General features: G+C 69.6%; 55 protein-coding genes and 1 tRNA gene (1 of these 56 only partly in view). 27 read left to right on the forward strand and 29 right to left on the reverse strand.

Annotation, left to right across the window (positions count from 1 at the left end):
* Window position 1: 1 nt before the first annotated feature.
* Window positions 2-2,218, reverse strand: coding sequence for an MMPL family transporter (locus AW273_RS34195; RefSeq protein ID WP_062357577.1), 2,217 nt, complete (start codon window positions 2,216-2,218; stop codon window positions 2-4).
* Window positions 2,219-2,322: 104 nt separating this feature from the next.
* Here AW273_RS34195 and AW273_RS34200 point away from each other — a divergent pair, with 104 nt between their 5' ends.
* The gene (locus tag AW273_RS34200; protein WP_062357579.1) at window positions 2,323-2,781 is read left to right on the forward strand and encodes an NUDIX domain-containing protein; all 459 of its coding nucleotides are present in this window, start codon (window positions 2,323-2,325) and stop codon (window positions 2,779-2,781) included.
* Here the strand turns inward: AW273_RS34200 and AW273_RS34205 are convergent.
* Window positions 2,765-3,631, reverse strand: a complete 867-nt coding sequence (locus AW273_RS34205; protein ID WP_062357582.1) for an aldo/keto reductase — start codon at window positions 3,629-3,631, stop codon at window positions 2,765-2,767. The genes AW273_RS34200 and AW273_RS34205 overlap by 17 nt on opposite strands.
* Before the next feature lie 23 nt (window positions 3,632-3,654).
* Complete coding sequence (locus tag AW273_RS34210) at window positions 3,655-4,515, reverse strand: DUF4429 domain-containing protein (RefSeq protein WP_062357584.1); 861 nt, start codon at window positions 4,513-4,515, stop codon at window positions 3,655-3,657.
* Window positions 4,516-4,552: 37 nt separating this feature from the next.
* On the opposite strand from AW273_RS34210, the gene AW273_RS34215 reads away from it, so the two are divergent.
* Window positions 4,553-7,594, forward strand: a complete 3,042-nt coding sequence (locus tag AW273_RS34215; RefSeq protein ID WP_063910204.1) for an AfsR/SARP family transcriptional regulator — start codon at window positions 4,553-4,555, stop codon at window positions 7,592-7,594.
* On the opposite strand, the gene AW273_RS34220 is transcribed toward AW273_RS34215, so the two are convergent.
* The 3 genes from AW273_RS34220 to AW273_RS34230 form a co-directional block, all read right to left on the reverse strand.
* Complete coding sequence (locus AW273_RS34220) at window positions 7,576-8,400, reverse strand: ABC transporter permease (protein ID WP_062357586.1); 825 nt, start codon at window positions 8,398-8,400, stop codon at window positions 7,576-7,578. The genes AW273_RS34215 and AW273_RS34220 overlap by 19 nt on opposite strands.
* Before the next feature lie 13 nt (window positions 8,401-8,413).
* On the reverse strand, window positions 8,414-9,364 hold the full coding sequence (locus tag AW273_RS34225) for an ATP-binding cassette domain-containing protein (protein WP_062357588.1): 951 nt from the start codon (window positions 9,362-9,364) through the stop codon (window positions 8,414-8,416).
* A 76-nt stretch (window positions 9,365-9,440) separates the two neighbouring features.
* Window positions 9,441-10,463, reverse strand: a complete 1,023-nt coding sequence (locus tag AW273_RS34230; RefSeq protein WP_062357670.1) for an FAD-dependent oxidoreductase — start codon at window positions 10,461-10,463, stop codon at window positions 9,441-9,443.
* A gap of 142 nt (window positions 10,464-10,605) precedes the next feature.
* Here AW273_RS34230 and AW273_RS34235 point away from each other — a divergent pair, with 142 nt between their 5' ends.
* A complete protein-coding gene (locus AW273_RS34235) occupies window positions 10,606-11,493 on the forward strand; it encodes a hypothetical protein (protein WP_157556446.1) in 888 nt (295 codons plus the stop codon).
* Window positions 11,494-11,511: 18 nt separating this feature from the next.
* Here the strand turns inward: AW273_RS34235 and AW273_RS34240 are convergent, their stop codons facing one another.
* Window positions 11,512-12,864: an MFS transporter gene (locus tag AW273_RS34240; RefSeq protein WP_369409340.1), complete on the reverse strand. Its 1,353-nt coding sequence runs from the start codon at window positions 12,862-12,864 to the stop codon at window positions 11,512-11,514.
* On the opposite strand from AW273_RS34240, the gene AW273_RS34245 reads away from it, so the two are divergent.
* The 4 genes from AW273_RS34245 to AW273_RS34260 all read left to right on the forward strand — a co-directional run bounded on the left by AW273_RS34245 (window position 12,757) and on the right by AW273_RS34260 (window position 15,690).
* Window positions 12,757-13,638, forward strand: coding sequence for an LLM class flavin-dependent oxidoreductase (locus tag AW273_RS34245; RefSeq protein WP_062357594.1), 882 nt, complete (start codon window positions 12,757-12,759; stop codon window positions 13,636-13,638). The genes AW273_RS34240 and AW273_RS34245 overlap by 108 nt on opposite strands.
* On the forward strand, window positions 13,635-14,291 hold the full coding sequence (locus AW273_RS34250) for a Crp/Fnr family transcriptional regulator (protein WP_062357596.1): 657 nt from the start codon (window positions 13,635-13,637) through the stop codon (window positions 14,289-14,291). Before AW273_RS34245 ends, AW273_RS34250 begins: the two co-directional genes overlap by 4 nt.
* Before the next feature lie 83 nt (window positions 14,292-14,374).
* Entirely contained in the window at window positions 14,375-14,824 is a 450-nt protein-coding gene (locus AW273_RS34255; RefSeq protein WP_062357672.1) for a DUF3307 domain-containing protein, read from the forward strand.
* Window positions 14,825-14,832: 8 nt separating this feature from the next.
* Complete coding sequence (locus tag AW273_RS34260; protein ID WP_062357598.1) at window positions 14,833-15,690, forward strand: PhzF family phenazine biosynthesis protein; 858 nt, start codon at window positions 14,833-14,835, stop codon at window positions 15,688-15,690.
* Here the strand turns inward: AW273_RS34260 and AW273_RS34265 are convergent.
* Genes AW273_RS34265 through sp36 form a run of 4 tightly spaced genes read right to left on the reverse strand, consistent with a single transcriptional unit; the run spans window position 15,668 to window position 17,867 of the window.
* The gene (locus AW273_RS34265) at window positions 15,668-16,450 is read right to left on the reverse strand and encodes an MBL fold metallo-hydrolase (RefSeq protein WP_062357600.1); all 783 of its coding nucleotides are present in this window, start codon (window positions 16,448-16,450) and stop codon (window positions 15,668-15,670) included. The two genes, AW273_RS34260 and AW273_RS34265, sit on opposite strands and share 23 nt — an antisense overlap.
* Window positions 16,450-17,238 (reverse strand): NUDIX hydrolase, encoded by a 789-nt coding sequence (locus AW273_RS34270; protein ID WP_062357674.1) that lies wholly within the window; start codon window positions 17,236-17,238, stop codon window positions 16,450-16,452. The genes AW273_RS34265 and AW273_RS34270 overlap by 1 nt, the downstream gene beginning before the upstream one ends.
* Before the next feature lie 21 nt (window positions 17,239-17,259).
* Window positions 17,260-17,715: a RidA family protein gene (locus AW273_RS34275; RefSeq protein WP_062357602.1), complete on the reverse strand. Its 456-nt coding sequence runs from the start codon at window positions 17,713-17,715 to the stop codon at window positions 17,260-17,262.
* Complete coding sequence (gene sp36 / locus AW273_RS37655) at window positions 17,712-17,867, reverse strand: Sp36 family protein (protein WP_137246435.1); 156 nt, start codon at window positions 17,865-17,867, stop codon at window positions 17,712-17,714. Before sp36 ends, AW273_RS34275 begins: the two co-directional genes overlap by 4 nt.
* Window positions 17,868-17,929: 62 nt before the next feature.
* Between sp36 and bagA the strand changes: the two genes are divergently transcribed.
* Complete coding sequence (gene bagA / locus AW273_RS34280) at window positions 17,930-18,910, forward strand: ATPase BagA (protein WP_062357604.1); 981 nt, start codon at window positions 17,930-17,932, stop codon at window positions 18,908-18,910.
* Window positions 18,907-20,025, forward strand: a complete 1,119-nt coding sequence (gene bagB / locus AW273_RS34285; protein ID WP_062357605.1) for an ATPase BagB — start codon at window positions 18,907-18,909, stop codon at window positions 20,023-20,025. Before bagA ends, bagB begins: the two co-directional genes overlap by 4 nt.
* Window positions 20,026-20,028: 3 nt before the next feature.
* On the opposite strand, the gene AW273_RS34290 is transcribed toward bagB, so the two are convergent.
* Window positions 20,029-20,325 (reverse strand): WhiB family transcriptional regulator, encoded by a 297-nt coding sequence (locus tag AW273_RS34290; RefSeq protein ID WP_030456252.1) that lies wholly within the window; start codon window positions 20,323-20,325, stop codon window positions 20,029-20,031.
* 287 nt (window positions 20,326-20,612) lie between these two features.
* Between AW273_RS34290 and AW273_RS34295 the strand changes: the two genes are divergently transcribed.
* Window positions 20,613-22,820, forward strand: a complete 2,208-nt coding sequence (locus AW273_RS34295; RefSeq protein ID WP_063910205.1) for a transglycosylase domain-containing protein — start codon at window positions 20,613-20,615, stop codon at window positions 22,818-22,820.
* Window positions 22,821-22,884: 64 nt separating this feature from the next.
* On the opposite strand, the gene AW273_RS34300 is transcribed toward AW273_RS34295, so the two are convergent.
* Entirely contained in the window at window positions 22,885-23,340 is a 456-nt protein-coding gene (locus AW273_RS34300; RefSeq protein ID WP_062357606.1) for a GatB/YqeY domain-containing protein, read from the reverse strand.
* 81 nt (window positions 23,341-23,421) lie between these two features.
* On the opposite strand from AW273_RS34300, the gene AW273_RS34305 reads away from it, so the two are divergent.
* Together AW273_RS34305 and AW273_RS34310 are read left to right on the forward strand one after the other, a co-directional pair.
* Window positions 23,422-24,324: a metallophosphoesterase gene (locus tag AW273_RS34305; RefSeq protein WP_062357607.1), complete on the forward strand. Its 903-nt coding sequence runs from the start codon at window positions 23,422-23,424 to the stop codon at window positions 24,322-24,324.
* A gap of 46 nt (window positions 24,325-24,370) precedes the next feature.
* Window positions 24,371-24,447: transfer RNA gene (locus AW273_RS34310), tRNA-Pro, on the forward strand.
* Window positions 24,448-24,921: 474 nt separating this feature from the next.
* Here the strand turns inward: AW273_RS34310 and AW273_RS37660 are convergent.
* The 3 genes from AW273_RS37660 to AW273_RS38280 form a co-directional block, all read right to left on the reverse strand.
* The gene (locus AW273_RS37660; protein ID WP_157556448.1) at window positions 24,922-27,126 is read right to left on the reverse strand and encodes a hypothetical protein; all 2,205 of its coding nucleotides are present in this window, start codon (window positions 27,124-27,126) and stop codon (window positions 24,922-24,924) included.
* A gap of 112 nt (window positions 27,127-27,238) precedes the next feature.
* Window positions 27,239-27,931: a DUF3800 domain-containing protein gene (locus AW273_RS39455; protein ID WP_198168509.1), complete on the reverse strand. Its 693-nt coding sequence runs from the start codon at window positions 27,929-27,931 to the stop codon at window positions 27,239-27,241.
* An 895-nt stretch (window positions 27,932-28,826) separates the two neighbouring features.
* Window positions 28,827-29,063 carry a tyrosine-type recombinase/integrase gene (locus AW273_RS38280; protein ID WP_062357611.1) on the reverse strand — a complete coding sequence of 79 codons (237 nt, stop codon included), beginning with the start codon at window positions 29,061-29,063 and terminating at the stop codon, window positions 28,827-28,829.
* A 610-nt stretch (window positions 29,064-29,673) separates the two neighbouring features.
* Between AW273_RS38280 and AW273_RS34330 the strand changes: the two genes are divergently transcribed.
* From AW273_RS34330 to AW273_RS34350, 5 genes are all read left to right on the forward strand, one after another.
* Window positions 29,674-30,120, forward strand: coding sequence for a (2Fe-2S)-binding protein (locus tag AW273_RS34330; RefSeq protein WP_062357676.1), 447 nt, complete (start codon window positions 29,674-29,676; stop codon window positions 30,118-30,120).
* A complete protein-coding gene (locus AW273_RS34335; protein WP_062357613.1) occupies window positions 30,113-31,093 on the forward strand; it encodes an FAD binding domain-containing protein in 981 nt (326 codons plus the stop codon). The genes AW273_RS34330 and AW273_RS34335 overlap by 8 nt, the downstream gene beginning before the upstream one ends.
* A complete protein-coding gene (locus tag AW273_RS34340; RefSeq protein ID WP_062357615.1) occupies window positions 31,090-33,297 on the forward strand; it encodes a xanthine dehydrogenase family protein molybdopterin-binding subunit in 2,208 nt (735 codons plus the stop codon). Before AW273_RS34335 ends, AW273_RS34340 begins: the two co-directional genes overlap by 4 nt.
* A gap of 57 nt (window positions 33,298-33,354) precedes the next feature.
* Entirely contained in the window at window positions 33,355-34,185 is an 831-nt protein-coding gene (locus AW273_RS34345; RefSeq protein WP_062357617.1) for a hypothetical protein, read from the forward strand.
* Between the two features lie 109 nt (window positions 34,186-34,294).
* Window positions 34,295-35,209, forward strand: coding sequence for an IS5 family transposase (locus AW273_RS34350; RefSeq protein ID WP_062357618.1), 915 nt, complete (start codon window positions 34,295-34,297; stop codon window positions 35,207-35,209).
* Here AW273_RS34350 and AW273_RS34355 read toward each other — a convergent pair.
* The gene (locus AW273_RS34355; protein WP_083950273.1) at window positions 35,206-36,519 is read right to left on the reverse strand and encodes a serine/threonine-protein kinase; all 1,314 of its coding nucleotides are present in this window, start codon (window positions 36,517-36,519) and stop codon (window positions 35,206-35,208) included. The two genes, AW273_RS34350 and AW273_RS34355, sit on opposite strands and share 4 nt — an antisense overlap.
* A gap of 79 nt (window positions 36,520-36,598) precedes the next feature.
* On the opposite strand from AW273_RS34355, the gene AW273_RS34360 reads away from it, so the two are divergent.
* Window positions 36,599-37,201 carry a TenA family protein gene (locus AW273_RS34360; RefSeq protein ID WP_062357622.1) on the forward strand — a complete coding sequence of 201 codons (603 nt, stop codon included), beginning with the start codon at window positions 36,599-36,601 and terminating at the stop codon, window positions 37,199-37,201.
* Here the strand turns inward: AW273_RS34360 and AW273_RS34365 are convergent.
* Entirely contained in the window at window positions 37,198-37,878 is a 681-nt protein-coding gene (locus tag AW273_RS34365; protein ID WP_062357624.1) for a Crp/Fnr family transcriptional regulator, read from the reverse strand. The genes AW273_RS34360 and AW273_RS34365 overlap by 4 nt on opposite strands.
* 41 nt (window positions 37,879-37,919) lie before the next feature.
* A complete protein-coding gene (locus tag AW273_RS34370) occupies window positions 37,920-38,510 on the reverse strand; it encodes a TetR/AcrR family transcriptional regulator (protein ID WP_062357626.1) in 591 nt (196 codons plus the stop codon).
* Between the two features lie 91 nt (window positions 38,511-38,601).
* Here AW273_RS34370 and AW273_RS34375 point away from each other — a divergent pair, with 91 nt between their 5' ends.
* Both AW273_RS34375 and AW273_RS34380 read left to right on the forward strand, forming a co-directional pair.
* The gene (locus AW273_RS34375; RefSeq protein ID WP_062357628.1) at window positions 38,602-39,495 is read left to right on the forward strand and encodes an SDR family NAD(P)-dependent oxidoreductase; all 894 of its coding nucleotides are present in this window, start codon (window positions 38,602-38,604) and stop codon (window positions 39,493-39,495) included.
* Window positions 39,496-39,519: 24 nt separating this feature from the next.
* On the forward strand, window positions 39,520-40,452 hold the full coding sequence (locus AW273_RS34380; protein ID WP_062357631.1) for a polyprenyl synthetase family protein: 933 nt from the start codon (window positions 39,520-39,522) through the stop codon (window positions 40,450-40,452).
* A gap of 4 nt (window positions 40,453-40,456) precedes the next feature.
* Here AW273_RS34380 and AW273_RS34385 read toward each other — a convergent pair whose 3' ends face one another.
* The 3 genes from AW273_RS34385 to metX are packed head-to-tail and all read right to left on the reverse strand — an operon-like array spanning window position 40,457 to window position 43,427.
* A complete protein-coding gene (locus tag AW273_RS34385) occupies window positions 40,457-40,927 on the reverse strand; it encodes a CoA-binding protein (protein ID WP_062357633.1) in 471 nt (156 codons plus the stop codon).
* Window positions 40,924-42,246 carry an O-acetylhomoserine aminocarboxypropyltransferase/cysteine synthase family protein gene (locus AW273_RS34390; RefSeq protein WP_062357635.1) on the reverse strand — a complete coding sequence of 441 codons (1,323 nt, stop codon included), beginning with the start codon at window positions 42,244-42,246 and terminating at the stop codon, window positions 40,924-40,926. Before AW273_RS34390 ends, AW273_RS34385 begins: the two co-directional genes overlap by 4 nt.
* On the reverse strand, window positions 42,243-43,427 hold the full coding sequence (gene metX, locus AW273_RS34395; protein WP_062357637.1) for a homoserine O-acetyltransferase MetX: 1,185 nt from the start codon (window positions 43,425-43,427) through the stop codon (window positions 42,243-42,245). The genes AW273_RS34390 and metX overlap by 4 nt, the downstream gene beginning before the upstream one ends.
* Before the next feature lie 46 nt (window positions 43,428-43,473).
* Here metX and AW273_RS34400 point away from each other — a divergent pair, with 46 nt between their 5' ends.
* Both AW273_RS34400 and AW273_RS34405 read left to right on the forward strand, forming a co-directional pair.
* The gene (locus AW273_RS34400; protein WP_062357639.1) at window positions 43,474-44,013 is read left to right on the forward strand and encodes an OsmC family protein; all 540 of its coding nucleotides are present in this window, start codon (window positions 43,474-43,476) and stop codon (window positions 44,011-44,013) included.
* Between the two features lie 8 nt (window positions 44,014-44,021).
* Window positions 44,022-45,203 (forward strand): NAD(P)-binding domain-containing protein, encoded by a 1,182-nt coding sequence (locus AW273_RS34405; protein WP_232327735.1) that lies wholly within the window; start codon window positions 44,022-44,024, stop codon window positions 45,201-45,203.
* Between the two features lie 37 nt (window positions 45,204-45,240).
* On the opposite strand, the gene AW273_RS34410 is transcribed toward AW273_RS34405, so the two are convergent.
* On the reverse strand, window positions 45,241-45,783 hold the full coding sequence (locus AW273_RS34410) for a hypothetical protein (RefSeq protein WP_062357642.1): 543 nt from the start codon (window positions 45,781-45,783) through the stop codon (window positions 45,241-45,243).
* A 153-nt stretch (window positions 45,784-45,936) separates the two neighbouring features.
* Here AW273_RS34410 and nth point away from each other — a divergent pair, with 153 nt between their 5' ends.
* A complete protein-coding gene (gene nth, locus AW273_RS34415) occupies window positions 45,937-46,641 on the forward strand; it encodes an endonuclease III (protein WP_062357644.1) in 705 nt (234 codons plus the stop codon).
* Between the two features lie 37 nt (window positions 46,642-46,678).
* Window positions 46,679-47,323 carry an NUDIX hydrolase gene (locus AW273_RS34420; protein ID WP_062357646.1) on the forward strand — a complete coding sequence of 215 codons (645 nt, stop codon included), beginning with the start codon at window positions 46,679-46,681 and terminating at the stop codon, window positions 47,321-47,323.
* On the opposite strand, the gene AW273_RS34425 is transcribed toward AW273_RS34420, so the two are convergent.
* Window positions 47,273-47,818 (reverse strand): HEAT repeat domain-containing protein, encoded by a 546-nt coding sequence (locus tag AW273_RS34425; RefSeq protein WP_062357648.1) that lies wholly within the window; start codon window positions 47,816-47,818, stop codon window positions 47,273-47,275. The genes AW273_RS34420 and AW273_RS34425 overlap by 51 nt on opposite strands.
* Before the next feature lie 111 nt (window positions 47,819-47,929).
* Between AW273_RS34425 and AW273_RS34430 the strand changes: the two genes are divergently transcribed.
* Window positions 47,930-49,120 (forward strand): MarP family serine protease, encoded by a 1,191-nt coding sequence (locus AW273_RS34430; RefSeq protein ID WP_232327736.1) that lies wholly within the window; start codon window positions 47,930-47,932, stop codon window positions 49,118-49,120.
* On the opposite strand, the gene AW273_RS34435 is transcribed toward AW273_RS34430, so the two are convergent.
* Complete coding sequence (locus AW273_RS34435) at window positions 49,117-49,797, reverse strand: TetR/AcrR family transcriptional regulator (protein WP_062357650.1); 681 nt, start codon at window positions 49,795-49,797, stop codon at window positions 49,117-49,119. The genes AW273_RS34430 and AW273_RS34435 overlap by 4 nt on opposite strands.
* 76 nt (window positions 49,798-49,873) lie before the next feature.
* Here AW273_RS34435 and AW273_RS34440 point away from each other — a divergent pair, with 76 nt between their 5' ends.
* Entirely contained in the window at window positions 49,874-51,460 is a 1,587-nt protein-coding gene (locus AW273_RS34440; protein WP_062357653.1) for an ATP-binding cassette domain-containing protein, read from the forward strand.
* Here the strand turns inward: AW273_RS34440 and AW273_RS34445 are convergent, their stop codons facing one another.
* The gene (locus AW273_RS34445; protein WP_062357655.1) at window positions 51,461-52,420 is read right to left on the reverse strand and encodes an ArsR/SmtB family transcription factor; all 960 of its coding nucleotides are present in this window, start codon (window positions 52,418-52,420) and stop codon (window positions 51,461-51,463) included.
* A 99-nt stretch (window positions 52,421-52,519) separates the two neighbouring features.
* Between AW273_RS34445 and AW273_RS34450 the strand changes: the two genes are divergently transcribed.
* Window positions 52,520-53,695: an MFS transporter gene (locus AW273_RS34450; protein ID WP_062357657.1), complete on the forward strand. Its 1,176-nt coding sequence runs from the start codon at window positions 52,520-52,522 to the stop codon at window positions 53,693-53,695.
* On the opposite strand, the gene AW273_RS34455 is transcribed toward AW273_RS34450, so the two are convergent.
* The 3 genes in view from AW273_RS34455 to AW273_RS34465 are tightly spaced (each overlapping or abutting the next) and all read right to left on the reverse strand, a layout consistent with a single transcriptional unit that may run on beyond the window.
* Complete coding sequence (locus AW273_RS34455; protein WP_062357659.1) at window positions 53,692-54,120, reverse strand: DUF309 domain-containing protein; 429 nt, start codon at window positions 54,118-54,120, stop codon at window positions 53,692-53,694. The two genes, AW273_RS34450 and AW273_RS34455, sit on opposite strands and share 4 nt — an antisense overlap.
* The gene (locus tag AW273_RS34460) at window positions 54,117-55,043 is read right to left on the reverse strand and encodes an alpha/beta fold hydrolase (protein ID WP_062357661.1); all 927 of its coding nucleotides are present in this window, start codon (window positions 55,041-55,043) and stop codon (window positions 54,117-54,119) included. Before AW273_RS34460 ends, AW273_RS34455 begins: the two co-directional genes overlap by 4 nt.
* Window positions 55,040-55,299 carry the 3' portion of a phage holin family protein gene (locus AW273_RS34465; protein ID WP_062357663.1) on the reverse strand. The gene runs 187 nt beyond the window's last position, so only the last 260 of its 447 coding nucleotides appear in the window; its start codon lies off the right edge, out of view; it ends in the stop codon at window positions 55,040-55,042. The genes AW273_RS34460 and AW273_RS34465 overlap by 4 nt, the downstream gene beginning before the upstream one ends.

A 55,299-nucleotide genomic window follows, 5' to 3' on the forward strand; every position in this document is an offset into this window, starting at 1 on the left:
TCTAGACGAGCGCGGGCTCCTTGCGCGGCGCGGGGAGTTCGTCCTCGTCGTCCCCGTCGTCGTCCCCGTGCGACAACGTCGGCAGCCAGTTCAGCCAGCGCGGCAGGTACCAGTTCCACTCGCCCAGCAGCCGCATCGTGGCCGGGAGCAGCACCGCGCGGACGATCGTCGCGTCGATCAGGATCGCCGCCGCCAGACCCACGCCCATCTGCATGAACGTCAGCAGCGACAAGGTGGCGAAGACCGCGAACACGGCCACCATGATCAGGGCGGCGCTGGTGACCACCCCGGCCGTCGAGCGGATGCCGTGGGCGACCGCGTCCTCGGTGCTCATGCCCTTGTCGTAGGCCTCCCTGATCCGGCTCAGGATGAACACGTGGTAGTCCATCGACAGGCCGAACAGGATGACGAACAGGAACATCGGCAGCCAGTCGGTGATCGTGCCGGTCGACTGGAAGCCGATGACGCTCTCGCCGTACCCCCACTGGAAGACCAGCACGAGCACGCCGTAGGCCGCCGCGACCGACAGCAGGTTGAGCAGGATCGCCTTGACCGCGACCACCAGGGAGCGGAACGAGACCAGCAGCAGCACGAACGCGAGCAGCAGCACGAACCCGAAGACGAGCGGCCGGGTGGCCGACATCTGGTCGTTGAAGTCCATCGACCCGGCGGTCGAACCGGTGACGTGCGCGCCCGGCAGGGTGGCCGGGATGATCGTGTCGCGCAGTTCGCGGACGGCGTTCTCCGAGACCGCGTCGGTGCCGGTGCCCTTGATGCCGATGCTGATCCGGGCGACGTCGCCGCGCGGGTTGACGTCGACGGTGAACGGCTCGTTGAAGTGGCCCGAGGCCAGCGCCCGCTCCTTGAGGCGTTCGATCGCGGCGGTGTCGGGGTTCCTGACGACCACCACGGCGGGTTCGTTGCCGCCGGGGAAGGCCTGGTCGATCGCCTTGAAGGTCTCGGCGATCTTGTAGTCGCCCTGGAGCTCGTCGATCGTCTGCGGGCCGGGCTTGAGGCTCAGGCCGGGCACCGCCAGCGCGATCATCAGACCGCCGGCGATCACCACGGAGATGATCGGGTGCCGCAGCACCGGCCGCAGGATCGCGCCCCACACGCGGCTCTCGCCGCCCCGCACGCCGAGGACGCGCCGCCAGGTGACCCGGCCCCGGGTCAGCACCCGGACGGTGCCGTGGAACGCGCGGGCGTCGATCTTGTCGCCGATCAGCGACAGCAGCGCCGGCAGCGCGGTCAGCGAACCGACCACGGCGGTCAGCACGACCAGGATGGTGCCCTCGGCGAAGCCCATGAAGATGCCGTTGCCGGTCAGGAACATGCCCGCCATGGCGACGATCACGGTGATGCCGGAGATCAGCACCGCCCGGCCCGAGGTGCCGGCGGCGATCTCGATCGCGCGCTGCTTGCCGCGGCCCTTCGCCCGTTCCTCCCGCTCCCTCATGATGTAGAAGAGCGAGTAGTCGACGCCCACGGCCAGGCCGATCAGCAGCATGACGTTGGTGGTCGCCGCGTCCACGGCCAGGAACTGGCTGGTGAGGGCGAGCAGGCCGGTCGCGGCGGCGATGGCGGTCAGCGCGAGCGCCACCGGGATGATCGCGGCCAGGATCGCGCCGAAGGCGGCCAGCAGGATGCCCAGGGTGATGGGCAGCGAGAGCTGCTCGGCCCGGACGAAGTCCTCGTCGATGGCCTCGCCGATCAGCTTGTCGGCGCTGGCCCCGCCGGCCTGCTCGACCCGCAGGCCGGGGTGGCGGGCCTGCACGCCGTCGACCGCGTCGAGCACCGGCTTCACCCGGTCGGCGGCGGTGCCGGCGTCGCCCTTCATGGTGAACTGGATCAGGGTGGTCCGGCCGTCGGCCGTCACCGGGGCCGGAGAGGTGATCTCGTCGACCAGGCCGGTCGCGGTGATCGAGCGCTTCACGTCGTCGATCGCCCGCTGGAAGGCCGGGTCGTCAGTGGTCAGCTTGGTGCTCTGGACGAACACGACCTCACTGGCCGGGTCGACGAACCCCGCTCCGTCGAGGATCTGCCCGGCGGCGCGCGAGTCGCCGTTGGCGCTCTCGTAGGACTTCATCTCCGCCGTGCCGACGGCGCTTCCGACGAGCGTGGCCCCGGCCACGAACGCCACCCAGATCAACAGCGCCCACCAGCGGTGGCTTGCGCTCCAGCCGCCCACCCGGGCGGCGATGTTGCGATTCCGAACCATGTCTACGAACGTAGAAATCGATCGGGGCCGTGACCTCCTGCGTGGATGGGAGATCGGCCCTCCTTCCGGAGGGCTAGGGGACAACCCCGGCTAACCTCAGGGCTGTGATCCCCGCAGACGTGTTCTACGCCCGGCTCCACCGCGTGATCCCGGCCGCCGCCGGGTTCGTCACCGACGCCGACGACCGGGTGCTGCTGGTGAAACCCAACTACCGCGACCTGTGGGGCTGGCCCGGCGGCCACGTCGACGAGGGCGAGACCCCTGAGGAGGCCTGCGGCCGGGAACTCAGGGAGGAGGTCGGGTTGACGCTCCCCGTGGGGCGGCTGCTCGTCGTCCACTGGGTGCCGGAGAAGGACGAGCGGCCCTTCCCGCTCGTGCACTTCACCTTCGACTGCGGGACCCTGCCCGACGGCGCACGGATCTCCCTCCAGGAGGAGGAGCTCGACGACTGGGGGTTCTTCACCCCCGCCGAGGCCGACAAGATCCTGCCCGACTGGCAGGCCATGCGGCTGCACGCCTCCGTCGCCGCGCGCGCGTCGGGAGGGCTCACCTACCTGAGTTGAGGCGCGCCAGCTCGTCGCCGGACAACTCCAGGTCGAGCGCCTTCAGCGAGTCGAGGATGCTCTCGGGGCGGCTGGCTCCCGGGATCGGGACGACACGCGGGCTGCGCGCCAGTTGCCAGGCCAGGCAGACCTGCTGCGGCGACACTCCGCGGGCGGCGGCGATGTCGCCGAAGGCGGCGTGCCGGCTGCCCAGCTCGGCCGCCGAGCCCATGCCGCCGAGCGGCGACCACGACAGGAACGCGATGTCGATCTCGTCGGCGACGTCGATCTCGGGCTCGCTGGTGCGGAACCGGGGCGAGAACTCGTTCTGCACGGCCACCAGGTCGTCGCCGAGGATCTCCCGTGCCACCCGCAACTGCTCGGGGTCGGCGTTGGAGACGCCGGCCATCTGGACCTTCCCGGCCTCGACGAGGTCCTTGATCGCGCCGATCGCCACCTCGTAGGGAACCTGCGGGTCGGGCCGGTGGTGGAAGTAGAGGCCGATCGACTCGACGCCGAGGGCCTTCAGCGAGCGGTCACAGGCCTGGAACAGGTATTCGGGCCGGCTGTCCCTGCCCCAGCCGCCGCCGGGGGTGCGGGTGTGGCCGCCCTTGGTGGACACCAGAACCGACCCGGCGTCGCCGCCCCAACTGTTGAGGGCCTTGGCGACCAGGTGCTCGTTGTGGCCGACGTCGGTGTGCGAGGGCGTGTAGGCGTCGGCCGTGTCGATGAGGGTGACCCCGGCGTCGAGGGCCGCGTGGATGGTGCGGATCGACTGGGCCTCGTCGGGCATGTGACCGGCGGTGGACATGGGCATCGCGCCAAGGCCGATGGCGGTGACCTGGCGGCTTCCGATGCGGCGGGTAGTCATGCCACTCAGGCTAGCCACGGTGTTCACAGGCGTTTCAGCAGCGCCTGCTTGGCGGTGGCGAACTCGTCGTCGGTCAGCACCCCGTCGCGGTGCAGCGCGCCGAGCTCGCGCAGGCGGCGCAGCACGACGTCGTGGTCGTCGTCCTTCGGCGGGGCGGCCTCGACCGCGGGCGGCTCGGCCAGCGGGTGGGGCAGCCGGGCCACGACGGCGGTCACCAGCAGGGCGACGGTGCGGGTCTCCCTGTCGAGGCCCCACAACACGACGGACGACGGGTCGTACTTGATCGGCGGCCGGGTCGACGGCTCGTCCTTGCGGGTGAACCTCAGCCGGCCGTTCTCCAGGCCGCCGTTGGGGATCCACTCGACGGCCGCGAGGTCGGCCAGCGCGATCCGCTGAGGCCCGGCCTTGCGCTTGGTGGTGTCGGCCGACCAGTTGAACTCGATCAGGATCACGTCGCCGTCGAAGGTGATCAGGCCGTCGGCGGCGTTGGCGGTCAACGGCACCGGTGGGCCGGGCAGCAGGAAGCGGTCGCTGGGCCCGTCGGGCACCCCTTCGGCGAGCAGAGCGGCCCGGACCTCGTCGGCGAAGTACTCGGCCGCGCCCGTCCGGTCGGCGTCGATCGTGAGCCTGTAGGGGTCGGCGGCCTCGGGGAGGCGTCCGCCCGTGGCGTGGCTGAACGGGTCGGCGCCCTCGCGCATGCGCAGGCGTAACTGGCCGCCCTTGCGGGCGGGCTGGTAGGCGATGCCGGCCACCGCCGCCAGCGGCACCACGAGTTCGCCGAGGGCCTGGCGGAGCTTGTTCACCCCGCGCTCCTTGGCGGGCACGATCCGGATGACGTCGCCATTGAAGGTCCACGAGCCGTCGCGTACCAGCATCTCGGTCATGGCCGGATCCTACGCATCAGGTGGCACAGTGGGGATTATGCGCGTGGGGATTCTCGGGCCGCTCGAAGTGCGATCCGACAGGGGCGACGCCGTGACGATCGGCGGAGCCCGTCTCCGTGCCCTGCTGGTACGGCTCGCGCTCGACCCCGGCCGTCTGATCACCCACGACGAACTGGCCGAAGCCCTCTGGGGCGCCGCGCCCCCGGCCGACCGGGCCAACGCCCTGCAGTCCCTCGTGTCGCGGCTGCGCCGGGTGCTGCCCGACCCCGCGGCGCTGCGCTCCGAACCCGGCGGCTACCGGCTGACGCTGCCGAAGGAGAACGTCGACGCCCACCGGTTCGCCGCGCTGGCCGCGGGCGGACGCGCCGCGCTGGCCTCCGGCGACCACCGGCGGGCGGCCGGGCTCCTGGGCGAGGCCGCCGCGTTGTGGCGGGGGCGTCCGCTGGCCGACGTGGCCGACGCGCCGTTCGCCGACGCCGCCGTGGCCGGCCTCGACGAGGCCTGGCTGACCGCCACCGAAGACCGGCTCGAAGCCGAACCGGTCATCACCGAGCTGCGCGACCTGGCCGCCCGCCACCCGCTGCGGGAACGTCTGCACGCCCTGCTGATGCGGGCGCTGGCCGCCTCCGGACGGCGGGCCGAGGCGCTGTCCGTCTTCGAGGAGGTCCGGCACGCCCTGGCCGACGAACTCGGCGTCGACCCCGGCGCGGAGCTGCGCGAGGCCCACCTGGCCGTGTTGCGCGAGGAGCAGGCGCCGCGCCGGGGACGCCCGGTGCTGCGAGCGCCGCTGACCAGCTTCGTCGGCCGCGACCACGACATGGCCGAGATCGCCAGGCGGCTGGCCGACAGCCGCCTGGTCACCCTGGTCGGGCCCGGCGGCGCGGGCAAGACCCGGCTGGCCAGCACGGTCGCCGCGGGGCTCGACCGGCCGGTCTGGCTGGTGGAGCTGGCCCCGGTCACCAACCCCGACGACGTGCCGCAGGCGGTGCTGACGTCGGTGGGGGCGGGGCAGACGAAGACGCAGGAGCGCACCGTCGCCCGCATCGTCGAGGTGTTGTCGGGCGTCGAGGGCGTGCTGCTGCTGGACAACTGCGAGCATCTCATCGACGCCGCCGCCCGGCTGGCCGACGAGCTGCTCGGGTTGTGCGCCCGCCTGACGGTGCTGGCCACCAGCCGGGAGGCCCTGGGCATCTTCGGCGAGTCGCTCTGGCCGGTGCCGCCGCTGGCCGACGAACCGGCGGTCCGGCTGTTCCTCGACCGGGCCGGGGCGGTGCGTCCCGGGTTCGCCCTCACGGAGGCCAACACGCCGGTCGTGCGGGAGATCTGCCGCCGCCTCGACGGGCTGCCGCTGGCGATCGAGCTGGCCGCGGCCCGGTTGCGCTCGCTCACCGTCGACCAGGTGGCGGCCCGGCTCGACGACCGGTTCCGGCTGCTGACGGGCGGGAGCCGTACCGCGATGGCGCGGCACCAGACGCTCCGCGCGGTGGTGGCCTGGAGCTGGGACCTGCTCGGCGACGACGAACGCGACCTGGCCGAACGGCTCGCGGTGTTCCCCGGCGGGTTCACCGCCGAGGCGGCCGAGGCCGTGGGCGGCTCGCTCGACCTGCTGGCCGCGCTGGTCGACCGCTCGCTGCTCCAGCTCATCGACGGGCCCCGCTACCGGATGCTGGAGACCATCCGCGAATACGGCCTGGAACGCCTGGCCGAACGCGGCGAGGTCGACGAGGTCCGCGGCGCCCACACCCGCTACTTCCTCGACCTGGCCGAGCAGGGCGGCAGCCAGATGCACGGCCACGGGCAGCTCACCTGGATCCGCATCCTCGGCACCGACCACGACAACCTGCTCGCCGCCTTCCACTACGCCATCGAGCGGGGCGACGCCGCCACCGCGACCAGGATGACCGCCGCCCTCGGCACGTTCTGGATGATCACCGGCCGCCGGTCGGAGTCGGTGCCCTGGCTCAAGTCGGCGCTCGACCTCGACGGCGAGCCCGACCGGAACGCGTGGCTGATCACCACGATGATGTATCTGCTGAACTCGCTGATGAGCCAGCCGGTCGAGGACGTCGACAACCTGGTCGCCCGGTTCGGCGAGATCTCCCGGCAGGCCGAGGTCGACGACGATCCCCTGCTCTGCCTGATCACCCCGATCCACCACCTGTTCCTCGACGACATCGACGGCGGTCTCGCCGCGATCGACCGGGCCTTCGGCGTGGCCGGACCGTGGAGCAGGGCGATGTTGCTGATGTTCCGGGGATTCCTGCTGGAGAACGAGGGCGACCCCAGCGGCATGCTGGCCGAACTGCGGCAGGCCGCAGCCCAGTTCCGCGAGGTCGGCGACCGCTGGGGGCTGGCCCAGGCGCTGACGTTCATCGCCGACGCGGCCATGCTGTTCGGCGACTTCGACCTCGTGGTGAAGTCGCTGGAGGAGGCCATCGAGCTGACCCGGCTGCTCAACCCCGACGACGACGCCGGGCACCAGCGCATGTACCTGGCCACCGCGCGCAGCCGCCAGGGCGACGTCGACGGTGCCCGCCACGAGTTGCGGCTGATGGCCGAGTCGAGCCGCAACGAGTGGTCGATCAGGGACGCGGCGTTCTCCCGGATCGGGCTCGGCGACCTGGCCCGCGAGGCGGGCGACCTGGTCGAGGCGCGGGTCCAGTACGAGGAGGCCGCCGTCGCCGTCGACCGGTCGGGGATCGTGTCGCCGCAGTTCCGGGCGCTGGTGCTGACGTGTCTCGGCCACCTGGCGGTCGCCGAGGGCGATCTGGACACCGCCGCCTCCGCCGCCGCCGAGGCCGCCGAACTGGCCGACTCGGTGCGCGACCGGCCGGTGCTGGCCCGGGTGGGCGTGCTGGCGGCCGAGGTGGAGGGGGTACGCGGCAACGCCGAAGGCGCGGCCCGGATGCTCGGCGCGAGCGAGCAGCTCAGGGGCGCCCCCGACGCGTACAACCCCGACGTCTTCCGGATCTCCGTCCAGTTGCGGGAGACCCTCGGAGACGAGGCCTACCAGCAGGCCTACGACAAGGGCGCGGCCCTCGACCGGCCGGCCGCGATCGATCAGGTCCTGCGCCGGTAGGCCCGCACCGCCAGCGGCGCGAAGACGGCCAGCAGGCCGAGGCCCCAGGCGGCGACCCAGACGACGTGCGAGGCGACCGGTCCGCCGATCATGAGGCCGCGCGCGGCCTCCATCGCGTGGGCGACCGGGTTGACCTGGACCCACGACTGGAGCCAGCCCGGCAGGGTGTCGACCGGGGCCATCATGCCGGTGCCGAAGGTCAGCGGGAACATCGTCAGGAACGCGACGCCCTGCACCGCCCCCGGCTCCCGCAGCACCATCCCGAGCAGGACGAACGCCCAGCTCAGGCAGAACGCGAACCCGATGGTCATGACCACGGCGGCGAGCGCCGGCACGATCCCGTTGACCAGCTCGAAGCCGAGCACGAGCCCGCAGACCGTCAGTGACAACGTGGCGACGACGTAGCGGATCAGGTCGCCGAGCACCGACCCGATCAGCGGCGCCGACCGCCCGATCGGAAGGCTGCGGAACCGGTCGAAGACCCCCTTCTTGAGGTCGGTGTTGAGGCTCACGCCGGTCGCGACCGAGGCGAACACGACGGTCTGCACCAGGATCGCCGGGAGGAGGAACTGCAGGTACTGGTGGGTGTCCCCGGCGATGGCGCCGCCGAGCAGGAACACGAACAGCACCACGAAGATGATCGGCTGGAGGGTCACGTCGAGCAGTTGCTCGGGCGTCCTGACGGTCTTTATCAAGCTCCGCCGCGCGAGGGCGAGACTGTGTCTGACCAGCCCGAAAGGGCGTGGCTGCGAGCGGGTGGGAGCGGGCTTCCCGTGCTGTACGGGGGAGAGCGTGGTCGCAGTCATGGGGGATCGCCTCTCAGGCCGCTTCTTCGTCGGTGGCGCGCTGGCCGGTGAGGGTGAAGAACACCTCGTCCAGGCTGGGCAGGCGCAGGGACAACTCGGTGACGGAGACGCCGGCCTGGGCCAGCCGCGCCACCGCCTCGGTGAACTGGGCGTCGCCGTCGACGGGCACGGTGACCACGCCCCGGCTGGGCGACTCGGCCGGGCGGCCGGAGACGCTCGTGAGGATGGCCTCGGTCTCGGCGAGGCGGGCCGGGTCGGCGGGGCGGGCGAGGATGGTCTGGCCGCCGACGATCTGCTTGAGCTGGGCCGGGGTGCCGTGGGCGATCGACCGGCCGTGGTCGACGACGGTGATCTCGTCGGCCAGCGCGTCGGCCTCCTCCAGGTACTGCGTGGTCAGCAGCACGGTCACGCCGTCCTTGACCAGTCCGCGCACGATGTTCCACACGTCGTCGCGCTTCGACGGGTCGAGGCCGGTCGTGGGCTCGTCGAGGTAGATGACGTCGGGGCGGCCGACGAGGCTGGCGGCCAGGTCGAGGCGGCGGCGCATGCCGCCCGAGTAGGTCTTGGCCTGCCGCGCCCCCGCGTCGGCCAGCCCGAATTCGCCCAGCAGCTCGGTGGCCCTGGCGACCGCCTCGCTCTTGCGGAGATCGAGCAGTTGCCCGATGAGGACCAGGTTCTGCATGCCGGTCAGGTCTTCGTCGACGGAGGCGTACTGGCCGGTCAGGCCGATCAGGCGGCGGACCTTGGCGGCGTCCTTGACGACGTCGAGCCCGCCGACGAACGCCCGGCCGTCGTCGGGGCGCAGCAGCGTGGCGAGGATCCGCACGGCGGTCGTCTTGCCGGCCCCGTTCGGGCCGAGCACTCCCAGCACGGTCCCCTGCGGGGCGGAGAGATCGAGCCCGGCCAGGGCGGTCGTCTTCCCATAACGTTTCACGAGGCCCCGGGCCTCGAATGCGTAGTCCATGCCTCCCAGCGTGCGACCCGCCGCTGTCATCCGGCGCACAGCGCGCTGTCAGCCTCAGCGGGCCCTCAGCGGCGCCTCAGCCCGCTCTCAGCGAGTTGTGCGGCGACAGTCGCCGGGCCAGGTCGAGGGCGGCGGCCCGGCCGGCCCGGTTCGCGCCGACCGTGCTGGCGGAGGGGCCGTAGCCGACCAGGTGGACCAGGGGATCGGCCACGACGCGGGTGCCGTCCATGCGGATGCCGCCGCCCGGTTCGCGCAGCTTCAGCGGGGCGAGGTGACGGAGGTCGGCGCGGAAGCCGGTGGCCCAGACGATGACGTCGGCGGGGAAAACCTCGTCACCCCACGACACGCCGTCGCTCACGAGGTGCGTGAACATCGGCCGCCGGGTCAGCACGTCGCGTTCGAGGGCCTCGGTGACGACCGGGGTGTAGGTCAGGCCGGTGACGCTCACCACGCTCTGGGGCGGCAGGCCGGCCCGCACCCGTTCCTCGACGAGCGCCACCACTTCGCGGCCGTCGAAGCCCTCGGGGCGGAAGTCGGGTTCGCGGCGGGTCACCCAGAGCGTCGACCGCGCGACCGCGCCGACCTCCGACAACACGTGCATCGCGGAGTGGCCGCCGCCGACGACCACGACGTTCAGGCCGGCGAACTCCGCCGGGCCCGCATAGGTGGCGTAGTGGAGCTGCCTGCCGTCGAAACGCCCCGGATAGAAGGGCCAATGGGGGCGTGTCCACGTGCCGGAGGCGTTGACGATTCCCCGGGCGCGCCATTTGTCGTCGACCGTGAAACCCGGCAGGACTTTTCCCACTTTGTAGGGGCGCGTGACGTCCAAACCCATTTGTGATTCATAAGAGGCGAAATATTCCGGTACGGCATCCGCCGCCGCCCGTTTCGGGTCGACAGAAGGCCGGGCCATCCCCGGCAGATCGAAGATCCCGTGGACGCGATCCATTGTGAGCGTGGGGGATCGGTGCCGCCACGCCCCGCCCGGAGAGTCCTCCGCGTCGAGCACGACCTGCGACAACCCGAACCGCCGCAGGTGGTACGCAGCGGACAATCCGGCCTGACCAGCCCCGATCACCACAACATCGACATCGATCACGACCTTCTCAACCAAGCCAAGCCCGTGAAACTTCCCGAATTAACGGGCATTTCATGGCCGAGCTTTCCCGCGCCTTTGTGTGTGCTGCCAAAGTAGATCCGCCCCGTTATTGCATGATCGGCACATGAGGTACGGAACGTACATGATCGCCCTAATCATGGGCCTGGGTTTTCTGGGGGCTGCGCTTCCCGCGCAAGCCGCCCCGGTCTCTGACACCCAAATCGTGGGCCACGCGCCCGTTAAGAAGTACAAGAAAGCCAAGAGAGTCAAGGTGATCAAGTACCGGGTGAAGAAGCGGCACGTCCGTATTCGCCCGAAGATTGAATGGCACCACATCCACCACTACCACCGCATCTTCCACACGAAGCACTGGCTCCACAAGCACCACCACCACAGGCGCCACTTCGTGCACCGCCACCACCACCACAAGCACGACAACCACATCATCCACAACCGGTGCTTCAACGACCACATGCACCACCTGCACGAGCACCACCACAAGCCGAAGCACCACCGCCACCACGGCCACCACTTCGAGGGCATGCAGGGCGCTCAGACCGCTCCTCGCATGGACTGGAACGAGGGCATGGACGCCGGCATCTCGGCCGAGCGTCGCGCGGTGAGCACTTCGGACCGTCACTGCGTGCCGGGCCACTTCTACGACGAGTCCGGTGACGACGGCCTCGAAGAGGAAGACGGCTTCGAGGACGACGACGAGCTCGGTGGCGGCGCCACCGGCGGTTCGGCCGGTCCGGCCGCCTCTGGTTCCACCATCACCGGCGTCGTGCACGTCGCCGGCAAGCCGGTGACCCTGCTTCCGCAGCTGAACGCTCAGGTCAGCGGCGGTAGCTGCCCCGCGGGCAGCACGCTGGTCGGCGGTTCGTGGACTGTTCCGCTGCTCAGCCAGGGCGTCCCGATGGCGCCCATCCGCAGCGCCGCCAGCGGTTCGCAGTGGCAGATGCAGTTCATGAACACCGGCAGCCTGCCGACCGTTGTCACGGTCTCGTCGAGCTGCCTGGCCCACTCCTGACGATTCGCCTCTGAAGATTCAGGAGTCGGCCGGTAGATAGCGGGTCGACAACCAGATCACCGCTCCGAGGACCAGTCCCACAGAAAGGGCCAGCCGAAGCGACGTCGCGTCGGCGAGGAACCCGATCAGGACTGGTCCGAGGAGCAACCCGGCGTAGCCGATGGCGGCCGTCTGCGCGATGGCAGGCCCCGACTGCGCCGGGTCCGCCCCGCCCGCCAGCGACAGCGCGAACGGGATCACGGTGGCCATCGCCACCCCGGCGACCAGCAGCCCGACCAGCGCGACCCCGGCCACCGGCGCCGTGATCACCACCCCGAACGACAACGCCACCACGAGCCCGCCGAAGCGCAGGCACGCCGCGGCGCCGTAGCGTCCGCGCAGCCGGTCACCGGCCAGCCGGGCGGCCAGCATGCCGCCGGCGAACAGGGGGTAGCCGAGGGCGGCCAGCGACTCGGGGGCGCCCAGCACGTCGCGCAGGTAGAGACCGTTCCAGTCGCCCACCATTCCCTCGATCATGAACGCCGCGAAGACCACCACGCCGAGCACGTAGACCACGGTCGGCAGCCGCCGGCGCACCGCCGCGCCGCCGTCGTCGCCGCCGGGGTCGGGCAGGTACGTGCGCGCCAGCGCCGCCGCGACCGGCAGGCTGGCGACCGCCACCAGGAGCAGGTGGTCGCGGAACGACAACCCCAGCCTGATCGCGCCGATCCCGATGGCCCCCGACGCGATGGCCCCGATGGACCACCCGGCGTGGAAGCCGCTCATCAGCGACCGGCCCGAGGCGTTCTCCGCGACCGCGCCCTGGGCGTTCATCGAGATGTCGAACAGGCCCACGGCCATGCCGAACGCGGCGGCCGCGGCGATCAGCGTGAAGTAGTCGGACGCCAGCGCCACCCCGGCCAGGGTGAGCGCGCTGAGCGGCATCGACAGGGTGAGCGACCGGCCGCTGCCCAGCCGGCGCAGCATGGGCCGGGAGCCCTGCATGGCCAGCAGCCCGCCGACCGCCCACGCGAGCAGGACGATGCCGAGTTGCGATTTGGCGAGGTGGATCGTGTCGGTCATGGCCGGGACGCGCACCGTCAGCGTGCCGGACATGATTCCGCACAGCACGAAGGACGCCGTCGTTCCTAATCGGGCCCTGGTGAGGTCGGGGGCCAACAGGTGTCCTCTCGATCGGTCAGGGAGGGGAGGGCACGCAAACCCGACCAGACTAAAAGACCGATCGGAAATGTGGGGATTTGGCCCGCATGTCACGATGGTTAGATGCGTGCCGGAATCACGATCCTGCCCGAACACCGCCGACCCGAACTCGAACGCCGCTGGCGAGCCGCCGAGGCCTACGGGTTCGCCCACGCCTGGACCTTCGACCACCTCGGCTGGCGCACCCTCGTCGACGGCCCGTGGTTCGGCGCGGTGCCGACCTTGACGGCCGCCGCGATGGTGACCTCCACCATCGAGATCGGCCTGCTGGTCTCCTCGCCCAACTTCCGCCACCCGGTGCCGTTCGCCCGCGAGCTCACCGCCCTCGACGACCTCTCCCAGGGCCGCTTCACACTCGGGATCGGCGCGGGCAGCCGGGGCGACTACGACTCCCGCGTCCTGGGCTGGAAGCCCGCCAGCCAGCACGCCCGCTACGCCGAGTTCGTCGAACTGCTCGACGTGCTCCTGCGCGAGGAGCGGGTGTCGTGGTCGGGCGACTATTACCAGGCCGTCGAGGCGCGCAACACGCCCGGGTGCGTGCAGCGCCCCCGCCTGCCGTTCCTCGTGGCGGCCGACGGCCCGAAGGCGATGGCGCTGGCCGCGCGGTTCGGCGACGGGTGGGTGACCCTCGGCGGACGCGGCAAGGAGACCCTCGGCGCCTGGTGGGACGCGGTCGCCGAGGCCTCCCGCCGGTTCGACGACGCGCTCGCCGACGCGGGGCGGCCGCGCGAGGGCGTGCGGCGGTTCCTGCAGTCGGACTCCGCCCCCGTCTATTCGTTGTCGAGTGTCGAGTGTTATCGCGATTTTGTAGGAAGGTCTGCCGAACTCGGTTACACCGACCTGGCCGCGCCCTGGCCGCGCGAGACTGGCATCTGGGCCGGGGACGAATCGGTCCTCGACGCGGTGGCGGCAGACGTGCTGCCGGACCTACGAAGGGCGCCATGACCGAGCTGTTCGGCAAGCTCACCCCCGAAGAGCAGATCGACCTGCGGGCCCGCGGGCGAACCCGCACCTGGGCCCGCGGGGAGATCGTCTTCACCCAGGGCGACCCCTCCACGTGGGTGCTGCTGGTCCTGTCGGGCAAGGTGAAGATCTCGGCCGCGACCGAATCGGGGACCGACGTGGTGCTGGCCGTACGCGGACCCGGGGCCGTCGTCGGGGAGATGGCCTCCATCGACGGCCAGCCCCGGTCGGCGACCGTGACCGCGGTCGAACCGGTCGAGGGCCTGGCCATCCGCGACTTCGCCGGGTTCCTGCGGGAGCACGGCCGCGTCGCGGTGCTGATCATGCGTACCGTCACCGAACGCCTGCGCGACGCCGACCGCAAGCGGGTCGAGTACGGCGTGCTCGACACCGCCGATCGGGTGGCCAACCGGCTCGTGGAACTGGCCGAGCGTTACGGCGAGCAGGTGCCGGGCGGGGTCAGCCTCGAACTGCCGCTGTCCCAGGACGAACTGGCGAGCTGGGTCGGCTCCTCCCGGGAGGCCGTCAACAAGGCGCTTCGCGGGTTGCGTGATCGAGGTCTGATCGAGACGGGCCGCCGGCGCGTACTTATCAATGACATGGACGGACTGCGGCGCCGCGCACGTCAGTCGTAGTGAGTACTGGTTCACAGAACTTCCCGGCAGCCCGCCCTACTGTCGATCATGTTGGGAATGGTGCGGGAAGGACAGATGTGGACATGAGCGACCGCCTGGCGGAGTTCGCCGCCGTCTATGTCACGCTCTACACGACCCACATGCTCGTGGATCACTGGATCCAGACCGACCACCAGGCCTGCACCAAGATCCAGCCCGGCTGGGCCGGACGGCTGGCCAACACCACTCACGTCCTCACCCACGTCGTGCTCGCCCTAGCCGGTCTGATGGTGCTGGCCTGGCAACTCGGCGCCGTCTTCGCCCCCGCCGACGTCGCGATCGGCCTGGCCGTCACGGGGATCACCCACTGGATCGCCGACCGCCGCTGGCCGATCCAGTGGCTCGCCGCCAAGACCGGCCGGGGCCGGTTCGCCGCGCTCGGCGTGCCCCGCCCCGGCCACGACGACAACCCGTCCATCGGGACGGGGGCGTATGTTCTTGACCAGACCTGGCATCTCGCCTGGTTGTTCGTCTCGGCACTGATCATCGTCTAGGGGGCGTCATGATCCTCAGGTACGCGGCCTTCACCGCCGACCCGTCAGGAGGCAACCCCGCCGGGGTCGTCCTCGACGCGGCGGGCCACAGCGACGCCGAGATGCTCGCCATCGCCGCCGAGGTCGGCTACTCCGAGACCGCGTTCCTGTTCCCCGAGGGCGGCGACCACTACACGATCCGCTACTTCAGCCCGCTGGCCGAGGTCGCCTTCTGCGGCCACGCCACCATCGCGACCTCGGTGGCGATCGGCGAACGCACCGGATCGGGGACCATCCACCTCACCACCAAGGCCGGCCCGGTCGACGTCGACGTGGTCGCCGAACCGAACGGCCCCGTCACCGCCACCCTCACCTCGCCGCCGGCGAGCACCCGCCCGGCCGACCCCGCCGACGTCGAAGCGGCCCTGAGCGCCCTCGGCTACACCCCCGCCGACCTCGACCCCGCCTACCCGGTCCACGTCGCCAACGCCGGCATGAACCACCTGATCGTCGGCCTGGCCTCCCGGGAACTGCTGGCCGCCCTCGACTACGACTTCGAGGCCCTCGGCGCCCTGATGGCGGCCCGCGACTGGATCACCGTGAACGTCTTCTGGGCCGAGTCGCCCCTGGTCTTCCACGTCCGCAACCCGTTCCCGCCCGGCGGCGTGGTCGAAGACCCGGCGACCGGCGCCGCCGCGGCGGCCTTCACGGGCTACCTGCGCGACCTGGCCCTGATCAAGGAAGACGACGTCGTCACCATCCACCAGGGCGCCGACATGGGCCGCCCCAGCCTGCTGACCGCCGCCCCGCTCCCGGACGACCAGCGAATCAGAGTGAGCGGGCGAGCGGTGCGCATGACGGAGTTCAGAGGCTCTTCAAGTAGTTGAGCTGCGCGGCCACCGACATCTCCGCCGCCGGCCACAACTCCCTGGGCACCTCCGCGTAGACCATCTCCACGATCTCCCGCGCGTCCTTCGCGCCGTCTCTGATCGCCTGCCGGATCTGGTCGAGGCGCTGCCTGCGGTGGGTGATGTACTCGTCGAGCTTCCCGATGGGGTCGGGCAGGATCGGGCCGTGGCCGGGCAGCAGGCTCTCGGCCTCCGCCAGTTCGGCCATCGTGCGAAGTTTGTCGAGGCTGCGCAGGTAGTCGGCCAGGTCGCCGTCGGGGGCGATCACCGTCGTGCCGCGGCCGAGGATGGTGTCGCCGGTCAGCAGGGCGCCGTCTTCCGGGAGCCAGAAGCACAACGAGTCGAACGAGTGGCCCGGGGTGCCGATCACCCGGATCTCCACGCCGCCGACCGTCAGGCCGTCGCCGTCCGCCAGGCCCTCCTCTCCGAGGACGTGGGTGCGGTCGAGAGCGCGTACCGGGGCGTCGACCATCTCGGCGAACCGCCGGGCCCCGCCGCTGTGGTCCTCGTGGCCGTGGGTGAGGAGGACGACCTCCACGGTCCGGTCGGCCAGGCGGGTCGCGACGGTCGACAGGTGGGTCTCGTCGTCGGGGCCCGGGTCGACGACCGCGACGGTCTCTCCGCGTCCGACGATCCACGTGTTGGTGCCGTCGAGGGTCATCGGGGAGGCGTTGGGGGCCAGGACGTTGGCGGCGTTGGCCGTGCCCGAGCCGTCGATCGGAAGTGAGAGGCCGCTCATCAGATCTGTCCCTCGGTCGTGAGGACCATCTGCCCGGCCTTCTCGACGGGGGCGGGCATGACAGTGGTGATCTTGGGATCGCCGGCGAACACATCCGCGATCGTCTCGAAGGCCGACAACCTGGTCAACGTGTGCAGCGTCGGCGGCATCAGGAAAAATCCGGATGTCAGGGCCTCGGCGGGGCTCGTCCAGACGACCGTGTCGGCCTCGCCGCCCACGTCCCTGGTCCGCTGGCCCGACGGCAGGGCGGCCACGAAGAACCGGGTGTCGAAACGCCGGGTCTCGATCTCGGGCGTGATCCAGTGGGCCCACGGCTTCAGCAGGTCGGAGCGGAGCACCAGGCCGTTCGTGGCCAGGAAGTCTGCGAACGACAACTCCCGGCTGATCAGCGCCAGCCGCTCGGCCTCCCAGCCGGTCGTGTCGGGCACGACCTCGGCCGCCGACCGCCCCGCGAGCAGGACGCCGCTCTCCTCGAACGTCTCCCTGACCGCGGCGCAGACGAGGCTCCGCGCCGTGTCCTCGTCTGCGCTCAACATCACGGCCCAGTCGGCGGGTGGCGGCCCGGCCCAGCCGATGTCCACGACGGCGTCCCGGGGGTCGACGGACCCTCCGGGGAAGACGTAGGCCCCGGCCGCGAAGGCCATCGTGGCCGCGCGCCGGAGCAGGTAGACCCCCAAAGGGGGCTCCCTCAGCAGGGCCACCGTGGCGGCGGCTCTGGCCGGGACCGGGACGAGCCGCCCGGCCAGCAGGTCACGCGCCCGTACACCCAGCTCGCCCGGCAGCGGAATGTCCACCGTCCGAGTGTAGAACTATCGGATCTCTGCGATCAGCTCCACCTCGACCGGGGCATCCCTGGGCAACACGGCCACGCCGACCGCGCTGCGGGCGTGGGCGCCCTGGAAGACCTCGCCGAGAAGCTCGCTGGCGCCGTTCACGACCTGCGGCTGGCCCGTGAACGACGGGTCGGAGGCGACGAAACCGACGACCTTGACGATACCGGCCACCTGCGACAGGTCGCCCACGACCGACTTCAGGGCCGCGATCGCGTTCAGCGCGCAGACCTTCGCCAGCTCGTAGGCCTCCTCGGGGGTGACCTCGGCCCCCACCTTGCCCGTTTTCAGCAGCTCGCCGGCCGCGATCGGGAGCTGGCCCGAGGTGTAGACGTGGGCGCCCGAACGGACCGCCGGGACGTAGGCCGCCAGCGGCGCCGCCACCTCGGGCAGCACCAGGCCGAGGGCCGACAGGCGGTCTTCGGGGCTGCTCACGCCTTGGCCCGCTTCATGTAGGCCACGAGCTGCTCGGGGTTCGGGCCGGGGACGACGGCCACGAGCTCCCAGCCGTCTTCGCCCCAGTTGTCGAGGATCTGCTTGGTCGCGTGCGTCAGCAGCGGCACGGTCACGTACTCCCACTTCGTCATGGCGGAAGGCTATCGATACTCCTCGGCGTATCGGGAAATCGTGTTTGGGTAGCCTCACGGGTGTGAGATCTCGCGACACCGACTGGGACGGAGTACGTCTCCATGTCGTGACCGGCAAGGGCGGCACCGGCAAGACGACCGTGGCCGCCGCCCTGGCCCTGGCCCTCGCGGCTGGCGGCCGCAAGGTGCTGCTCGTGGAGGTGGAGGGCCGTCAGGGCATCGCGCAGGTCTTCGATCTTCCACCGCTTCCCTACGAGGAACGCAAGATCGCGGTGGCGCCGGGAGGCGGCGACGTCCACGCGCTCGCCATCGACCCCGAAGAGGCCATGCTCGAATACCTCGAGATGTTCTACGGGCTCAAGCGCATGGGCAAGGCGCTGACCAAGATGGGCGTGGTCGACTTCGCCACCACGATCGCCCCGGGCCTGCGCGACGTCCTGGTCACCGGCAAGACCAGCGAGGCGGTCAGGCGCAGAGACAAAGCCGGCAAGAGGGTCTACGACACCGTCGTCATGGACGCCCCGCCCACCGGCCGGGTCAGCCGCTTCCTGAACGTCACCCAAGAGGTGGCCGGCCTGGCCAGAGTCGGTCCGGTACGCACCCACGCCGACATGGTGCGCGGAGTGGTGGCCTCCCCCGAGACGGCGGTGCACTTCGTCACCCTTCTGGAGGAGATGCCCGTCCAGGAGACCCTCGACGGCGTCGCCGAACTGCGCGCGGCCAAACTGCCCGTCGGCGGGATCTTCATCAACATGGTGAGAGCCGTCGACCCCGCCCTCGCCGGCCCCTTCGACCTGGCCGAACTCGCCTTGGGCGTGAAGGCGGCCGGGCTCGGCGACGACGGCAACGCGGCGGTCATCGCCGAGGCCCTCGCCGGAGAGGTCGTCGAGCAGCAGAACCGGGCCGAGCTCGAAAGAACCGAGCGGGACGCGCTGGAGACCGCCGGGGTGCCACGATATGAACTGCCCCTGCTGGCGGACGGCGCCGACCTCGCGGGCCTCTACGAACTCGCCGAAGCGATCCGGACCCAGGGAGCCGCATGACCTCGCCCGAGCTTGACCTCGACGGCATCATCGACGATTCGGGCACCCGGATCGTGGTCTGCTGCGGGTCGGGTGGGGTCGGCAAGACGACCACGGCGGCGGCCCTGGGGCTGCGGGCGGCCGAGCGGGGGCGCAACGTCGTGGTGCTGACCGTCGACCCGGCGCGGCGGCTGGCCCAGTCGATGGGGCTGACCTCGCTCGACAACACCCCGCGCAAGGTCGCGGGGGCCGACGGCGAGTTGTTCGCCATGATGCTCGACATGAAGCGGACCTTCGACGAGATCATCGAGGCCCACGCCGACCCCGAGCGGGCCCGCCAGATTCTGACGAACCCCTTCTACCAGTCGCTCTCGTCGAGCTTCTCCGGCACGCAGGAGTACATGGCGATGGAGAAGCTCGGCCAGCTCCGGCGGTCGGGCGATTGGGATCTGATCATCGTCGACACGCCGCCCTCGCGGTCGGCGCTCGACTTCCTCGACGCGCCCGAGCGGCTGGGGCGGTTCCTCGACGGGAAGCTGATCAGGTTGCTGATGGCGCCCGCCAAGGCCGGAGGGCGCAGCGCGTTCAAGATCCTGAACGCCGGGTTCGGGCTGGTGGCCGGGGTGCTGACCAAGGTGCTCGGCGCCCAGGTGCTGAAAGACATCCAGACGTTCGTCTCCGCGCTCGACGCCGTCTTCGGTGGATTCCGCCAGCGGGCGGAGCAGACCTACAAGCTGCTGCAGGCCCCCGGCACCGCGTTCATCGTGGTGGCCACGCCGGAGCGTGACGCGATGCGGGAGGCCTCCTACTTCGTGGAGCGACTGGCCGAGGAGCGGATGCCGCTTGCCGGTCTGGTGATCAACCGGGTGCACCGCTCCCCGGCTCCCGATCTGTCCGCGGCGCGGAGCACCGCCGCCGCGGAAGACCTGGAGTCGCGTGGTGAGCACGAGCTGACCGCCGCCGTGCTGAGACTGCACGCCGGACGGATGCAGCTCGCCGCCCGCGAGCACCGGGAGCAGGAACACTTCACCTCGGCCCACCCCACTGTGCCGGTCACCCAGGTGCCCGCGATGTCTCAGGACGTACACGACCTCGACGGGTTGCGTGAGATCGGGGAACTGCTCGCCAAGCGCTGAGGATCAGCCGGCGATCAGCTCGTTCGTCCGTTCGTACTCTTCCTTCGCCATCTCCAGCAGGTCGCGCCAGGAGTCGACGTCGGGCCGACGGCGCAGGAGGGCGCGCCTTTCCCGTTCGGTCATGCCGCCCCAAACCCCGAACTCGATGCGATTGTCCAGCGCATCGGCGAGGCATTCGGTCCGGACAGGGCATCCTCGACAGATCAACTTCGCCCGGTTCTGTGCGGCGCCCTGAACGAACAGAGCGTCAGGATCCGCACCTCGACAGGCGGCACGGGAGGTCCAATCCGTGATCCACATTTTTCGACCCCACTCCCCTTAGGTGGTCAGTCGTGACTTCTGGGGCCGACGGGCGCGGTCGCCGAGCCTCCTTATTCAGTTGCCGCAGAGGAGAACGTACGAGACGCGGAGTCCGAATGGACAGACCCGCAGGGACCAAATTTGGCGGCCGGTCGTGTCCGGGTATGACTAGTCATGCCAAGCGAGGGTAATGCGGCGTGGTGCGTTTGGTACCGAATCTCCCCTTGCTTCGACGTACGCTTAGCTCCGTGCAAGCTTCAGGCAAAGCCCGCTTCGGGAACGCGATCTTGACCCTCGTCAAGCTCATCGCCGCCGCCTCCATGGCCGGCGTGCTGGTCGCGGCCGTCGGGCTGCCGGCCATCGGTGGGGCCGGTTTCGGCGCCAAGTCGGGGGTCGAGTCGCTGCGCATCGAGGCGGAGGAGCTCAACGAGCCCCCGCTGCCCGAGAAGACCGTGCTGCTCGACAACGACGGCAAGCAGATCGCGCAGTTCTACTTCCAGAACCGCGAGTCGGTGCCGCTGAGCAAGATCGCGCCGGTGATGCAGCAGGCGATCATCGCGATCGAGGACTTCCGGTTCTACGAGCACGGCGCCCTCGACATCGAGGGCACGATCCGCGCGATGACGAAGAACTTCTTCGGTGGCGGGGTCGTGCAGGGCGGCTCGTCCATCACGCAGCAGTACGTGAAGCTGGTCATCTTCAACTCGGCCGAGACCGAGGAAGAACAGCTCAAGGCGATCGAGGCGACGTACACGCGGAAGCTCAACGAGATCCGCTACGCCATGGCGATCGAGAACAAGTACTCGAAGGACGAGATCCTCAACCGCTACCTGAACATCTCCTATTTCGGCGACGGCGCCTACGGCATCGAGGCGGCGTCCAAGCGCTTCTTCGACAAGCACGCCTCGGAACTGGAGTTGCACGAGGCCGCGACGCTCGCCGGCGCGGTGCAGAACCCGAGCCAGACCGACCCGGGCCGGGGCAAGGAGTACCGCGCGCGGCTGCTGTCCCGCCGCAACACCGTGCTCGACCGGATGGCGGAGCTCAAGAAGATCACCCCCGCGCAGGCGACCGCGGCCAAGCAGGAGAAGCTCGGCTACAAGGGCGAGAAGATGCCGGGTGGTTGCGAAGACAGCTCCTACCCCTACTTCTGCCTGTACGTCCAGAACGACATACTGAACAACCCCGACTTCGGCAAGACCGAGAAGGCCCGGCGCGACTTCCTGAACCGCGGCGGCCTCACCATCCGCACCACGCTCGACACGAAGATGCAGAAGGCCGCCGACGACGCGATCAAGAAGTACGTCTACGCGAGCGACGAGCAGGTCGCCGCCGAGGCGCTGGTCGAGCCCGGCACCGGCGCGATCAAGGCGCTGGCCGCCAGCCGCAAGTTCGGCGACAACAAGAAGAAGAACGAGATGAGCTACAACCTGGCGGCCAACCGCGCCCACGGCGGCGGTTCCGGCTTCCAGGCGGGCTCCACGTTCAAGGTGATCACCCTGCTGACCGCCCTCGACGAGGGCATGAAGCTGAACGACGGCTTCGCCACCGGCAAGACCTACGACATCCCGACCAACGCGCTGTCGCCGTTCCGCGACTGCAAGGGCAACCGGACCGGCGAGACCCACCAGGTGTTCAACTCCAGCGAGGGCGCGGGCGGGTTCAACACCCTCCAGACCGGCACCTGGGGCTCGGTCAACACGTTCTTCATGAAGCTCGAAGAGCACGTCGGCCTCTGCAAGGTCGTCAAGATGGCCCAGAAGCTCGGCATCGAGCGGGCCGACGGCGCGAAGCTGCGCGAGGTGCCGACCTTCACCCTCGGCGTCAACGAGATGGACCCGGTGACGGTCGCCAACGCCTACGCCACGATCGGCGCCCGCGGCAAGTACTGCGCGCCGATGGTCATCACCGAGATCGTCGACCGCGATGGCAAGGCCACCAACTACAAGCCCGACTGCGACCAGGTGCTCGACGAGAAGGTCGCCGACGCGGCCAGCTCGATCCTCAGCGGCGTCTTCACCAAGGGCACCATGTCGGGCGTCGGCGGCATCGGCCGCGACGCGGCCGGCAAGACCGGCACCACCGACGGCTACACCGCCGCCTGGTTCGCCGGCTACACCCCCGACCTGGCCGGCGCCGTGAGCATCGGCGACCCGCGCGGCGCCTTCAAGTACGACCTCACCGGCGTCACCATCGGCGGCCAGCCCTTCCCGTACGTCTACGGCGCCTCCATCTCGGGCCCGATCTGGAAGTACACGATGATGAAGGCGCTGAAGGGCGTGCCCGCCACGAACTTCACGCGGGTCGACATGTCGGAGTTCGGCGGCTGCTCGCCCGGCTTCTGCCAGCCCAAGCCGAAGCCCAAGCCCGACCGCGGCGGCGACCGCGGTGACCACCGTGGCGGCGACGACGGCGACCGCGGCGGCCACAACGACGGCGGCGACGTCTCCCCGCCCGACGACGGCGGCGGCGTCATCATCCCGAACACCGACTGACGAGAACGGCTGAGGGCCCTGCCCCGATCGGGGGGAGGGCCCTCAGCCGTTCCGTACGGGAGGATCAGCCCGCCAGCCGCGCCTTCACCGCCGCCGCGACCCGGCCGCCCTCGGCCCGCCCCGCGACCTTCGGGTTGACGACCTTCATGACCTGGCCCATGGCCTGCGGCCCGGCCGCCCCCGTCTCGGCGATCGCCTCGTCGACGAGCACGGCCAGCTCGGCGTCGGAGAGCTGGGCCGGGAGGTACTCCTCCAGCACGGCCTGCTCCTCCAGCTCGGCCTTCGCCTGCTCCGCACGCCCCGCCCCGGCGAACGCCTCGGCCGCCTCGCGGCGCTTCTTGGCCTCCTTGGTGAGAACCTTGACGATCTCGTCGTCGCTCAGCTCACGGACGGCCTTGCCCGCGACCTCCTCGACGTTGATGGCGGCCAGCGCCATGCGGATGGTCCGCAACCGGATGTCGTCACGAGCCTTCATCGAAGTCGTGAGGTCGGCCTTCAGCCTGTCTTTGAGAGCGCTCATGGCCCACTATCTTGCCGTGTCCCAGCCCGGGATCTCTCCGGGTTATCCCGGGCTCACCCGGCGTTCGGGCATGATTGGGATGTGCGGAAAGTCGTAGCGGTACCTCTGGGAGTTGTCGGTCTCGGGCTCGCCGGGCTGGGCTACGCGTCGATCGTCGAGCGCAACTGGTTCCGGCTGCGCCGCTTCGACGTGCCGGTCCTGGAACCCGGCCGCCGCCCCGTGAAGATCCTGCAGATCTCCGACCTGCACCTCACCCCCGGCCGCACCCGCCTGATCAACTGGGTGCGATCCCTGTCGAGGCTCGAACCCGACCTGGTGGTCAACACGGGCGACACGATCTCCCACCCGGACGCGATCCCGTCGTACCTCCGCGCCGTCGAGCCCTTCCTCGACCTTCCGGGCCTGTTCGTGTACGGCTCCAACGACATGTACTCGCCGCATTTCAAGAACCCGGCCCGCTATCTGTGGCGGACGTCCAAGACCGAGAGCAAGAAGCGCAACATCCCCGACCTGCCGTGGCTGGAGCTCGGAACGGCCATGACGTCGGCCGGCTGGCTCGACATGAACAACACGACGGCCCGGCTGAAGGTCGGCGACCTCGACGTCGCGGTCGGCGGGATCAACGACTCCCACATCGACCTTGATCGCTACGACCGGATCGCGGGCCCTGCTCCCTCTGACGCCGATCTGCGCCTGGGGGTCATGCACTCTCCCGAGCCTCGGAACATGACACGCTTCGCCGCCGACGGCTATCAGCTCCTGCTGGCCGGGCACACGCACGGGGGGCAACTCTGCATCCCCTTCTACGGGGCCCTGGTGACCAACTGCGGGATCGATCGGGCCCGCGTGAAGGGTTTGTCCCATCACGAGTCGGCGTGGCTCCACGTGTCGGCTGGGCTCGGCACATCGCCCTTCGCTCCGGCGCGGTTCGCCTGCCCGCCGGAGGCGACGCTGCTGACTCTGGTGCCGCGCGTGGCGCGATGACGCAAGCGCGGCGAAAGTCCGCTAGACTCAACGAGGCAGAAACCACCGGGGTGTAGCGCAGCTTGGCAGCGCGCTTCGTTCGGGACGAAGAGGTCGTGGGTTCAAATCCCGCCACCCCGACCAGGTAGTTGCAGATCAAGGGCCTGATCGCTGGAGACAGCGGTCAGGCCCTTGATTGTTTAACCGCCATATGACTGTCGGTCTGAACGCTGCCAGGGGGCACTGGCGGGTTCAAACGAGTTCACCTGGGTACCTTGATCAAGACAGCCTGGCCCCGAACCTTGATGGTCGTTCAAACTGATGGCGCAGTAACTGAATCGAAGAGACAGCCACGGCGCCCTTCAACGTGCCTCATCGTCAGAACGGCCGGCGAATCCCGCCCGCAGCGAAGCACTTTCAGGTCTTGCTCGAGCAACTAGGCTGAGAGTAATACTAGTGCCCGCGCAGCAGAGCAGGTCTGGCCCCGACCGGCCCTGCCCCACTCCATCCGCCCTCAGCGCATCGAGCCCGGATTCTGGAAGTGCGTAAGACGCCTCCGTGGGACCGCCGAGCACGCGCCGACTAACCTTGATGGTCGGCGGCTATCGAAAAGTACGGCTAATCCTGCTCCCCCTCCTCGTCCTCCGGCCCACCGGACCTATTACGCTGAACGAACTCGAGCACGTCGAAGGCGCTCTGCTGGAGGTCGAGCCACTCCTCTGGCGAGCCAAGAAGAGGTGGGAACGAAACCCTACTGCCCAATTCTTCAAGAGTCTCCAACGAACGCTTCGCGTAGCTCAGCCAGTCGTGCAGGCGCTTGCGCTCTTCAACGATGAGCTGTCCCGTGGACATCTCCGTTGGGACGAAGACCGTTGTGGAATCTGTGGTGCTGTCGGCGGCTTCATCATCGGTGCCGCTGCTGCCAGAAGGGCGGCTCTCCTGCGGTGGCTTGGCCCATGCGGTCATCCTTCGAGCGCGTTCAGGGTCGGAGGCGAAGACAACATCCCATGTTGTAAGCGCGACCTCTCTTTCGTCCTCCCGAAGGATCCGGTCAGGCGCCTCGAGATCGACGGCCACGTGCACATAGGCATCATCCCCAGTGGCAGCGTCACGCAGGCCCATCTGGCGCGCACTGCTTGCGTTGCGGGGGAGCAGATCATGACGAAAGCGCTGTGCCGCGTGCGCCAGTATCCACAGGCCTAGTTCGTTGTCCTTGCGAGCCAGCCCAGCGATGACGGTCGACACATCCGCGCGGAATGGGACCTTTCCAGGAGCAGGCGTGACAGCTACAGCGGAGCCGACGTTCCGGGTGAGTAACTTGTCAGCTATCAGTGCGACGCCCCCTGCCACCACTAGTGTGCAGCGCGCATTCACGTCACCAGCGAGTGCTGGCTCGACCAGACTGAGAAAGTCCGCTGTTGGTACAGGCACCCAGCCGTCAGCTAGGACATCTTCACATAGCACTCCGCCATTGCTCCAAGCATTGCGAGCAGGCTTCATCGCCGAGCTCTTAGCCGCTCTCCAGGGTAGGTCGATGACAGGGCCAAGCAGGCCGGCGTACCCCTTGGTGGACATACGGCGCTCGTTCTTGATCTCCTTTGCTCTGGCTTTCAGCTGCTCATGGAACTCAGGACGAGTTAAGGTGTGGAGCAGGCAAGTCGCCCGCCATAGCGGTGTACCCGGGATCCTCTCATCACCATAGACCCGCGGTGTGGCAGCCTCATTTGTACGCCCGATGGCGAGGGAATAGATGTCCCGAAGTTGCTCCTGGTCTCCCAGGGCAGAACGACGGCTCTGCGCGAAGAGCTTCAGTGCACGGGTGACGACTTCGAGGTTTTGAGCCGAGTCGTCCCACGGCTTGAACTCAACGTGAACTGAAGCGAGGATCGAACGCACTGCGTCGTCAAACACGTCTTCGGGAGCGAGCGCTCCGCTCGTGTGAGCTTCTACTCCTATAGTGAGGTGGACGGGCATCAGATACGTCTGGGCGATCTGAGCCATCCTGAGGGAGAGGCCCCCACCTTGGGACTCTCTATGGTGCTCCTGCCTGAGCCGTTCACGATAGGCGGCCCTGCTGCGGTTCATCCGGTCTGAACGTGACGTCCCTAAGGATGTGCCCGACTCACTGAAAAGGACCTCCACGGCGAGATCGGCCGCATCAGTTGGTGTTGCGGACGGACCCGCGAGAACCTTCCAAGCGCTGGCGAGCCTGGTGATCCCATCCCGTGTAGCGATTACGTGGAGAGATTCCGAACCGTCCTCGAATTCGATCAACACGGGGTGCGCTATCAGCGCTCGGGTGACGCGACGCGAGAGAATCGATTCCTCGTAGGAGTTAAGGTGCAGCGTGACAGAGATCGTCTGCCACACGTGCTGCTGAAAATGTGCGAGATCGCGGTAGCGGTACCTGATGACCGCCTGTGGCTTGCCATCCTTAGCTACCCCGAAGACCTGCGGGTCGGGAACATCAAGAGCTTCCTGACCCGTCCTCGGTTGAATACCTGGGAAGAGCTCGGTCATCCACATACGTGAATGCACCGACCGGAGCGTCGCGCCGTCGACATGTTCCTCCAACAGCAGCCCCGCGCCTTGGGCCTGCTCTAGCTGGAGGGCGACGACATCCGGGCGCACACAGGCACGTGCTACGGCTTCCCAAGACTGCTCGGAGACCGAGACAAGTCCATGTCCGACCGCAGCCTGCAGCATCCGTGCGTTGGCCTCGGTGCTGGGCGCCGGAGGCAGTTCCCCTAAGAGGGAGGAGATGACAATTTTCTCGCGCCCCCATGTGATCTCTGCTGGCTTGCCAGCATCGGCCGTCGCCATACTATCTCCACCTTTCGCCAGGAATATGGAAGACTGAAGCTGCGGTCTTGGCCCGGTTTCGGTCCAGGTCCTGCCCGGTTGGGCCCGGCCGCAAGGTCGGGCCCAACCCTTCTTAGAGGGCTGTAGGTCCTTGCGCTTGCGGAAACGACTGCTTGAACCAGTCCCACATAAAAGACCGGTTTCGATTGACTGCGAGGCTCTGGTGGGCCGTGTAGGCGACGAGGTCTGCGGCCTGTAACAGGCCGCATTGCGCCGCCGGAAGGAAGAGGGGTTTTTCCTCGATTCTGCAGTTCACTGCCGACAGGTAGTGGTGCGCCCTCCGGAACGACGGGTCGGTCCCGTCCCCATCGATGAGGACCTCTGCCCTTTGGTCACTCTCGGCAAGATCGCGATTAAGTTCCGTAATCATGGCCAGATAGAGCTCGGGCCTGTCCGTTTTGTGCAGCAAAGTACGTCTATAAGCGACACGGATGCAGATACCAGGCATATCGGCAACTACCTGGAGGCCGCGCCAGACTACGTTCCGTAGGTACTGTCGATGCCTCTCCCGACTGCGACCGTACTCGTTATAGGAGTGCAAGTGTAAACCGCGTCCGCCGATCAATTTGACGGCATGCAGAGGAACATGTGCTGGAATGAGACCCTCACAAGCGATTTCCTCCCGAAAGCGGGCCCAGCGTATGTGTGCCTCGGGTATGAAGCGATTTTCGAGATCCAGTGCAGCGAAGATCATTAAGGCTCGGCTGTCCCCGGAGTCGTCGACATAGAGTGTCCGGTCGCACGCGTTTCGATCATGTTTGCTCATTGAACACTCCGGTTGTGCAGCCCCTGTCGATTGCTGGAATGCCGTAGATGAGGCTGCCGACCAAGGCGAGACCGAAGCCCGGCCCTCGTTGGCCTCATTAGCCAACCCGAAGGGCGCCACATATTTACCGCGAGAAGGTCAACTTAGCATCTCCACAAGTGTCGATGTGTTGATTTTTAGGACTTCTTCGACCCAAGGGGAATTGAGGTAGGTGCCCGGCAGTCGTACAGCTCGCCCCTCGTTGAGGGTTCCATGCAGTTCAATAGAATATAAAGGGTGGCATTAAAAGGAATTATAGTCAGGCCGAAATGTTAGAATCCAGCACTCCATGTCGCTCTCGGGGGTTGACGCTAATTCTTTAGCGCGGACTTTTAGCCACTCGCCCGCCGACAGACTCTGGCGGCGACGGACAAGCCCTATGCCTCCTGCAGCACTTACCAAAGGCCATAAACGCATTTTTCGGCCAGCCGCTTCTGGCGGGGGACATTTCCCTATCATGGCGGCCCTGACTCAACTTCAAGCAAGCGACCGCTTGGTGGCTGAGATCCACCTGCGCTCCGCTCGCTGCAGTGCAGCTGTATGGACGGTCACATATAGCGCACGGACGACCAGTACGCGGCCGGGGTCGACTCCATCGGCCGGTTAGCGTCTAGGAAGACCTGGGTACGTTGCGGTGTCGCAAATAGGCATGACAGTGACATGTCGCCTCCTTGACCCGCAGCTCGATCAGTTCTCCCCACCTCAGGCCGGTTTCGATCGCCGTCTACACGAGCAGTTGGGAGTCGGCATTGGGAAGCGCCCGGTAGAGCACGTCGAACTGCTCTGGCGTGATGATCGCGCGAGGCTACCTCGGTACGGTGGGCGTCTTCACCCCGCGGCCAGGGATGCAAGTACGTCACTGGTCGTTGAGAGCGGTCGTGAAAATCGCGCTCAGCAGGACCTTGGCGTACTTGATGGTCGCTGGACTGACACCGTTCTTCTTCATGCGCGCGACCCAGGCGCGGACGTGCTCGGGAAGGATATCGATCATCCGCATCGTGCCGAACTCGGGAATCAGATGCCGGTGGACCGTGTAGGTGTAGCTCTGCCGTGTAGTGGCCTCGATTTCATGGTTTGGCAGCCAGGTGTCCAAACACGTATCGCTCGAAGGTCTGCCGACCCCGCCGTGGGTCGCCCACTCGCCCCTGCGCGACCGGACTCTCGGCGTCCAGCCATGCCCTGTCAGCCTCTTCCTTGCTGGAGAACGTCCGGCGGACTTCTCCATCTCCTTGAAGTCCATCTAGTCGACCGCGTACCGGGGCTTGCCGTCCCTGCCGACCCGCTTCCGGGAGTATCCCAACCTGTCGATCACCTCCTTGATCGTTGACCGTCATTTGACCGTTAGACCCTCCGTCATCCGTGGGCACTCATGGTCGCCAATGGGCACTGCAAAAGCCGCTTCTACCTGGGATTTTCCGCGCCGGAAGCGATCTGACCAGTGCTCGAATGAACGTGTCATCCCCGTTCGGGACGAAGAGGTCGTGGGTTCAAATCCCGCCACCCCGACGGTGTAGTACCAGGTAAAAGGTCTGATCCACTTCGTGGGTCGGGCCTTTTTCTGTTGTCATGGGTCTCAGGGAGCCAACTCGTTCCCGCTTGCCAGGAGCAGGTCAGATCTCCCCCATGCACACGTTGATCCTCGTCCGTACAGGCTTGTGACCGTCCCCACCCCAATGGTTAGCGTCGCTACAAAGGGGGACCTCATGACCACGCTGACCGTCAACGGCACGGAATATCCGCTGGACCTGGCCGACCCCAGGGTCACTCTTCTCGACGCCCTCCGCGACAGGCTCGATCTCACCGGCACCAAGAAGGGCTGTGACCAGGGCGCCTGTGGCGCCTGCACGGTTCTCTCCGATGGGCGGCGTGTGCTGGCGTGTCTCACGCTGGCCGCGCAGTGCGACGGGCGGGAGATCACCACGATCGAGGGCCTGGAGTCCCATCCGATGCAGGACGCGTTCGTCCGGCACGACGCCTTCCAGTGCGGTTACTGCACGTCCGGGCAGATCATGTCGGCCGTCGCGCTGCTGGGGGAGAACCGGGCCGGTACGGATGCCGACATCCGCGAGTACATGAGCGGCAACCTGTGCCGCTGCGGGGCCTACTCCAACATCGTCGCGGCCGTGCGGGAGGTGGCCCGTCATGCGTGAGTTCCGCTACGAGCGGCCGACCACGGTCGCCGAGGCGATCAGGGCGGTCGCGCACGATCCGGAGGCCGACTTCCTGGCGGGTGGCACGACCGAGGTCGACCTGATGAAGGACGGCGTGCTCCATCCCGATCTGCTGGTCGACATCACCCGGCTGCCGCTGCGCGGGGTGCGCAGGAACGGCACGATGCTGCAGGTGGGTGCGCTCACCACCATGGAGGAACTGGCCGCCGACCACACGCTGGCGGAGCGGGCGCCCTTCGTCGTGGAGGCGCTGCTGCGGGGGGCTTCGGTGCAGTTGCGCAACATGGCGACCATCGGCGGCAACCTGCTCCAGCGCACCCGTTGCCGCTACTTCCGCGACCCGGCCGTGCCGGCGTGCAACAAGCGGGAGCCCGGTTCGGGCTGTGAGGCGGTCAACAGCGTGGCGCGGATGCACGCGATCCTCGGCGCGAGCCCGGCCTGCATCGCGCTGCACGCCTCCGACCTGGCGGTGCCGCTGGTGGCGCTCGACGCGGTGGTGCACATCGAGAGCGAGGAGGGCGAGCGGCTCGTCCCGCTGACGCAGTTCTACCTGATGCCCGGCGAGACCCCGGACCGGGAGAACGTGCTGCGCCACGGCGAGCTCATCACCGCGATCGACATCCCGCTGCCGCCGGAGGGGACCCGGTCGCTCTACCTGAAGATCCGCGACCGGGCCTCGTACGAGTTCGCGCTCACCTCCGCCGCCGTGGCGGTGATCATGGACGGTGCGGTGATCAAGGATGCGCGGGTCGCCATGGGCGGGATCGGGACCATCCCGTGGCGTGGCTTCGAGGCCGAAGAGGTGCTGCGTGAGGCCCCCGCCACCCCCGAGACCTTCCGGAGCGCGGCCGACGGCACGATCCGCGACCCGTTCCTCGTGCCGGGGACCGCGTTCAAGGTCGAACTGGCCAAACGCACCCTGATCCGCGCCCTCACGGAGGTGACCTCGTGACGACGATCCAGCAGCCGCGCATCCTGGGGGCGGGCGTCGACCGCGTCGACGGCCCGCTCAAGGTGACCGGCCAGGCCAGGTACCCCAACGACGTCAACCTGCCCGGCATGGCCTACGCGGCCGTGGTGCGCTCCACCATCCCGTCCGGGAGGATCAGGCGCATGGACACGACGGCGGCCGAGAAGTCGGCCGGCGTGCTCGAAGTGATCACCCACGAGAACGCCGACCATCTGGGCGAGGCGCCGGCGACGTTCATCAAGAACCCGCAGCCCCCGCTCCAGGACGACGTGATCCGCTACTACGGCCAGTACGTCGCCGTCGTCGTCGCCGACACCCAGCAGAACGCGACCGCCGCCGCGGGCCTGATCGAGGTCGAGTACGACCGCCACGAGGCCCTCCTCGACCTGCACGACCCGAGGGCCGAGCGCATCAAGGACCCGTGGGGGGAGGACACCGCCTGGGGCGACGTCAGGACGGCGCTCAACCGGGCCCCGGTGGTGATCGACCAGACGTACACGACCTCGGAGAACACCAACAACCCGCTGGGCCTGTTCACCACTCTCGCGGCCTGGGACGGCGACACCCTGACGCTGCACGACTCCAACCAGTGGCCGAACATGATCCAGCAGGTGGTGGCCGCGATGTTCGGCGTGCCGACAGACGCCGTGCGGGTGCTGACGCCGTTCGTCGGCGGCGGGTTCGGCGCCGGGCTGCGCTGCTGGTCGCACATCCCGCTCGCGGTGATGGCCGCCCGGCACGTCGGCCGCCCGGTGAAGCTGGAGCTGACCCGGCCGGAGATGTTCACCGGCCTCGGCCACCGCACCGGCAGCGTCAACTGGATCAGGCTGGGCGCGACCCGGGACGGCCGGCTGACCGCGATCGAGCACGAGAGCCTCACCACGCTCCCGCTCGACGGCGACGAGTACGAGCCCTGCTCCTCGGTCTCCACCTGGTCCTACGCCAGCCCCAACGTCACCGCCCGCGACCAGCAGGTCAGGCTCAACATCCCGTGGACGAACTTCATGCGCGCCCCCGGCGACGCCCAGGGCAACTTCGCGCTGGAGTCGGCCATCGACGAACTGGCGTGGGAGGTCGGGCTCGACCCGCTGGAGATCCGCCTGCTGAACTACGCCGAGGTCGACCCGAAGACCGGGCGGCCGTGGTCGAGCAACGCGCTGCGGCAGTGCCTGGAGGTGGGCGCGCGGCGGTTCGGCTGGTCAGAGCGGAACCCGGAGATCAGGTCGATGCGCGACGGGCACGAACTGGTCGGCTACGGCGTGGCCGGGGTCAGCTTCTTCTGGTACCAGCAGCCGTGTTCGGCCAAGGTGATCGTCAGGGGTGACGGCTCGGCGTACGTCCGCAGCGCGGTCACCGACATCGGGACCGGGACGTACACGATCATGGCCCAGCTCGCGGCCGGGTTGCTCGGGCTGGAGGTCGAGCAGGTCGAGATGCAGCTCGGCGACTCCTCGATGCCGGTGGGCACGGCCGCCGGCGGCTCGGGCCTGACGGCGGCGCTCGGCAGCGCCGTGCACGACGCGTGCGGGCGGCTGATCCAGAAGTTCGTCGACCTGGCCGGGACCGACCCGTTCTCGCCGCTGGCCAACGTGCCGTTCGAGGACGTCTCGGTGTCGGAGGGCCGCCTGTTCCGCAGGGGCGAGCCGACGCGCGGGGAGTCGCTGGCCCGCATCCTGGCCGTCCACGGACTGACCGAACTGTCGGCCGATGGGAACTCGACGCCGAACTCGCCCGACGAGCTGGGGATGACCCCGGCCGGGGCACGCGGCGCCCGGTTCGTGGAGGTGCGCGTCGACGAGGACCTCGGGCGGATCCGGGTGGCCAGGATCGTCACGGTCAACGACGGCGGCCGGATCCTGAACGAGAAGCTGGCCCGCAGCCAGATTCTCGGCGGGACCGTCGGCGGCGTCGGGATGGCGCTGTTCGAGGACACGGTGACCGACAAGGACACCGGCCGCATCGCCAACGCGACCTTCGGCGACTACCTGATCCCGGTGAACGCCGACATCCCCGACGTGCACACCGAGTTCGTGGGGGAAGCCGACGCGTTCAACCCGATCGGCGTGAAGGGCGTCGGCGAGATCGGCCTGGTCGGGGTGGCGCCCGCCATCGCGAACGGCGTCTTCCACGCGACCGGGAAGCGCATCAGGTCGCTGCCGATCACCATGGACGAGCTGCTGGATTGATCGGAGGCAGGGCGGCCGGAAAGCCGACTGCAAGCCGGATTGAGCACCATTGGTGGCATGAAGGCCGCTCTCCCCATCGCCCTCGTCTGCCTCGCACTGACCGGCTGCGCCGCCGTCTCCGGCGAACAGCCGGCCACCACCGTCGTCAGCACCGCGACGCCGGACACCCCCGAAACCGCCGAGACCACCGAGACCACCGAAGCCGCCGAGCCCACCGCCACCGCCGACGACCCCGCCGACGACCCCGCCGACGACCCCGCCGCGACGGCATCGGACGTCGTCGCCGACGGCGCCGAGATCTCCGCCGAGCTCACCCGGGCCGGGCAGCGGGACGTCTACCAGCTCGACCTGGGCGACGCCCGCGAGTTCTACGTGACCGACATGTCCGGTGACGGCATCGAGTTCCAGATCGTCTCCGAGGTCGACGGCGAACCGATCAGCCCCTCCGGGTTCGCCCTCGCGTGGGGCTCGACCGTCGTGAAGCTGACCAAGACCGGAGCACACCGTCTTGAGGTGTACGGCCAGACGAACGTCGTCGGCCCCTACAACTTCCGCGTGGCCACCGTGAAGGTCCGCGACATCCCGACCACGCTCGGCCTGAGCATCAACGGCCAGCTCGACGTGCCCGGCCGGATCGACCGCTACGAGTTCGACTCCGACGGCGCGACGGCCGTCAAGCTCATCGGCGGCAACGGCGCGTGCCAGGCCATCGAACTCGAACTCGTCGACGCGGCCGAGAAGAGCATCGCGACCCCGCGCCAGCCGATCCCGCTCTGCGGGTATGAGGCGCCCATCCCGCTCGCCAACGGCGACGGGTCCTACGCGCTGGTGGTCAGGTCGGGGGCGGCCAAGACCGGGGGGTACACCTTCCAGCTCGCGCGGGCCTAGGGCCTGTTTCAAAGTAGATGTGTGCTGCGGCGTGTCGTGGCCGGGAACACGAAGAGGCCTCCGGTAAGTGGGTTGATCGACCAAGAAAAACCTGATCACCGGAGACCTCGTGGCCACCTTAGCGGTGACGCGGCGGTTCGACCTGACCGATGCGCAATGGACGGGACTGCAACCCCTGCTCCCGGTGCCGGTCAGAACGGGCCGGCCTTCGCGATGGACCAAGCGCCAGCTCATCGACGGCATCCGCTGGCGGATCCGGGTCGGAGCACCCTGGCGGGACGTCCCTGAGTGTTACGGCTCCTGGCAGGCGGTCTACGCCCTGTTCCGGCGCTGGCAGCGGGCCGGGATCTGGGCGCAGATCATGACCGGGTTACAGGCCCGCGCTGATGCGGCGGGGCTGATCGGCTGGCAGGTCGGAGTGGACTCCACCATCAACCGTGCCCATCAGCACGCCGCGGGAGCCGCTCGCGCAGGCGAACAGCAGGCCGAACCACCCGGAGGCAGGAGCATCGAGCCCGCCGACCACGCCCTGGGCCGCTCGCGCGGCGGATGGTCCACCAAACTTCACCTGGCCTGCGAGCAGGGCCACGGCCTGCTGGCCGTGATCGTAACGGCCGGGCAGCGTGGAGACGCACCCCAGTTCATCCCGGTCATGAACGCCATCCGCGTCCCCCGCCCAACAGGCGGCCGCCCCCGGACCAGACCCGAGGTCGTCCGCGCGGACAAGGCCTACTCCAGCCGCGCCATCCGCGCTCACCTGCGAACCCGGAAGATCAAGGCCACCATCCCCGAACCCGCCGACCGCATCGCCGGACGGCTACGGCGCGGCAGCCGAGGCGGACGCCCGCCCGCCTTCGACCCCATCGACTACCGCGCCCGCTCAGCGGTCGAATGCGGCATCAACCGGCTCAAACGTCACCGCGCCATCGCCACCCGGTATGACAAACTCGCCGTCCGTTACGAGGCCGTCGTCCAGATCGCCGCTCTCAACGACTGGCTCACTCGACTTCGAAACAGGCCCTAGCCCTTCGTCAGAGTGCCCTCGTAGAGGACGGAGCTGCCGCCCTCCTGGCCCTCGAATCTCAGCGCGGCCGGCTCGGTCAGCGTGAGGGTGACGTCACCACCCACGCACTGACCGAGCTGCACGATGGACATCTCCAGGATCTGACCGTTCTGGCGGGTGGAGCGCAGCCGGACGTCCTGCTCGCAGTCCTCCCGCCGCCAGGTGCCGTTCTGCGCCCCGCCTTCGAGGGTGAGGGTGACGGGGGTGGGAACGGCGTTCCGGACGATGTCGCCCGTCCAGGTCCCGGCGAAGGACGCGGGGATGCCGTCGCCCTGGACGGCGCCGGTGGTCTGGGCACCGGTGGTCTGGGCGCCGGTTTCGGGCGTGCGGGTTTCAGGGCTGCCGGTTTCGGGGCCGCCGTTGACGGTGGTCCACAGGATCGCGGCGGTGACCGCGACGGCCAACCCGACGCCCACGGCGGCGGCCGGGTTCGGCCCGTTGCGCCGCCGCTTCTCGGTCAGGACGGCCGTCTGCGGACCCACGCCGATCAGCATGACCCACAGCTCGTGGGCCGTGGGCCTTGCCTCCGGGTCTTTGGCCAGGCAGCGGGCCAGGGTCTCGCGCAGGGGCGACGGCACGCCGTCGAGGCGCGGGGCGCTGTTGATGATGCGGCTGAAGACGGCCGCTACGGTGTCGTTGCCGAAGGGCGGTTCGCCGGTCGCGGCGTAGACCATGGTCGCCGCCCACGAGAACACGTCGGCGGCGGTCGACCCGTGGACGCCGCGCAGTTGCTCGGGGGCCATGTAGGGCGGCGTGCCGGAGATGGAGGTCGGCATCGTGGCGGCGTCGGCGAGCTGGGCGATGCCGAAGTCGACCACACGCGGGCCGTCCGGCCCGAGCAGCACGTTGGCCGGCTTGAAGTCGCGGTGCACCACCCCGGCGCTGTGGATGGCCGCCAGGGCGGCGGCGGTGTTCACGGCCAGTCGTTCGAGCTCGCCCTCCCGCAGCGGCCCCCGGTCGCGCACCCGGTCGTGCAGGGACGGCCCGTCGATGAACTCGCTCACCACGAAGGGCGCGGCCACGTCGAGCTCGGCGTGCAGGACCCGGGCGGTGCAGAAGGGCGCCACCCGCCGTGCCGATTCGAGCTCGCGGGCCAGCCGCCGCCGGATGGCGGGATCGGCCCCGCCGCGCAGCAGTTTGACGGCCACCCGCTCACCGGAGGAGGCGCGGGCTTCGTACACGATCCCCTGGCCGCCCTCGCCGAGACGCCCGACGAGCTCGAAGGTTCCCAGGACGGGCGGGTCACCCGGCTCCAACGGGCCAGCGGGCATGGGTCCTCCCCGGGCGCACACGACGTCCACACCATAGTGCCCGGGGGAATCGTCGGACGTGGCGGGTAAAAATGGGAGCGTGTCGCTTTCCACCGAACTACACAGCCTCGGCCGTCCCCTCGTGGAGCGGCAGCTCGCCCATCCGACCGTCCGGGGGATCGCCGACGGCAGTCTGCCCGAGGCCACCTTCCGGGCCTGGCTCGAACAGGACTACCTGTTCCTGCTCGACTACGTCCGGGTCTTCTCCCGGCTCGCCTGGCAGGCCCCCGACGCCCACCTCGGCGATCTGGTCGACCTGGCCTATTCGACCTTCCACGACGAACTCGGGCTCCACCGGTCGATGTCGGCCCGCTACGGCGCCGACCTCAACACGGCCACCAAGGGCAAGGCCTGCGCCGCCTACACCGAGTTCCTCCTCGACAGCGCCGCTCATTACGGCGAGGGGCTGGCGGCGCTCTATCCGTGCATGTGGGGCTATTCGACCCTCGGCCAGGCCCTCGCCGAGATCGCCGCGCCACGCTACCGGGCCTGGGTGGAGACCTACGCCGACCCGGGCTTCCAGGCCCTCACCGAACGCATCGCCAAGATGATCGACGAGGCCGACGTCCATCCGGGGCGGGCGCGGGAGTTGTTCCTGCGGGGGATGGAGCACGAGATCGCATTCTGGGATGTCACCGGCTAGCGCGAGCGGTTGTAGAGCCGCTCCATGTCCATGATCACGACGGCCTTGGCCTCGATGCGGAGCCAGCCGCGCCCGGCGAAGTCGGCCAGCGCCTTGTTCACCGTCTCGCGCGAGGCCCCGACGAGCTGGGCCAGCTCTTCCTGTGTCAGGTCGTGGTGCACGCGGATCCCGTCGTCGACCTTCTGGCCGAACCGCTCGGCCAGATCGAGCAGGGCCTTGGCCACCCGGCCGGGCACGTCGGTGAACACCAGGTCGGCCAGCACGTCGTTGGTCCGCCGCAACCGCTGGGCGAGCGCCCGGAGCAGGTGCAGGGCGACCTCGGGCCGGCCGGTCAGCCACGGCCGCAGGTCGTCGTGGGACAGGCCCGCCAGCTTCACGTCGGTCAGCGCGATGGCCGAGGCGGTGCGCGGGCGGGGGTCGAACAGCGACAGTTCGCCGAACATCTCGGAGGGCCCCAGAACCGACAGGAGGTTCTCCCGGCCGTCGGCGGCGGTTCGGGCAAGCTTGATCTTGCCTTCCAGCACCACGTAGAGGGTCGCGCCGGTCTCGTTCTCGCTGAACAGGGTCTGACCCTTCGTCAGGGTCACCTCGGTGATGCTCGTGCGGAGCGCCGCGGCGCTCTCACGGTCGAGCGCGGAGAAGAGGGGGGCCCTGCTCAGGACTTCTTCGGTGCTCATGCCTGCCTCCCAACTTCATTCGCGATCGTAGCCATTGTGGCCTATGCCCTGCCTTCTGTATCACCGGGACCACCAGAAATGAGACGCCGGACCGCCGCTTCGACGTAGTGGGCGCGCTGGTCGGGGGTCGTGGAGTCGACCAGCGCGGCGGATTCGGGGCTCACCGCCGTCCAGACCGAGGCGAGATGGAGCACCAGGCTCAGGAGGACGCCCGGCGGGAAGTCGGCGGGGAGGGCGCCCTCGGCCTGGGCCCTGGCGATCGCCTCGGCCTTGTGGCTCATGCTCTCGACGGCCAGCGGGGCCGGCGGGTCGCCGGCCCGCTCCAGGCGTTGCCAGGTCGCCAGCCGGGCCACCTGGGGATGGGCCTCGTAGCCTCTGGCCAGGGCGGCGGCGTAGCCCGGGAGGTCGTGGGCGTCGATCGGGGTCTCCCGCACGATCCGCTCGATGATCCGGTTGAAGACGGCGTCGAAGAGCTGATCCTTGCTGCCGAAGTAGTGGTAGATCTGCGCCTTGTTGGTGCCGGCCACCGCTGCCACGCGGTCGACCCTGGCCCCGGCGATGCCGTATTCGGCGAACTCCTCCAGGGCGGCGTCGAGCAGGCGCTGTCGGGTGGCGTCGGCTTTCCCAGGCATGACCCAAGACTATTTTCTAACCGGTTAGTTGACAACTCCGCCGGGCCTTGCCTAGCGTTTCAACTAACCAGTTAGTCAGAAGGAGTCGAACATGATCTGGTTCGTCACCGGCAGCTCCCGGGGTCTCGGCCGCGAGATCGTCCTGGCCGCCCTCGAACGCGGCGACCGCGTCGCCGCCACCGCCCGCAAGCCCGCCCAGCTCGACGACCTCGCCGCCAAGTACGGCGACCGCCTCCTCGCCCTCCCCCTCGACGTGACCGACCCCCAGGCGGTCGACGAGGCCGTGGCCGCCGCCGTCACGGCGTTCGGCACCCTCGACGTCGTGGTCAACAACGCCGGGTGGGCCGACACGTCGGCGTTCGAGGACACCCCGGCCGACAACTTCCGCGCCCAGGTCGAGACCAACTTCTTCGGCGTCGTCAACGTGACCAGGTCGGTCGTGCCCATCCTGCGGGAACAGGGGCACGGCTCACTGATCAACGTCTCCTCGATCGGCGGACGGCTCGGCGTGCCCGGCCTGTCGGCCTACCAGGCCGCCAAGTGGGCCGTGAACGGCTTCACCGAGGTCATCTCGCAGGAATTGGCCCCCCTGGGCGTCAGGGTCACCACGATCGAACCAGGCGGCATGGTCACCGACTGGGGCGGTTCGTCGATGGCGATCCCGCCGATCTCCGAGCCCTACCGGCAGAGCGTCGGCGCGATGGTCGAGCGGCTGCGGCACGCCGGGCACAAGCCGCTCGGCGACCCGGTCAAGGTCGCCCAGGTGATCGTCCGGCTCGTCGAGATGGACGAGCCGCCCATCCGGCTGCTGCTCGGCTCCGACGCCCTCAACGGCGCCCAGTACGCCGCCCGGACCACCGCGGAGCGCGACGCGGCGTACCGGGAACTGAGCCGTTCCACCGACCGCGACGACGCGACCGCCCAGGAGCGTGATCCTCTGGGTCAAGCGTTGTCCACGACCCCCGATGGCGACGCGGCGGCGTGAGGCCGGTCGTGTATCGGTAGCCGGGTGACCGACTCGATGGGCGTCGCCGAGCTTCTCAACGCGACGCGTGAACTGATCGAACCCGCCCACCGGGCCGCGATCGACCGGCTCTCCCCGGAGCTGCGGCACGTCGCGGGCTACCACATCGGCTGGTGGGACGAGCAGGGCCGTCCCCGCAGGGGCGGGCAGGGCCGGTTCGTCCGGCCCGCGCTGGCGCTGGGCTGCGCGCGGGCCGCCGGCGGGCACGCCCACGACGCGGTGCCGATGGCGGTCGCGACCGAGCTGGTCAACGACTTCTCCCTGCTCCACGACGACGTGATCGACGGCGACGCCGTCAGGCGGGAACGCCCGGCCGCCTGGACCGTCTTCGGCCTGAGCGAGGCGCTGCTGACCGGCGACGCCCTGCTGGCGGTCGCGATGGCCCTGGTCGGGCCGGCCGGGGTGCGCACCCTCGCCGACGCCCTGCTCGACCTGTGCCACGGGCAGGCCAGCGACCTGGCGTTCGTCACCCGGCCCGAGGTGAGCCTGGCCGAGTGCATGACCATGGCGGAGAACAAGACCGGCGCGCTGCTGGGCGCCGCCTGCGAGCTCGGCGCCCTGGCGGGGGGAGCCCGGGAGGTGCACGTCTTCCGGGAGTTCGGCACCCGCCTCGGGCTGGCCTTCCGGCTCACCGACGACCTGCGCAGCCTGACCGCCGACCTGGCCTGCCGCCGCAAGAGCCTGCCGGTGGTCGCCGCCCTCAATTCCGGCACGCCCGCCGCCGTGCTCCTGGCCGAGTCGCTCACCGGCGAACCCGACCCCGCGACCGAGGCCGACCTGGTCGAACAGACGGGCGCGCGGGAGTGGGCGCTCCGGGAGGCCGACCGTCAGGTCGAGCTCGCGTTCGCGGCGCTCGGCCACGGGGCCACCCCGGAGCTGCGGCTGCTGGCCGACCTCAGCGTCGGCCGGGGTCGCTAGGGGGTCAGTGGATGCCGGTGCGGACCGACGTGATCCGCCCGGTGTTGAAGCCCAGCCAGTGCATGCGGCCCAGGTAGCGGGCGTGCTCGATCTTCATGCAGCGGTCCATGATCACGGTGAGGCCGCCCTCTTCGGCGATCCGGGCGCCCTCTTCGCTGATCACGCCGAACTGCAGCCACAGCGCCTTGGCGCCGATCGCGACCGCCTCACGGGCGATGCCGGGGACGGCGTCGGGCGCGCGGAAGACGTTCACCACGTCGACCGGCTCTGGGAGATCGGAGAGGCTCGGGTAGGAGGTCTCGCCGAGGATCTCCTTCTCGCGCGGGTTCACCGGGAAGACCTTGAAGCCGTGGCGCTTGAGGTAGAAGCCGACGAAGTTGCTGGCCCGCAGTTCGTTGCCCGACAGGCCGACGACCGCGACGCTCCGGGCGGTGTTGACCACCCGCTGGATGTCCTGCGGCTCCTGGTACTTCATGACGCCAAACCCTTCTGGACGTGGGCGAAACCCTGCTCCAGGTCCCAGATCAGGTCGGCCACCGACTCGGTGCCGACCGACAGGCGGATCGTGCCGGCGCCCACACCGGTGGCGGCCAGTTCGGCGTCGCCGAGCTGCCGGTGGGTGGTGCTGGCCGGGTGGATGATCAGGCTCTTGGCGTCGCCCACGTTGGCGAGGTGCGACCAGAGCGACGTGCCGCGGATGAACGACTGGCCGCCCTCGCGGCCGCCGGCGCACTCGAAGGAGAACACCGCGCCCGCGCCGCGCGGCAGGTACTTCTCGACCAGCGGCTTGTACGTGCTGCCCGCGAGCCCCGGGTAGGTCACGTTGGAGGCCAGCTCGTGGGCGGCCAGGAACTCGGCCACCTGGCGCGCGTTCTCGACGTGGCGGTCCATGCGCAGCGACAGCGTCTCCAGGCCCTGGAGGAACAGGAACGCGTTGAACGGCGACATCGCCGCGCCCAGGTCACGCAGGGTCTCGGCGCGCAGCTTCATCAGGTAGCCGTACTCGCCGAAGGTCTCGTGGAACTTCAGGCCGTGGTAGGCCGGGGACGGGTCGGCGATGACCGGGAAGCGGCCGTTCGACCAGTCGAACGTGCCGGCCTCGACGACCACGCCGCCGATGCTGGTGCCGTGGCCGCCGATGAACTTCGTCGCCGAGTGGACGACGATGTCGGCCCCCCACTCGATCGGCCGGCACAGGTAGGGCGTCGCGAACGTGTTGTCGACGATCAGCGGCAGGCCGTGCTCGTGGGCGATCGCCGCGACGGTCTCGACGTCGAGGACGTTGCCGCCCGGGTTGCCGATCGTCTCGCCGTAGAACGCCTTGGTGTTCGCCTTGACCGCGCCGCGCCAGGCCTCGGGGTCGTCGGGGTCGACCCAGCTCAGCTCGACGTTCATCTTGCGGAACAGGTGCTTGAGCTGGTTGACCGTGCCGCCGTAGAGGGCCGAGGAGGACACGACGTGGTCGCCCGGCTCCAGCAGCGTGAACAGCGCCGCGGCCTGGGCGGCGATGCCGCTGGCGAACGCCACCGCGCCGGTGCCGCCCTCCAGGTTGGCGACCCGCTCCTCGAACACCGCGGTGGTCGGATTCATGATCCGGGAGTAGGTGTTGCCGTATTCCTGGAGGTTGAAGTAGGCCGCCGCCGACTCGGGGTCTTCGAAGACGTAGCTGGTGGTCTGGAAGATGGGCACCGCGCGGGCGCCGGTGTTCGGGTCGGGCCGCTGTCCCGCGTGGAGCTGGCGGGTCTCGAACCCGAACTCCCGGGCTTCTTCGGTACGAAAGGGTGTGTCGCTCACGAAGCCATCTTCCTCGCCAGAAAATCACGGATGAGAGGGGTCTGCCGTGCTTCCTCCAGCAGGAAGCAGTCGTGACCGTACGGTGCGTCGATGAGGTGGTTCTCCACCGGTTTGCCCAGGTTAGTCAGGGCGGCGGCGATCTCGTTCGACGCCTCCGGCGGATAGAGCCAGTCGGAGCTGAACGAGATCAGCAGCGTGCGCGCCCGGATGTTCTCCAGTGCCTTCTCCAGCGAGCCGCCGCCGTGCTCCCTGGCCAGGTCGAAGTAGGTGAGCGCACGGGAGATGTAGAGGTAGCTGTTGGCGTCGAACCGCTTCACGAACGAGTCGGCCTGGTGCCGCAGGTAGCTCTCGACCTCGAACTCGGGCTCGACGATCGTGTGGCGGATGTCGTCGGCGAACTGGAGGCGGCGGCCGAACTTGTCGGTCAGGGCCGGGCCCGACAGATAGGTCACGTGGCCGACCATGCGGGCCACGCCCATGCCGGCGTCGGGCTTGCGGCCGGTGCCGTAGTAGTGGCCGCCCTGCCAGTCGGGGTCGCGCATGATGGACTCGCGGGCGATCGCGTTCCACGCCAGTCCCTGGGGGTGGAGGGCGTGGGTGGAGGCGATGACCACTATGGAGTCGACCTGACCGGGGTACTGGACCGCCCATTCGAGGGCCTGCATCCCGCCCAGCGAACCCCCCGCGACCACCGCGAGCCGCTCGATTCCGAGCGCGTCGAGGAAGGCGCGTTCGGTGCGGACCATATCCGCCACCGTGACCACCGGGAAGTCGGAGCCGTAGGGCCGGCCGGTGGCGGGATCAATGGTGGAGGGGCCGGTCGTGCCGTCGCAGCCGCCGAGAAGGTTGGTGCAGACGACGAAGTATTGGTCGGTGTCGAAAGCCTTTCCCGGCCCGATCATCCCGTCCCACCAGCCCAGCCCCTTCCCCTGCGCGCCGTCGCGGTCTTCGGCGCCGAAGCCGTCGCGGGCGCTCGCCTCGGGGGCGGTCTTCGCCGAACCGGCCGCATGGGCATTGCCGCTCAGGGCGTGGCAGACGAGTATGACGTTGTCGCGCTCGGGGGAGAGGGTGCCGTAGGTCTCGTAGGCCACGCGGACGCCGCGCAGCTCCCGCCCGCTGTCGAGGCGTATCGGACCGTGCAGGTCGAGGTACTGAGTTTCGACGAAACCTATGGAGCCCATGGGTTTGATTGTATTGTTCAGCTAACGTGTAGGAAATGAGGGGATAATGTCCAACGGTGTCAACGTCCAGGCCCTGCTCGACGCCCGTGAGGTGCTGAAGGGCGCGCCCGAGGCCGCCCAGTTCACCTGGCGGGCCAGCTCGAAGTGGCAGCACGGCGTCCACAGCACCACCAAGATCCAGAAGTTCTTCGGCCTCGGCCAGGAGCAGAGCCACAAGTCCGAGTCGGTCTTCGAGGCCGACCACCCCGAGGTCTTCGCCGCCGAGGACAACGGCGTCACCCCGATCGAATACCTGCTCGTCGGCCTGGCCGCCTGCCTCACCGCCGGCGTCGCCTCGGTCGCCCAGAACCGCGGCATCACGCTCAACTCGGTCGAGTCGGTGGTCGAGGGCAACCACGACATCCGCGGCATCCTCGGCGCCGACAGCGACGTCCGCAACGGCTTCAACGACATCAAGGTGACCTTCACGATCGACGCCGACGCCTCGCCGGCCGACATCGAGGCCCTGGTCGCCCAGTCGCAGAAGCGCTCGGCCGTCTTCGACGCGCTGACCAACCCCACCAACGTCACCGTCGAAGTCGCCTGAGGTCCGTCGTGTACGTCACCACGGCCGTCATCGGGGCAGGTCACGCCGGCCTCGCGGCCAGCCATCTCCTGACCGCCGCCTCGGTCGACCACGTGGTGCTGGAGCGCGGCGAGGTCGCCAACTCGTGGCGTCACGAACGGTGGGACTCGCTGCGCCTGCTGACCCCCAACTGGCTGAACCGCCTCCCCGGCGCCGCCTACGAAGGCCCCGACCCCGACGGCTACGCCGACATGAGCGAGGTCGTCGACCTCCTGGAACGGTCCGCGAAGGACGTCCCGGTCCGCACCGGTGTGAACGTCGCATCGGTGCGGCGCTCACCCGAGGGCTACACGCTCACGACGAGCGAGGGCCCCGTCCACGCCCGCACCGTCGTCATCGCGAGCGGCGCGTGCAACCGCCCGGTCGTGCCGGCGTTCGACGTGCCCCCGGGCGTCGAGCAGGTCACCCCGTTCGACTACCGGAACCCCTCCCGGTTGCCGGACGGCGGCGTGCTCGTCGTGGGCGCGTCGGCGACGGGCGTGCAACTCGCGGCGGAGATCCAGCGGTCGGGCCGGCCGGTCGTGCTCTCGGTGGGGGAACACGTGCGGCTGCCCCGGGTCTACCGGGGCCGGGACGTGCTCTGGTGGATGCACCACGCGGGTGTCTGGGCTCAGCGCTACGACGAGCTCGACGATCTGACCCGGGCGCGGCGGCTGCCGTCGCCCCAGCTCGTCGCCGGGTCGACGCTCGACCTGAACACGCTGACCTCGATGGGGGTGGAGCTGGTCGGCAGGTTGTCCGCCATCCGCGACGGCGCGGCCCTTTTCTCCGGCGGGCTGCGCAACGTGGCGGCGCTGGCCGACCTCAAACTGAACCGGCTGCTCGACACCTTCGACGAGTGGGCCGGAACCGCTCCGGGGGAACGGCACGAGCCCACTCGCGTACCGGAATCGGCCCGTTGGCGGCTCGACCTGCGGTCAGGGGAGATCGGTTCGATCGTCTGGGCCACCGGCTTCCGTCCGGACTACTCGTGGCTGGACGTGCCGGTCGTCGACGCGAAGGGGGTGCTGGTCCACGACGGGGGTGTGGTCGGTGACGGCCTCTACGCCCTCGGCCTGCCGGTGTTGCGGCGGCGGGGGTCGACCTTCATCTGCGGGATCGAAGACGACGCCCGGGACGTGATCGGGCATCTCGTGCAGGGGCTCCGGTGACCTCACGCGGTGCGGGCCGCGAGAGGCGTTTCACCGGTCAGGAGCGGGTGAGCTCCCAATCGATCGTGACGAGCGTGCGGCCCGACTTGCCGTGCGTGTGGATGCGCATCGACTTGTCGGGGACACAGGTGTAGGTGCCCTTACGGGGGATCGCCCCGAGGTCCTCGTTGCGGCCGACGGCGAGGCGGAGCAGGCCGGAGAAGTCCTTCCCGCCGCCACCGGAGCGCTCCAACGTGGCGCCGCTCCTGCCCGTGCGCGGCTTGAGGGCGACCTTGCCCTGGGTATGCGCGCCATACCCGCCGAAGGTGTAGGTGAAGGTCTCGGCGCCGCTCATGGTGAGAGTGGCGCCGCCGGTCAGGGAGGTCGAGCCGCCGAAGTCGTAGTCGGCGACGACCCGCTTGCCGGACGGGGTGAACGTCGCCTTGATGCCGGCGCCGCCCTCCACGAAGTAGTTGTGCTTCTTGCCGACGACTTCCGCGGTGGCCCGCGTGACCGTCCACGACCCGGCCCAGCACGGACCCTTGGTTATGGGTGCCGCGTGCGCCGCGGTCGGGACGGCCATGAGGCCTGCGACGAGCACGAGGGCTCCTGTCAACTTCTGCATCGTTCCTCTCTCGGGGATCAGAGGTCTCTCTGGAAACTCTCATAATCAGGCCAATAGATAACATTTCAACCGTTTTCGAGTAGCGGGGTAAGTAATTGCTTGCGCGACCGTCGCCCCTACGCTTGGGCCATGGCGACTGAGACCAGGCTGGGGCTGGTGCGGCGGGCCCGGAAGATGAACCGCGTCCTGGCCGAGACCTATCCCGACGCCCACTGCGAGCTCAACTTCGCCGACGCCTTCCAGTTGCTCGTGGCGACTGTCCTGTCGGCACAGACGACCGACGTGCGGGTCAACCTGACCACCCCGGCGCTGTTCGCCAAATATCCGACGCCCGACGACATGGCCGTCGCCGACCCCGACGACATGGAGTCGATCCTGCGGCCGACCGGGTTCTTCCGGGCCAAGACCAGGTCGGTCATCGGCCTGTCGGTCGCGATCAGAGACCGGTTCGGCGGCGAGGTGCCGCGAAAGATGGCCGAGCTCGTCACCCTGCCCGGCGTCGGGCGCAAGACCGCCAACGTCGTGCTCGGGAACGCGTTCGGCGTGCCGGGGCTGACCGTCGACACCCACTTCCAGCGACTGGTGAAGCGGTTCGGGTGGATCGACGACGAGCCCGACCCGGTCAAGATCGAGCACGAGATCGGGCAGCTCATCCCGAAGAAGGAGTGGACGGTCTTCTCCCACCGCGTCATCTGGCACGGCCGCCGGATCTGCATCGCCCGCAAACCGGCCTGCGGGGCCTGCCCGCTGGCGGCGCTCTGCCCTTCGTACGGCACCGGCCCGACCGACCCCGAGGTGGCCGCCAAGCTGGTGCGTTCGGGGCCGTTCTCGTGACGGGAAGCTTCGCGGGGGGCCGGCGGTTGCAGTGTCCATGACCGACGTACCGGCCTGGATCACCGAAGCCGCCGAGAAGGCCGGTCGAACCCCGGTCCCCATGGCCATGCGCCCACCCCGGAAGGGCGGCCGGAGGGCCGCCGTCCTGTTGTTGTTCGGCGACGGCCCGGCCGGGCCCGACATCCTGCTCATCCAGCGCAGTTCCACCGGACGCAACCACGCCGGTCAGCCCGCCTTCCCGGGCGGCGGGGTCGACCCCGGCGACGACGGCCCGGTGGGCGCGGCCCTCCGCGAGGCCGCCGAGGAGACCGGCCTCGACCCCGAGGGCGTCAAGGTGCTCGGCACCATGCCCGAGCTCTACCTGTCGCACAGCGACAACCGCGTCACCCCGGTCATCGGCTGGTGGCACACCCCCTGTGCCGTGCACGCCGCCTCACCCGACGAGGTCGAGTCGGTCGAACGTGTCCCCGTCGCCGAACTCGTCGACCCCGCCAACCGGTTCAAGCTGCGTCACCCGAGCGGGTTCCTCGGGCCCGCGTTCCGCGTGCGCGGCCTGCTGGTCTGGGGCTTCACCGCCGGAGTGCTCGACGGCATGCTCGCCACCTGCGGCTTCGAGGTCCCGTGGGACCGGTCACGGATCGAGGACCTGCCCCCTGACGTCGTGAACCTCGCCTCCCGTTAGCGCCAGCCCCAGCGTCGCCCAATCGGCCACGTCGTCGTCGCCGTCGGCCGCCAGGCGGCGCAGCGCGGCGACACCCGCCGGGTCGGCGGGGCGGCCGATGACGTTGGGCAGGGCGTACGCGGCGCCGTAGCGGACCGTCGCCTCCGGATGGGACGCGAGCTCGATCACCGAGGGCAGCGCCCGAGGGTCACGCAGATGACCGAAGGCGATGAGCACCGAGTAGAGCACACGAGGTTCGGTCTCGCTCGCGGCCAGGAAACGCAGCACCGGCAAGGTCTTGTCGGCGAACGGCCGGTCACGCCCGAGTTCACCGAGAATGTCGACTCCGAGAACTCTCTCCGTGGCCGTGTCGGCCGCGCACAGTCGCCGCGCGGCGGTGAATGTCTCCAGGTCACCGCGTTCCTGCAAGGCGGCGATGGCGTCCCAGCGGGTCGGGCCGTCCGGGTCTCCATCGGCCAGCGCGGTCTGGATCAGTTCCTCAACAGGTCCCCCCATGGCGTCACGATATCGAGTGGACTGCGAAGAACCCGTGCACGAGACCGCGCGTGGCTGGATACGGTTAAGGGTGGTGGCCGGGCCCGGTGTCGATAGAGGTGGAATACAGGCGTGCAAGGCGATCTGCTCGACCTCATCCTGATCGGCCTGATTCTGGCCTTCGCGGTGTCGGGGTATCGCCAGGGTTTCATCATCGGCGCGTTCAGCTTCGTGGGTTTCGCCGGAGGCGCGCTGGTCGGGATGTTCATCGCGCCGCCGATCGCCGGAGCCCTGGTCAACGGTGAGACCGAGCGGGCCCTGCTCGCCATCGTCATCGTGTTCCTCGCCGCGACGGTCGGCCAGTTCGCCTCGTCGACGATCGGCGCCGTCGTGCGCTCCCACGTCACCTGGGAACCGGCCCGCGTCATCGACGCCTTCGGCGGCTCCCTCGCGAGCGGCCTGTCGGTGCTGGTGTTCGCCTGGCTGATCGGGTCGCTCATCATCTCGATGAACTTCCCGCTGCCCAAGCAGCAGGTGAACGACTCCCTGCTGCTGAAGACGATGGACCAGGCGATGCCCGAGGCGGCCCGCGACCTGACACGCGGCTTCCGCGAGTTCGTCGACGCCTCGCCGTGGCCCGAGGTGTTCACCGCGATCGGCGGCGCGCAGTTCGTCGACGTCCCCGCCCCCGACGAGAGCATCATCAACGACCCGCAACTCGCGCGGGCGCGCCGCGCGATCGTGAAGGTGCAGGGCACCGCGCCGACGTGCCGCAAGCGCATCGAGGGCACCGGCTTCGCCTACGCCCCCCACCGCATCATGACCAACGCCCACGTCGTGGCCGGCGTGTCGCAGGACCTGCGGGTGACCGACTACCGGGGCGCCAGCCACGACGCCAGGGTCGTGCTCTACAACCCCGACCGCGACATCGCGGTCCTCTACGTCGAGTCGCTCGACGTCAACCCGCTGAAGTTCGACATGGCCGCCGAGTCGAAAGACGACGCCATCATCGCGGGCTACCCGAAGGGCCACGGCTTCACCATCAAGCCGGCCCGCATCCGGGTGAAGCAGCCCGCCGAGTCCTACGACATCTACAACCGCCACACCGTCGACCGCGAGGTCTACGCGATCCGCGGCGAGGTGCAGCCGGGCAACTCGGGCGGGCCGCTGCTCGCTCCCGACGGGCGGGTCTTCGGGGTCATCTTCGCCGCCGCCACCGACCAGAAGGACACCGGCTACGCGCTGACGGCCGAAGAGGTCCGCACCGACGCCGAAGACGGCAGCGCGGCCATCGCCCGGGTCGACACCCAGGAGTGCGACTAACCGGTCGCGATGGTCGCCTCGACACCGTCGAGCAGCCAGTTCAGGCCGTACTCGAAGCTCGCGTCCCAGTCGTCGGCCACGGTCAGCGGGCCGTGCGCGGCGAGGGCCGGATAGTGGTCCCGCTGGTGGTCCATGTGTTGCCTGGCGGCGTCGCGGGTCTCGGCGTCGGCGTTGACGAGCCAGGTCGCCTGCATGAGCGCGGAGCCGATGACGAAGTTGGAGAGACCGAACGCGGCGGCCGTGAGGTGGGGCTCGACCACTCCGGCCGCGACCAGGGTGCCGTACAGGTAATCGCTTCTGGCCAGCACGTTCGGCCCCAGCATCGGGCGGCCCAGTAGCGCGGCCGACCAGGGGTGCCGCAGCAGGGTGGCCCGCCAGTCGCCGATCAGCCGGGTGACGCCCGCCCGCCACCGCTCATCTTCGGGGATCGGGACGGCCGCGAAGATCGCGTCGAGCGCGAGGTCGAGGACGTCGTCTTTGGTCTTCACGTGCCAGTAGAGGGTGGTCGACCCGGTGCCGAGCCGCTCGGCCAGCCGCCGCATGGTCAGCCGGTCGGCGCCTTCGGCGTCGAGCAGGGCCACGGCCTCGTCGACGATCCGCTGCCTGCTGAGCGGGGGGCCGCCCCGTTCTTCGCGGCCGGACGTCCTCAGCCACACCCCGCCGGTTCTCGCATTCACCCGGCCGAGTCTAGTATGACGTTCGAGTACCGGATCGTTGGTCTGGTCACTCGAACAACGATCCGGTGGAGGCGAGATGCCGGGACATGTCGAAGTCGAACATCTGAGTTACCTGCTGCCCGACGGGCGTCCGCTGCTCGACGACGTGTCGTTCCGGGTGGGCGAGGGTGTGAAGGCCGGCCTGGTCGGGCCGAACGGCGCGGGCAAGACGACCCTGCTGAGGCTCATCTCCGGTGACCTGCGGCCCGACGACGGCCGGGTGGCGCAGACCGGCGGGCTCGGCGTCATGCGGCAGTTCGTCGGCAGCATCCGCGACCGGAGCACCGTCCACGACCTGCTGCTGTCGGTCGCGCCCCCGCACGTCAGGGCCGCGGCGGCGGCGATGTCGGCGGCCGAGGCGGCCCTCGCCGCCCTCGACGACGAGGCGAACCAGCTCGGCTACGCGCAGGCCGTCTCCGACTACGCCGACGCCGGCGGCTACGCCATGGAGACCGTCTGGGACGTGTGCGCGACCGCGTCGATGGGTCTGTCCTTCGACGCGGTCCGCGAGCGTCCGGTCACGACCCTGTCGGGAGGGGAGCAGAAACGACTCGTCCTGGAGGCCCTGCTGCGTGGTCCCGACGAGGTGCTGCTGCTCGACGAGCCCGACAACTACCTCGACGTCGCCGGCAAAGAATGGCTGGAGGGCCGCCTCGCCGCCACCGGGAAGACGGTCCTGCTGGTCTCCCACGACCGGCAGCTCCTCGCGAACGTGGCCGACCGCATCGTCACCGTGGAGGACCGCGGCGTCTGGATCCACGGCGGCGGCTTCGCCACCTACGCCGCCGCCCGCGCCGACCGCATCGACCGGCTGGAGGAACGCCGCCGCCGCTGGGACGAGGAGCACGCCAGGCTCCGGCGGCTCGTGCACACCCTGCGGCAGACGTCGGCCAACAACGACGCCCTCTCGTCGGCCTACCGCGCCGCCCGCACCCGGCTGGCCCGGTTCGAGCAGGCCGGGCCGCCCGAACGGCCGCCGAAGGCCCAGAACGTGCGCATCCGGCTGCGCGGCGGCCGGACCGGGAAACGTGCCGTCACCTGTGAAGGGCTGGAGCCGGCCGGGTTGACGAAACCGTTCGACGCCGAGATCTGGTTCGGCGAACGGGTGTGCGTGCTGGGTTCCAACGGGTCGGGCAAGTCGTCGTTCCTCCAGGTCATCGAGTCGGCGTACGGGCAGACACATCCGGCGGTCCGGCTCGGGGCGCGGGTGCGGCCCGGCCGCTTCGTCCAGACCCACACGCGGCCCGACCTGCACGGCCGCCGGCCCGTCGAACTGGTCATGACGTCCGGCGCGCTCATTCTGAACGACGCGATGGCCGCACTGGCGCGGTACGAACTCGCCCCCGCCGCCAACCAGGTGTTCGAGACCCTGTCGGGCGGGCAGCAGGCGCGGCTGCAGATCCTGCTGCTGGAGTTGTCAGGGGCGACGTTGCTGCTGCTCGACGAGCCCACCGACAACCTCGACCTGGCCGGCGCGGAAGCCCTGCAACAGGGATTGGCGGGCTTCACCGGCACGGTGCTGGCGGTGACGCACGACCGGTGGTTCGCCGCCGACTTCGACCGGTATCTGGTCTTCGGCGCCGACGGGACCGTCTTCGAGAGCGCCGAACCGGTCTGGTCGTGATCACTCCGACGAGGCCACCACGGCGTCTCCGGTGCGGCTCCGGTAGTAGAGGACCGACCTGCCCGCCCGGCGGCGTTCGATCAGGCCCGCGTCGAGCAGCACCTTCAGGTGCCGGCCCACCGAACCGAGCCCCTGGCCCGTCAGCGCGACGAGCTGGGTCGTGCTCTTGGGCGTGTCCAGCAGGACGAGCACGGTCGCGCGGGCGTTGCCCAGCAGACGGCCGAGCGGCCCCGAGACCTCGCGGACCTCGGTGAGGACGCCCGCGGCCGGATAGATCACCGCATATCGGTGCGGATGCTCCCAGGCCACCCACCTATGCCGGGGCGTGACCGGCACGAACATGAGCCGCGCCGTCGCGAGGTCGCGCGGCGGGTTGCTGGTGGTGTTGATCTGCAACCGGCTGTCGCCCAGCCAGCGCATGCCCGGCCGCATGTCGTTGAGCGCCGCCTCCCAGCCGCCCATGCTGAGGCTGCCGATGCGGCCGACGATGTCGGCCTCCAGGATGCGCCTGCGCCGGTCCCAGGTGGGTTCGACCGCCTCCTCCCACACCCATTCCAGTACGGACGCTGCCCGTTCGGCCAGGTCGTCGCGGCGCAGCGGGCCGGGGAGCATCCTGCCGAGGGAGACCTCCAGGTCGGCGTAGACGACGTCGGGCGGGGTGGCGCGGATGGTGGCGACCTCGTCGGCGAAGGTCGGTTCGCCCGTTCCGGCGGGGGCCGGGACGAGGAAGTCGGCGATCCACTCGGCTCCGTTCGCGGCGCGCATCAGCAGGTCGTCGAGAGGGTCGGCGGCGAGGCGCGCCTTGAAGCGGTCGGCGTGCCGGTCGAACCAGAGCCGCTCACCGGGGTGAGCGGGGTGCGCGCCGCCGAGGGCGAACATGCACGCGGTGGTCTCGGCGAGCGGCGACACCACGAACCTGCTCCCGGCCAGCGTGTCGGCGCCGACCTGCCACCAGCCCATGCACACCCCCACTGCTCCCCGCGGGCCTCGCGCGTCGACGGTTTCGCGTCCGGGCGAAACATTACCGCGTCTGACCTGCGGGGATGGAATGTGCTCCGCATGCGTACCTATCGGGAGTTGTTCGCCACCAAGGAGTTCGCGCCGCTGTTCGCGACGTCCACGTTGCAGGTGGTGGCGTCGACGATCGGGAATCTCGCGCTCGGGACGCTCGTGTTCGAGGCGACCGGGTCGCCGCTGCTCTCGGCGCTGGCCATGTTCGGGCCGCTGCTCGCACAGGTGGTCGGGGCGACGCTGCTGATGTCGGCCGCCGACCGGCTGCCGCCCCGGATGGCGCTCTCGGGGCTGGCCGTGGTCTTCGGGCTCGGCGCGGCCGCGCAGGCCGTTCCCGATCTGCCGATCGCGGTGCGGTTCGCCGTCCTCGTCGTCGTCGGCGTGGTCGCGTCGGTCGGCGGCGGGGTGCGGTACGGGCTGCTGAACGAGATCCTCACCCGCGACGGGTTCCTGCTCGGTCGCTCGGTGCTCAACATGGCCATCGGCGGCTCGCAGATCGCCGGGTTCGCGACCGGAGGGCTGCTGGTCGCCCTGCTCACGCCCGTCCAGACGCTGCTGATCAGCGCCGTGCTGGAGTTCGTCGCCGCCCTGGTCGTGCTGCTCGGGTTGTCGAAACGGCCTCCGCGCGCGTCCGGGCGCCCGTCGGTGGCGCAGACGTGGCGGGGCAACTCGCGGCTCTGGGCGTCGAGGCCGCGGCGGTATGTCCTCCTGGCCCTCTGGGTGCCGAACGGGCTGATCGTGGGGTGCGAGTCGTTGTTCGTCTCGTACGACCCCGGCAGGGCCGGCGTGCTGTTCGCGTTCGCCGCCTTCGGCATGCTGATCGGCGACACCCTCGTCGGGCGGTTCGTCCCGGCCGGCTGGCGGCAACGGCTGGGCGCCCCGATGCGCCTCCTCCTGGCCGTCCCCTACCTGGTCTTCTTCACCGACCCGCCGATCGGCGTCGCGGTCGCCGCGGTGACCCTCGCCAGCGTCGGGTACGCCGCCAGCCTGCTCCTTCAGGAACGTCTGATGGCCCTCACCCCCGACGAGCTGAGCGGGCACGCCCTGGGGCTGAACGGCTCGGGGATGATGGTCATGCAGGGGGTGGGCGCGGCGGTGGCGGGGGCGGTGGCCCAGTTCAGCAGCCCGGCCCTGGCGATGACGGTGATGGGTGTGGCGTCCGTCGCGGTCACCCTGGCCCTCGCCCCGGGGCTGCGCCCGGGACCCGCCGAGGTCGCCGCCTAGGCTCCCAGCGCGGTCAGGAGGTCGTCGATCGATTGCGCTCGGGCGGCCAGAGCCGCGTCGATCCCGCAGGGACGGCCCTCGATCGGGGACAGACGTCCGGCACCCCGTTCCAGCAGGGCCTCCGCGCCCCGCGTGTTGCCCCGCTGCAGGTGGGTCAGTCCGACGCAGATCTGGGCCAGGCCCTGCCACAGTTCCCGTTCTTCCGGCGGGCAGGACTTCCAGCGGCCCTCGAAGATCTCGTGGGCGTGGAACGGGCGGCCGAGGCGCAACATCTCGACGCCGTCGGCGATGGCCTGCGCGGCCGTGGGGGCGTAGTCGTCGGGGACCCGGGTCACGCCCTCGGCGCCGTGGGGGAGGGGACGGCCGAAGGCGTCTCGCGGGCGGGCGTTGCGGGCCCGGCCCTCGGCGTCGCGGTCGCGGGTCATCGGTCGGGCTCGGGGTCGGCCAGCCACGAGGTCAGTTCGGCGGTGAAGACGTCGGGGCGTTCCTCGTGGGGGAAGTGGCCCGCGCCCTCGATCAGCCGCCAGCGGTAGGGGGCGGCGACGTACTGGCCCGAACCCTGGGCGGTGCGTGGCAGCATGCACGGGTCGAGCGCGCCGTGGAGCTGGAGCGTCGGGGCCTCGACCTCGCGGCGCATCTGGCGGGCGTAGCGGCGGCCGTCGGGGCGGAGCTGCGAACGGGCGAACCACCGGTGGTATTCCAGGGCGCAATGGGCCGACGCGGGGATGCGGAACACGTCCTGGTAGACCGGGTTGAGCTCCTCGGAGGGCCAGGCCGGCCCCGACCACGCGTCGAGCAGCCGGCCGACACGGGCGGCGTTCTTGCGGGTCAGCCGGTGTTCGGGCCACAGCGGCACCTGGAAGCCGAACGCGTGGCGGCTCGCCCTGAGTTGCCGGGGGTCGGTGAGCATGGCGGTGCGCAGGCGCAGCGGGTGGGGCGCGGAGACGACCACCAGGCGGCGCACGAACTTGGCGTCGCGGGCGGCCATCGTCCAGCCCATCCAGCCGCCCCAGCCGTGGCCGACGACGATCGCGCCGGTCTCGCCCATGGCCCTGATCAGGCCGGCCGCGTCGCCGGCCAGGGTCGGCAGGTCGTATCCCCGGGGCGGCTTGTCGCTGGCGCCGTACCCCCGGAGATCGACCGCGACCGCCCGGTAGCCGGCCGCGGGCAGGGCCTCAAGCTGGTGCCGCCAGGTCCACCAGAACTGCGGGAAGCCGTGCAGCAGCAGGACGAGCGGGCCCTCACCGGCCTCCACGACGTGGAAGCGGGTGCCCCCGGCGTGGATCCAGCGGTGTTCCCACGGGCCCTCGGCCCGGACCAGCCGGTTCTCCTCCGGGGCCTGTTTCATGACGCGATCGTGGCGCGGTGGGCGCCCACCTCGCCCGCGGTGGTCGTGGTCACCGGCTCGATGTGCGGTGTCTCGTCGGTGGACTTGAGGCTCTGGAGCGAGCGCCGGGTGCGCTTGAACCCGGCCAGGCCCTGGAGCCTGCGGTAGCCGACGAAGCCGAGGATCCCGGCCATCACCAGGTAGAACACGGTGACGATCAGGAACGACAACCAGGTCGACAGGCCGACGGCGTCGTGCAGGACGTAGGCGATCGTGA

The organism is Herbidospora yilanensis (genome assembly GCF_001570565.1).
Lineage (GTDB): Bacteria > Actinomycetota > Actinomycetes > Streptosporangiales > Streptosporangiaceae > Herbidospora > Herbidospora yilanensis.

Excerpts from the sequence above, each read along its gene's own strand:
- AW273_RS34195 (WP_062357577.1), bottom strand. The coding sequence starts at position 2,218 with ATGGTTCGGAATCGCAACATCGCCGCCCGGGTGGGCGGCTGGAGCGCA.
- AW273_RS34205 (WP_062357582.1), bottom strand. The coding sequence starts at position 3,631 with ATGACTACCCGCCGCATCGGAAGCCGCCAGGTCACCGCCATCGGCCTT.
- AW273_RS34210 (WP_062357584.1), bottom strand. The coding sequence starts at position 4,515 with ATGACCGAGATGCTGGTACGCGACGGCTCGTGGACCTTCAATGGCGAC.
- AW273_RS34215 (WP_063910204.1), top strand. The coding sequence starts at position 4,553 with ATGCGCGTGGGGATTCTCGGGCCGCTCGAAGTGCGATCCGACAGGGGC.
- AW273_RS34220 (WP_062357586.1), bottom strand. The coding sequence starts at position 8,400 with ATGACTGCGACCACGCTCTCCCCCGTACAGCACGGGAAGCCCGCTCCC.
- AW273_RS34225 (WP_062357588.1), bottom strand. The coding sequence starts at position 9,364 with ATGGACTACGCATTCGAGGCCCGGGGCCTCGTGAAACGTTATGGGAAG.
- AW273_RS34235 (WP_157556446.1), top strand. The coding sequence starts at position 10,606 with ATGATCGCCCTAATCATGGGCCTGGGTTTTCTGGGGGCTGCGCTTCCC.
- AW273_RS34245 (WP_062357594.1), top strand. The coding sequence starts at position 12,757 with ATGCGTGCCGGAATCACGATCCTGCCCGAACACCGCCGACCCGAACTC.
- AW273_RS34250 (WP_062357596.1), top strand. The coding sequence starts at position 13,635 with ATGACCGAGCTGTTCGGCAAGCTCACCCCCGAAGAGCAGATCGACCTG.
- AW273_RS34255 (WP_062357672.1), top strand. The coding sequence starts at position 14,375 with ATGAGCGACCGCCTGGCGGAGTTCGCCGCCGTCTATGTCACGCTCTAC.
- AW273_RS34260 (WP_062357598.1), top strand. The coding sequence starts at position 14,833 with ATGATCCTCAGGTACGCGGCCTTCACCGCCGACCCGTCAGGAGGCAAC.
- AW273_RS34265 (WP_062357600.1), bottom strand. The coding sequence starts at position 16,450 with ATGAGCGGCCTCTCACTTCCGATCGACGGCTCGGGCACGGCCAACGCC.
- sp36 (WP_137246435.1), bottom strand. The coding sequence starts at position 17,867 with ATGACGAAGTGGGAGTACGTGACCGTGCCGCTGCTGACGCACGCGACC.
- bagB (WP_062357605.1), top strand. The coding sequence starts at position 18,907 with ATGACCTCGCCCGAGCTTGACCTCGACGGCATCATCGACGATTCGGGC.
- AW273_RS34290 (WP_030456252.1), bottom strand. The coding sequence starts at position 20,325 with ATGTGGATCACGGATTGGACCTCCCGTGCCGCCTGTCGAGGTGCGGAT.
- AW273_RS34300 (WP_062357606.1), bottom strand. The coding sequence starts at position 23,340 with ATGAGCGCTCTCAAAGACAGGCTGAAGGCCGACCTCACGACTTCGATG.
- AW273_RS37660 (WP_157556448.1), bottom strand. The coding sequence starts at position 27,126 with ATGGCGACGGCCGATGCTGGCAAGCCAGCAGAGATCACATGGGGGCGC.
- AW273_RS39455 (WP_198168509.1), bottom strand. The coding sequence starts at position 27,931 with ATGAGCAAACATGATCGAAACGCGTGCGACCGGACACTCTATGTCGAC.
- AW273_RS34330 (WP_062357676.1), top strand. The coding sequence starts at position 29,674 with ATGACCACGCTGACCGTCAACGGCACGGAATATCCGCTGGACCTGGCC.
- AW273_RS34335 (WP_062357613.1), top strand. The coding sequence starts at position 30,113 with ATGCGTGAGTTCCGCTACGAGCGGCCGACCACGGTCGCCGAGGCGATC.
- AW273_RS34345 (WP_062357617.1), top strand. The coding sequence starts at position 33,355 with ATGAAGGCCGCTCTCCCCATCGCCCTCGTCTGCCTCGCACTGACCGGC.
- AW273_RS34355 (WP_083950273.1), bottom strand. The coding sequence starts at position 36,519 with ATGCCCGCTGGCCCGTTGGAGCCGGGTGACCCGCCCGTCCTGGGAACC.
- AW273_RS34365 (WP_062357624.1), bottom strand. The coding sequence starts at position 37,878 with ATGAGCACCGAAGAAGTCCTGAGCAGGGCCCCCCTCTTCTCCGCGCTC.
- AW273_RS34370 (WP_062357626.1), bottom strand. The coding sequence starts at position 38,510 with ATGCCTGGGAAAGCCGACGCCACCCGACAGCGCCTGCTCGACGCCGCC.
- AW273_RS34375 (WP_062357628.1), top strand. The coding sequence starts at position 38,602 with ATGATCTGGTTCGTCACCGGCAGCTCCCGGGGTCTCGGCCGCGAGATC.
- AW273_RS34385 (WP_062357633.1), bottom strand. The coding sequence starts at position 40,927 with ATGAAGTACCAGGAGCCGCAGGACATCCAGCGGGTGGTCAACACCGCC.
- metX (WP_062357637.1), bottom strand. The coding sequence starts at position 43,427 with ATGGGCTCCATAGGTTTCGTCGAAACTCAGTACCTCGACCTGCACGGT.
- AW273_RS34400 (WP_062357639.1), top strand. The coding sequence starts at position 43,474 with ATGTCCAACGGTGTCAACGTCCAGGCCCTGCTCGACGCCCGTGAGGTG.
- nth (WP_062357644.1), top strand. The coding sequence starts at position 45,937 with ATGGCGACTGAGACCAGGCTGGGGCTGGTGCGGCGGGCCCGGAAGATG.
- AW273_RS34420 (WP_062357646.1), top strand. The coding sequence starts at position 46,679 with ATGACCGACGTACCGGCCTGGATCACCGAAGCCGCCGAGAAGGCCGGT.
- AW273_RS34425 (WP_062357648.1), bottom strand. The coding sequence starts at position 47,818 with ATGGGGGGACCTGTTGAGGAACTGATCCAGACCGCGCTGGCCGATGGA.
- AW273_RS34440 (WP_062357653.1), top strand. The coding sequence starts at position 49,874 with ATGCCGGGACATGTCGAAGTCGAACATCTGAGTTACCTGCTGCCCGAC.
- AW273_RS34445 (WP_062357655.1), bottom strand. The coding sequence starts at position 52,420 with ATGGGCTGGTGGCAGGTCGGCGCCGACACGCTGGCCGGGAGCAGGTTC.
- AW273_RS34450 (WP_062357657.1), top strand. The coding sequence starts at position 52,520 with ATGCGTACCTATCGGGAGTTGTTCGCCACCAAGGAGTTCGCGCCGCTG.
- AW273_RS34455 (WP_062357659.1), bottom strand. The coding sequence starts at position 54,120 with ATGACCCGCGACCGCGACGCCGAGGGCCGGGCCCGCAACGCCCGCCCG.
- AW273_RS34460 (WP_062357661.1), bottom strand. The coding sequence starts at position 55,043 with ATGAAACAGGCCCCGGAGGAGAACCGGCTGGTCCGGGCCGAGGGCCCG.